51 protein-coding genes (2 of these 51 cut by a window edge) are annotated in these 57,509 nt (G+C 62.4%); 9 read left to right on the top strand and 42 right to left on the bottom strand.

From position 1 onward, the window contains the following. The 15 genes in view from ACO06O_RS11545 to pseB are tightly spaced (at most 48 nt apart) and all read right to left on the bottom strand, a layout consistent with a single transcriptional unit that may run on beyond the window. Positions 1 to 616: the 5' portion of a mandelate racemase/muconate lactonizing enzyme family protein gene (locus ACO06O_RS11545; RefSeq protein WP_421879839.1), read on the bottom strand. Its footprint begins 443 nt before the window's first position; the window shows 616 of its 1,059 coding nt (coding positions 1–616); the start codon lies at positions 614 to 616; the stop codon falls past the left edge of the window. Then, a complete protein-coding gene (locus tag ACO06O_RS11540) occupies positions 613 to 2,481 on the bottom strand; it encodes a hypothetical protein (RefSeq protein WP_421879836.1) in 1,869 nt (622 codons plus the stop codon). Before ACO06O_RS11540 ends, ACO06O_RS11545 begins: the two co-directional genes overlap by 4 nt. A gap of 9 nt (positions 2,482 to 2,490) precedes the next feature. Then, complete coding sequence (locus ACO06O_RS11535) at positions 2,491 to 3,579, bottom strand: hypothetical protein (RefSeq protein ID WP_421879833.1); 1,089 nt, start codon at positions 3,577 to 3,579, stop codon at positions 2,491 to 2,493. After that, on the bottom strand, positions 3,580 to 4,884 hold the full coding sequence (locus ACO06O_RS11530) for a DUF4910 domain-containing protein (RefSeq protein ID WP_421879830.1): 1,305 nt from the start codon (positions 4,882 to 4,884) through the stop codon (positions 3,580 to 3,582). A gap of 4 nt (positions 4,885 to 4,888) precedes the next feature. Beyond that, positions 4,889 to 5,788 (bottom strand): methionyl-tRNA formyltransferase, encoded by a 900-nt coding sequence (locus tag ACO06O_RS11525; RefSeq protein ID WP_421879827.1) that lies wholly within the window; start codon positions 5,786 to 5,788, stop codon positions 4,889 to 4,891. Positions 5,789 to 5,798: 10 nt separating this feature from the next. Further along, positions 5,799 to 6,053 carry a phosphopantetheine-binding protein gene (locus tag ACO06O_RS11520; protein ID WP_420420115.1) on the bottom strand — a complete coding sequence of 85 codons (255 nt, stop codon included), beginning with the start codon at positions 6,051 to 6,053 and terminating at the stop codon, positions 5,799 to 5,801. A gap of 48 nt (positions 6,054 to 6,101) precedes the next feature. Next, complete coding sequence (locus ACO06O_RS11515; protein ID WP_421879824.1) at positions 6,102 to 7,556, bottom strand: AMP-binding protein; 1,455 nt, start codon at positions 7,554 to 7,556, stop codon at positions 6,102 to 6,104. Next, entirely contained in the window at positions 7,553 to 8,329 is a 777-nt protein-coding gene (locus tag ACO06O_RS11510; protein ID WP_421879820.1) for an AAC(3) family N-acetyltransferase, read from the bottom strand. Before ACO06O_RS11510 ends, ACO06O_RS11515 begins: the two co-directional genes overlap by 4 nt. After that, positions 8,326 to 9,636 carry an aminotransferase class III-fold pyridoxal phosphate-dependent enzyme gene (locus ACO06O_RS11505; protein ID WP_420420118.1) on the bottom strand — a complete coding sequence of 437 codons (1,311 nt, stop codon included), beginning with the start codon at positions 9,634 to 9,636 and terminating at the stop codon, positions 8,326 to 8,328. The genes ACO06O_RS11510 and ACO06O_RS11505 overlap by 4 nt, the downstream gene beginning before the upstream one ends. Further along, a complete protein-coding gene (locus ACO06O_RS11500; RefSeq protein ID WP_421879817.1) occupies positions 9,633 to 10,418 on the bottom strand; it encodes a cytidylyltransferase domain-containing protein in 786 nt (261 codons plus the stop codon). The genes ACO06O_RS11505 and ACO06O_RS11500 overlap by 4 nt, the downstream gene beginning before the upstream one ends. Continuing rightward, a complete protein-coding gene (locus ACO06O_RS11495; RefSeq protein ID WP_421879814.1) occupies positions 10,415 to 11,089 on the bottom strand; it encodes a glycosyltransferase family 2 protein in 675 nt (224 codons plus the stop codon). The genes ACO06O_RS11500 and ACO06O_RS11495 overlap by 4 nt, the downstream gene beginning before the upstream one ends. 1 nt (position 11,090) lies before the next feature. Continuing rightward, complete coding sequence (locus ACO06O_RS11490; RefSeq protein ID WP_421879811.1) at positions 11,091 to 12,173, bottom strand: N-acetylneuraminate synthase family protein; 1,083 nt, start codon at positions 12,171 to 12,173, stop codon at positions 11,091 to 11,093. Next, on the bottom strand, positions 12,170 to 13,033 hold the full coding sequence (locus tag ACO06O_RS11485; RefSeq protein ID WP_421879809.1) for an SDR family oxidoreductase: 864 nt from the start codon (positions 13,031 to 13,033) through the stop codon (positions 12,170 to 12,172). The genes ACO06O_RS11490 and ACO06O_RS11485 overlap by 4 nt, the downstream gene beginning before the upstream one ends. Next, entirely contained in the window at positions 13,033 to 14,073 is a 1,041-nt protein-coding gene (locus ACO06O_RS11480; protein ID WP_421879805.1) for a class I SAM-dependent methyltransferase, read from the bottom strand. Before ACO06O_RS11480 ends, ACO06O_RS11485 begins: the two co-directional genes overlap by 1 nt. Continuing rightward, on the bottom strand, positions 14,070 to 15,119 hold the full coding sequence (pseB, locus tag ACO06O_RS11475; protein ID WP_420420124.1) for a UDP-N-acetylglucosamine 4,6-dehydratase (inverting): 1,050 nt from the start codon (positions 15,117 to 15,119) through the stop codon (positions 14,070 to 14,072). The genes ACO06O_RS11480 and pseB overlap by 4 nt, the downstream gene beginning before the upstream one ends. Before the next feature lie 86 nt (positions 15,120 to 15,205). Between pseB and ACO06O_RS11470 the strand changes: the two genes are divergently transcribed. Beyond that, entirely contained in the window at positions 15,206 to 16,072 is an 867-nt protein-coding gene (locus tag ACO06O_RS11470) for an aldo/keto reductase (protein WP_421879802.1), read from the top strand. Between the two features lie 18 nt (positions 16,073 to 16,090). Here ACO06O_RS11470 and ACO06O_RS11465 read toward each other — a convergent pair whose 3' ends face one another. The 6 genes from ACO06O_RS11465 to ACO06O_RS11440 form a co-directional block, all read right to left on the bottom strand. Further along, positions 16,091 to 17,842 carry an ABC transporter ATP-binding protein gene (locus ACO06O_RS11465; RefSeq protein WP_421879798.1) on the bottom strand — a complete coding sequence of 584 codons (1,752 nt, stop codon included), beginning with the start codon at positions 17,840 to 17,842 and terminating at the stop codon, positions 16,091 to 16,093. An 87-nt stretch (positions 17,843 to 17,929) separates the two neighbouring features. Then, on the bottom strand, positions 17,930 to 18,985 hold the full coding sequence (locus tag ACO06O_RS11460; protein ID WP_421879795.1) for a sugar phosphate nucleotidyltransferase: 1,056 nt from the start codon (positions 18,983 to 18,985) through the stop codon (positions 17,930 to 17,932). Then, positions 18,982 to 19,698, bottom strand: coding sequence for a cytidylyltransferase domain-containing protein (locus ACO06O_RS11455; protein ID WP_421879792.1), 717 nt, complete (start codon positions 19,696 to 19,698; stop codon positions 18,982 to 18,984). The genes ACO06O_RS11460 and ACO06O_RS11455 overlap by 4 nt, the downstream gene beginning before the upstream one ends. Before the next feature lie 3 nt (positions 19,699 to 19,701). Continuing rightward, the gene (hisH, locus tag ACO06O_RS11450) at positions 19,702 to 20,316 is read right to left on the bottom strand and encodes an imidazole glycerol phosphate synthase subunit HisH (protein ID WP_421879789.1); all 615 of its coding nucleotides are present in this window, start codon (positions 20,314 to 20,316) and stop codon (positions 19,702 to 19,704) included. Beyond that, a complete protein-coding gene (gene hisF, locus ACO06O_RS11445; RefSeq protein WP_420420130.1) occupies positions 20,313 to 21,074 on the bottom strand; it encodes an imidazole glycerol phosphate synthase subunit HisF in 762 nt (253 codons plus the stop codon). The genes hisH and hisF overlap by 4 nt, the downstream gene beginning before the upstream one ends. Positions 21,075 to 21,113: 39 nt before the next feature. Beyond that, on the bottom strand, positions 21,114 to 21,923 hold the full coding sequence (locus ACO06O_RS11440) for a CDP-alcohol phosphatidyltransferase family protein (RefSeq protein ID WP_420420131.1): 810 nt from the start codon (positions 21,921 to 21,923) through the stop codon (positions 21,114 to 21,116). A gap of 331 nt (positions 21,924 to 22,254) precedes the next feature. Between ACO06O_RS11440 and ACO06O_RS11435 the strand changes: the two genes are divergently transcribed. Genes ACO06O_RS11435 through pyk form a run of 3 tightly spaced genes read left to right on the top strand, consistent with a single transcriptional unit; the run spans position 22,255 to position 25,355 of the window. Then, positions 22,255 to 22,788 (top strand): adenylyl-sulfate kinase, encoded by a 534-nt coding sequence (locus ACO06O_RS11435; protein WP_420420132.1) that lies wholly within the window; start codon positions 22,255 to 22,257, stop codon positions 22,786 to 22,788. Positions 22,789 to 22,830: 42 nt separating this feature from the next. Beyond that, on the top strand, positions 22,831 to 23,931 hold the full coding sequence (sat, locus tag ACO06O_RS11430; RefSeq protein ID WP_421879785.1) for a sulfate adenylyltransferase: 1,101 nt from the start codon (positions 22,831 to 22,833) through the stop codon (positions 23,929 to 23,931). Next, positions 23,928 to 25,355 carry a pyruvate kinase gene (pyk, locus tag ACO06O_RS11425; RefSeq protein WP_421879782.1) on the top strand — a complete coding sequence of 476 codons (1,428 nt, stop codon included), beginning with the start codon at positions 23,928 to 23,930 and terminating at the stop codon, positions 25,353 to 25,355. The genes sat and pyk overlap by 4 nt, the downstream gene beginning before the upstream one ends. On the opposite strand, the gene ACO06O_RS11420 is transcribed toward pyk, so the two are convergent. The 10 genes from ACO06O_RS11420 to ACO06O_RS11375 all read right to left on the bottom strand — a co-directional run bounded on the left by ACO06O_RS11420 (position 25,352) and on the right by ACO06O_RS11375 (position 36,896). Continuing rightward, positions 25,352 to 26,605: a cation:proton antiporter gene (locus ACO06O_RS11420; RefSeq protein ID WP_421879778.1), complete on the bottom strand. Its 1,254-nt coding sequence runs from the start codon at positions 26,603 to 26,605 to the stop codon at positions 25,352 to 25,354. The genes pyk and ACO06O_RS11420 overlap by 4 nt on opposite strands. Positions 26,606 to 26,837: 232 nt before the next feature. Continuing rightward, positions 26,838 to 28,106 carry an N-acetyl sugar amidotransferase gene (locus ACO06O_RS11415; RefSeq protein ID WP_421879775.1) on the bottom strand — a complete coding sequence of 423 codons (1,269 nt, stop codon included), beginning with the start codon at positions 28,104 to 28,106 and terminating at the stop codon, positions 26,838 to 26,840. Positions 28,107 to 28,124: 18 nt separating this feature from the next. Further along, complete coding sequence (gene neuC / locus ACO06O_RS11410; protein WP_421879772.1) at positions 28,125 to 29,315, bottom strand: UDP-N-acetylglucosamine 2-epimerase; 1,191 nt, start codon at positions 29,313 to 29,315, stop codon at positions 28,125 to 28,127. Beyond that, on the bottom strand, positions 29,312 to 30,304 hold the full coding sequence (locus ACO06O_RS11405) for an ATP-grasp domain-containing protein (protein WP_421879769.1): 993 nt from the start codon (positions 30,302 to 30,304) through the stop codon (positions 29,312 to 29,314). Before ACO06O_RS11405 ends, neuC begins: the two co-directional genes overlap by 4 nt. Further along, positions 30,301 to 31,026 carry a PHP domain-containing protein gene (locus ACO06O_RS11400; protein WP_421879766.1) on the bottom strand — a complete coding sequence of 242 codons (726 nt, stop codon included), beginning with the start codon at positions 31,024 to 31,026 and terminating at the stop codon, positions 30,301 to 30,303. Before ACO06O_RS11400 ends, ACO06O_RS11405 begins: the two co-directional genes overlap by 4 nt. Beyond that, positions 31,016 to 32,077, bottom strand: a complete 1,062-nt coding sequence (locus ACO06O_RS11395; protein WP_421879762.1) for an N-acetylneuraminate synthase family protein — start codon at positions 32,075 to 32,077, stop codon at positions 31,016 to 31,018. The genes ACO06O_RS11400 and ACO06O_RS11395 overlap by 11 nt, the downstream gene beginning before the upstream one ends. 41 nt (positions 32,078 to 32,118) lie before the next feature. After that, positions 32,119 to 33,240, bottom strand: a complete 1,122-nt coding sequence (locus ACO06O_RS11390; protein ID WP_421879758.1) for a class I SAM-dependent methyltransferase — start codon at positions 33,238 to 33,240, stop codon at positions 32,119 to 32,121. 49 nt (positions 33,241 to 33,289) lie between these two features. Beyond that, positions 33,290 to 34,405, bottom strand: a complete 1,116-nt coding sequence (locus ACO06O_RS11385) for an aminotransferase class I/II-fold pyridoxal phosphate-dependent enzyme (protein ID WP_421879755.1) — start codon at positions 34,403 to 34,405, stop codon at positions 33,290 to 33,292. A gap of 38 nt (positions 34,406 to 34,443) precedes the next feature. After that, a complete protein-coding gene (locus ACO06O_RS11380; RefSeq protein WP_421879752.1) occupies positions 34,444 to 35,937 on the bottom strand; it encodes a hypothetical protein in 1,494 nt (497 codons plus the stop codon). Positions 35,938 to 36,020: 83 nt separating this feature from the next. After that, a complete protein-coding gene (locus ACO06O_RS11375; RefSeq protein WP_421879749.1) occupies positions 36,021 to 36,896 on the bottom strand; it encodes a methyltransferase domain-containing protein in 876 nt (291 codons plus the stop codon). A gap of 279 nt (positions 36,897 to 37,175) precedes the next feature. On the opposite strand from ACO06O_RS11375, the gene ACO06O_RS11370 reads away from it, so the two are divergent. Then, positions 37,176 to 40,532: a glycosyltransferase gene (locus ACO06O_RS11370; RefSeq protein WP_421879746.1), complete on the top strand. Its 3,357-nt coding sequence runs from the start codon at positions 37,176 to 37,178 to the stop codon at positions 40,530 to 40,532. After that, positions 40,529 to 41,476 (top strand): 2-hydroxyacid dehydrogenase, encoded by a 948-nt coding sequence (locus tag ACO06O_RS11365; protein WP_421879744.1) that lies wholly within the window; start codon positions 40,529 to 40,531, stop codon positions 41,474 to 41,476. The genes ACO06O_RS11370 and ACO06O_RS11365 overlap by 4 nt, the downstream gene beginning before the upstream one ends. Here ACO06O_RS11365 and ACO06O_RS11360 read toward each other — a convergent pair. After that, positions 41,470 to 42,171: an RluA family pseudouridine synthase gene (locus ACO06O_RS11360; RefSeq protein ID WP_421879741.1), complete on the bottom strand. Its 702-nt coding sequence runs from the start codon at positions 42,169 to 42,171 to the stop codon at positions 41,470 to 41,472. The two genes, ACO06O_RS11365 and ACO06O_RS11360, sit on opposite strands and share 7 nt — an antisense overlap. Before the next feature lie 207 nt (positions 42,172 to 42,378). Between ACO06O_RS11360 and ACO06O_RS11355 the strand changes: the two genes are divergently transcribed. Further along, positions 42,379 to 44,388 (top strand): methyl-accepting chemotaxis protein, encoded by a 2,010-nt coding sequence (locus tag ACO06O_RS11355; protein ID WP_421879739.1) that lies wholly within the window; start codon positions 42,379 to 42,381, stop codon positions 44,386 to 44,388. Between the two features lie 24 nt (positions 44,389 to 44,412). Here the strand turns inward: ACO06O_RS11355 and ACO06O_RS11350 are convergent, their stop codons facing one another. The 6 genes from ACO06O_RS11350 to ACO06O_RS11325 form a co-directional block, all read right to left on the bottom strand. Continuing rightward, positions 44,413 to 44,658 (bottom strand): MoaD/ThiS family protein, encoded by a 246-nt coding sequence (locus ACO06O_RS11350; protein ID WP_421879737.1) that lies wholly within the window; start codon positions 44,656 to 44,658, stop codon positions 44,413 to 44,415. Position 44,659: 1 nt separating this feature from the next. After that, a complete protein-coding gene (locus ACO06O_RS11345) occupies positions 44,660 to 46,942 on the bottom strand; it encodes a xanthine dehydrogenase family protein molybdopterin-binding subunit (RefSeq protein WP_421879734.1) in 2,283 nt (760 codons plus the stop codon). Next, a complete protein-coding gene (locus ACO06O_RS11340) occupies positions 46,932 to 47,420 on the bottom strand; it encodes a (2Fe-2S)-binding protein (protein ID WP_421879731.1) in 489 nt (162 codons plus the stop codon). Before ACO06O_RS11340 ends, ACO06O_RS11345 begins: the two co-directional genes overlap by 11 nt. Positions 47,421 to 47,433: 13 nt before the next feature. Then, on the bottom strand, positions 47,434 to 48,297 hold the full coding sequence (locus ACO06O_RS11335; RefSeq protein WP_421879728.1) for an FAD binding domain-containing protein: 864 nt from the start codon (positions 48,295 to 48,297) through the stop codon (positions 47,434 to 47,436). Positions 48,298 to 48,429: 132 nt separating this feature from the next. Next, positions 48,430 to 50,844, bottom strand: a complete 2,415-nt coding sequence (locus ACO06O_RS11330) for a GcvT family protein (RefSeq protein ID WP_421879725.1) — start codon at positions 50,842 to 50,844, stop codon at positions 48,430 to 48,432. A gap of 157 nt (positions 50,845 to 51,001) precedes the next feature. Next, the gene (locus ACO06O_RS11325) at positions 51,002 to 52,504 is read right to left on the bottom strand and encodes an acetolactate synthase large subunit (RefSeq protein WP_421879722.1); all 1,503 of its coding nucleotides are present in this window, start codon (positions 52,502 to 52,504) and stop codon (positions 51,002 to 51,004) included. On the opposite strand from ACO06O_RS11325, the gene ACO06O_RS11320 reads away from it, so the two are divergent. Further along, positions 52,463 to 53,155, top strand: a complete 693-nt coding sequence (locus ACO06O_RS11320) for an Rrf2 family transcriptional regulator (protein ID WP_421879720.1) — start codon at positions 52,463 to 52,465, stop codon at positions 53,153 to 53,155. The two genes, ACO06O_RS11325 and ACO06O_RS11320, sit on opposite strands and share 42 nt — an antisense overlap. Before the next feature lie 7 nt (positions 53,156 to 53,162). On the opposite strand, the gene ACO06O_RS11315 is transcribed toward ACO06O_RS11320, so the two are convergent. From ACO06O_RS11315 to ACO06O_RS11300, 4 genes are read right to left on the bottom strand one after another with little or no spacing between them, the layout of a single operon-like run. Next, the gene (locus ACO06O_RS11315) at positions 53,163 to 53,939 is read right to left on the bottom strand and encodes an ABC transporter ATP-binding protein (protein WP_421879717.1); all 777 of its coding nucleotides are present in this window, start codon (positions 53,937 to 53,939) and stop codon (positions 53,163 to 53,165) included. Further along, complete coding sequence (locus tag ACO06O_RS11310) at positions 53,936 to 54,901, bottom strand: FecCD family ABC transporter permease (protein WP_421879714.1); 966 nt, start codon at positions 54,899 to 54,901, stop codon at positions 53,936 to 53,938. The genes ACO06O_RS11315 and ACO06O_RS11310 overlap by 4 nt, the downstream gene beginning before the upstream one ends. Beyond that, positions 54,898 to 55,875: a FecCD family ABC transporter permease gene (locus ACO06O_RS11305; protein ID WP_421879711.1), complete on the bottom strand. Its 978-nt coding sequence runs from the start codon at positions 55,873 to 55,875 to the stop codon at positions 54,898 to 54,900. Before ACO06O_RS11305 ends, ACO06O_RS11310 begins: the two co-directional genes overlap by 4 nt. After that, positions 55,872 to 56,861, bottom strand: a complete 990-nt coding sequence (locus tag ACO06O_RS11300; protein ID WP_421879709.1) for an ABC transporter substrate-binding protein — start codon at positions 56,859 to 56,861, stop codon at positions 55,872 to 55,874. The genes ACO06O_RS11305 and ACO06O_RS11300 overlap by 4 nt, the downstream gene beginning before the upstream one ends. A 168-nt stretch (positions 56,862 to 57,029) precedes the next feature. Between ACO06O_RS11300 and ACO06O_RS11295 the strand changes: the two genes are divergently transcribed. Further along, positions 57,030 to 57,509, top strand: the 5' portion of a protein-coding gene (locus ACO06O_RS11295) for a helix-turn-helix domain-containing protein (protein ID WP_421879706.1). The gene runs 387 nt beyond the window's last position; only the first 480 of its 867 coding nucleotides appear in the window; it begins with the start codon at positions 57,030 to 57,032; its stop codon lies off the right edge, out of view.

The raw sequence follows: 57,509 nt of genomic DNA, 5'->3' as shown, positions 1-57,509 counted from the left end.
AGGGCTGTTCCATCAACTCGATCGGGAAGTCGCCTGCTGCTTTGGCGAAGGTAAGGGCATCGGCTTCGGACATCTGCTGGTTGGCATCGACCCGGATCAGGGCGTACTCCGGCAGGACGGCGCTGACCGCTTCGGCCCGGCGCAGGTCGTTCTGGACATCGCCGCCGATCTTCATCTTCAGCACGGTGTAGCCGTCATCCGACAGCCGGTGCGCGCGGGCGGCCGCGTCTTTCGGTTCCGTGCCGCCGCACAGGGCCACGCAGGGGATGGAGGACCCGACGGAAAATCCCAAAATTCGGTCGTCGCCCATTTCGATGGCATCCGCCGCCGCCGCCAACCCGCTCATCGCCATCGGCGCACTCTCCCGTCTGCCGTTCAGGCAATCGGAGAGATTGAGACCGGCTGACGACGCCAGATCCTCGAAGGCCGCCAGGACGCTGGCACCGGTCTCGAAGCTGTAGCCCGGCAAGGGGGTGATTTCGCCATGTCCCACACCGTTCCGTCCTTCCGCCCGGACAATGAAGGTATCGAAGGTCGATACCGGGCCAAAGGCGAGCCAGTAGGGTTCTTTCAGCGGCAGGGGGAGATGGCGGATTTCGAAATGGATATTGGTCATCGCAATCCGATCTCCAATTCAACGGCATCGGCCCCGCGCCGACCTGCCTCTTCCGGCCCGAAAACACAGTCCCGCAGGAAGGCGTCCCGCGCGTCGGCCTTGGCGCGCCATTCCGCCAGGATTGCGGCGTCGGGGCGGTTGGCGATCTCGACAACCTTGTCGTGCCAATCCGGTTCGGCCAGATCCACCAGAAAGACGGATTTTTCCATCCGCTCCCGGATCTCCGGGATCAGCGGCGTGCCCGGATCGGCCAGGTAAATGATCGGTTTTCCGGTTCCGAAGGCCCAGCCGATGGTGCTCAACGGGCTTTCCATGAGGATGAGATCCACACCACCCCGGAAGAATCGGAAGTCGCCGGTCTTGATTGTTTGCACCGGCGTCGGCGCCCGCTCCATATCCCAGAACGCATCGCCGTCGATGTAGCGACGGGTCGAGTAGAGCTTGACCACGCTCCGGCCCCGAATCCTCGGCATGACCGTGCGGCACATCGCATTCTGCAATTCGTAGAGGTCGCAGTCCCTGGGGGCGTAGCTGAGTTTCCGGAAATTGTTCTGGCTGGCGCGCGCCAGATAGACGACGATCCGTTCTCGCGGACGGGGCTTGAACTTGAACCGGGCCAATAGGCGCTGCATCCAGCGCAGCGGTACGCGTCGTGTCTGCTCGGCCAGACCGATGGTGTGGAAATGAACCTGCGCGGTGCGCGGTTCTTCCAGGAAAAAATCGGACGCATTCTGCGCGCAGGCCAGATAGGCGGTGCCGTGCACCGGCTCGGCCCAAATGCGAATGGGTTCGTGATAGCGCGACAGGCCGGCGGAAACCCCGTGTTCGACCAAGATCGTCGGGATTCCGGCGTCTTCGGCGGCGGCCGCCTGCATACAGCCCGACAGCGATCCGATCGTATTGGTTATGATCGCCGCCGCACCGTCTTGCGCATCGCCGCGCCGCATCTCGTCGACGCTGGCAAGCGCCGCATCCCGCGCGGATTGCCAGTACCGAGAGGCGTCCTGCAGGCGTTCGGCGGCGATGCCGGCCGGGATAGCCGGGTCGATTGTCAGGTCATGGTCGGCAAAGGCCTGTTTCAGGGCCTCCGACAGGGCCGACGCATCCGGCAGCCCCACTTGCGGATCGCCTGCGACCGGTGCCTGCGGCCGGGGCAGGCGGGCCAGGGCGATGCCGCGATCCAGTAACGGCGGCAGCATTTCCCGGATGGTATCGTTGTCCCTTCCGACAAAGACGGTTGCCTTTGCGTGGGACGGCCCGATGCGGGATGCTTTCAGAAACCGCAATTGTCGGGACAGGCGCTGGGCGCGCGAGATATCGGCAAGCGAGACGATACGGTCGCTTACCGTGCCACGGTCGAAATCGGCTTCCAGGACGGAGCGGTCGAAATCCTTTCCGTCCAGTAACCGGCATTTCAGTCCTCCGGCAATGTTCCTGAAGACGGTATCGAAGGCGCCGATGCCGAAATGGCCGCCACCCCCGCCGGTCAGGCCTGGAACACCGATAATGACTGTTTGTCCGCCCGAATGTGCGAAAGCCTCGACAATCGCGCGCTTGTAACAGAGCAGCCCGAGGAAATAGGCAAGCTGTTGTCCCACGAAAGGGACCAGTGCCGGCGTCGCCAAACGCTCGGCCACCGTCCGAAGGGCCGGTTCGACCGCCAGAACGGCCGCCCGGCAAGCCAGGCCGATGGCATCCGACGATTTCGCCGAAATCGCCGCATCAGCCCACTCGACCGGCTCGCCGGACCGTTCCAGACTTTCGACCACCACCGGCGACGTGCTGTACCAGCGGATCGGGCCGTCGATATGCTGGCGGGCTTCCTCGACGTGAGAAAGCGATTCCACCAGAACATGTGTCGTCATCGACGGGGCTTACCCTTCCAGCGCGGCGATACGATCGGCGCGTTCGATGGTCAGCGGCAAGTCGACGCCGCGCAGGAACACCCAGCCCGGATCGAAGTCGTAGACATCGCGCGGCATCGGCGCGTCGGCATCTTGGGCCAGTTTCACATACAGTTCCAACTGGCTGTACTTGCCGACCCGATCAAACTGGGGAGAGGTCATCGGGAAACGCCCGATATTGATCTCGGTGACATAGGGCGTCCCATCGGCATCGCATTTCAGATCCGCCTGATACAGACCGTGAGGCTTCGTCCCAAAGGCAGAGCAGACCGCCCGCACGGCTTCGACGGTTGCGTCCACCGGTTCGCGCTCCGCCACGGTCTGGCTGGTCTTCGGGGTAGAACCCATCATCGAAAGGGAAACGTCCTCGGTATAGTATTCCAGGCGTTCATAGACCTTTCCGACGCATAGTTCGCTGTTCTGGAACAGGACGGAGACGCAGAAGTCGCGGCCGGACAGGAACGGCGCAACCACGAAATCTTGGGGCGTCATGCCGCGCAGTTCGCACCACAGATCCATCCATTTCTGACCCTGTTCGACGGTATGCAGCCAGGTCGCACCCTGACTGCCCGCGCCTTGGCGGAGACGGATCCAGTAGCGGTCGCCTTCTGCAAGGTTCAGGCCGGCGACCGCGTCCGCCAAGCCTTCACGCGATTCGACCGGCAGGTTCGGAACCGTCCGGCAGCCTTGATCCTTCAGGAGGCGGTGGAAGTCATACTTGTCCTGGACGGCATCGACCTGCGCGGGCAGTGGCAGCAGGTGGTGGCATTTGATCCGGTCGAGATGCCGCGCGAAGACCGCCGCTTCGAAATCGCTGTTCGCGATCAGAACGTCGATCTTGTGCTTTTCAATCAGTTCCTCGTGTTTCGCGAAATAGGCGGCTTCGTCTTTTGCCTTCGGAACGATGTAAAGATGCTCCAGATCCGACTTGGCGATTTCATAGGGGTTGAAATGCGTGCCGACGATCGTGTGTTCATCGGCCGACGGCAGCAGGCGCAGACTGTTCACCAGGTTCAAGCTGCCCGAACCGCCCATGGACGTAATCAGGATATTCGCCATTTATCGGTCTCCTCCTTCGACGCGGCTGAATAGGCCGCGTGATACACATTGTTCCGCTATGTCGTAAAGCAGTGGCAAGGGCATGCCGCTGCGTTCCGCGATGTCGATCAGGTCGCGCCGGCCGTCGCATTGATTGCACAGCCACAGGGTCGCATGGGCGCGTTGCCTGTGATCCATGTTCGCCCGCTTGCCGCCTGTGGTCGGGTAGAGCCCGCGCTTACCCAGATTGGGTTCTCCGAAGGGCGCGTCATTGCGATAGCGATGGTTCCGATCCAGCGTCCGGCAGATTGCCTCCATCGCGTTCAGCGAGGCGTTCAGCGCCGAGAAATCGATCAGATCCTTGTTGTCCAAGGATGTGTGGTATTCGTCATATTGCCCGTACCGGCCGCGAATGTAAGACCCAACCGGCAGATCGAAACCGGGGGAGCAGTATTGCCGCTCGTCGCTTCCGGTCGGATGAAAATCCCGGACTTCGAAAGGCTCGTCCAACTGTGCCAGGGCATAGCGTGCCGCGCGGTCCGCCAGGGTATCGGCCCGTTGCGACAGTTGGTAGGTCGGGACGGTCGGCAGCCCGACACAGGTTACGACATAACCGGCGGCGACCGACTTCTTCAGGTGATCGCCACGTTGGGAAAGATAGGTGATGGCCCCAATGGTTTCCGGTGCGAAGACAAACCGGTAGGTGAAGTTGCGCTCCGGCCATTGTGCGATACGGCGCGCCAGAAAGGCGGAAACCAGCGGGCCGGAAAGCTCGTTATTCGCCATCGACGGGTGGCAGGTATAGGTGGAGATCAGCACCTCGCGGTCGGACTTCCCCGGAAGGACCGCTTCTGAAAATGTCAGAGACCCGTCAATGAAATCCGTGTCGATCACCACATCATAGTCGCCGTCCGGAAGCGCATCGCGCTGGTTCTGACTCAGACAGAACCCCCAGTTTTCGCGGTAGTAGCTGGTGACATAGGGAATGGCGTCCGGCATGCCCGGCAAGCTGTAAAGCCGCTCGTCCAACTCCGCGCGGCTAAGCCTGCCGCGGAAAGGCGCGGCATAGTTCACGACATGGAGTGTGTTTTCTCGGGCATCCAGAACCCGGTTACCGTCAGGCCCGATCACATAGGCATCCCGGAACACCCATTCCTTTGGCACGGTCCAATCGAAAGCCTGGGTGCCGGACGGCACTTCGGTGCGGTCGAGGGGAATCAGCTCCGACAGGATATCGTGGGTTTCCCGCACGCCCTCTCCGGTGATCGAACGCATGATCGGCCAAAGCCGGTCGAAATAGGCTTCCAATTCTTGCCGCTCGTCCATTCGGTCAAACTCCATCCCGTCCGGGCAGGATCGTTCCCGGATCGTACAATCCGGGAGCCGTACACGCCTTGCCGTTGCGTTTCAATTGCGTCAGGCGCACCGCACCCCCGCCACAGGCCACCGTCAGGCCTTCGGATTCCGCGGACAGCACTTCACCCGGCTTTCCCTTGGCGTCAATGGGCTCGGCGCGCAGAACCAGTATCGGACCGTCGGCATGGGCCAGATGCGCCGTGTAGGTTGGTGAAGAAAGCGGCGCGTAGTTTCCGGCCCGAATGAAGTCGACGACTTGGCGCGGGCTCCAGCGCCAGTCGATCCGCCCGTCCAGCGCGTCCTTGTGCCGATACAGATGCCGCAATGTCAGGTCCTGTTTCCGCCGGGGCAGCGAGCTGCCGGCGGCGAGAGTTTCGACGACCTGCAGCATCAAATCCGTTCCGAGCCGGAAAGATCGATCGAACAGCGACAGGCCGGTTTCTGTCGGCCCAATATCGTACCAGGTCTCAGCGACGACATCTCCGGTATCGATCCCGGATTCCAGATAATGGATTGTCGATGCGAACCGGCTCTCTCCGTTTCGAATCCCCCATTGCGTCACATGCCGTCCGGCATAAGCGGGCAAGGGGCCGTTATGCAGATTGAGGGCCTGGCCCTTGTAGGCATCGAGGACCTCTGCCGGGACCAGTCGCGCGCAATTGACGGTGAGAAGCCAATCGTACGTCGTCTTCAGGGCGGTGCCATCGCTTAACCCGGTATCGGGATGCAGGGTGGCGCCGGCCTTGCCGGCCAGACTTGCGACGCGCGGCTGATCGTACTGGGCAGTGAACCATGCGGCGAGGTGACCGGCCTCGCTCAACGCCGCCGCGACCCGTTGAGCCGGGCGGTCTTCACCGGCAAGTGCGATCCGCATCGTGATGTTCTCAGGCTGCCTTCAAACGTTCGACTTCGATGCAGAGGCCGTCAACGGAGACCATCCGCTCTTCGTCCAGATCGGAAATGTCGATGGGAATTCCGATCGCGTCTTCCAGGGATCCGATGAAATCGAGATAGCCAAACGAATCCAGAACCCCGCTCTCAAGCAGGTTCGCCTTTCCGTCGACATCGACCGGGGTGCTGCCCATGCCGCGCAATGTGTCGTCCAACACTTTTCGAATCGTGATCTCGATATCGTTCATGCTCTGATTTTCCCGGTGTAGGCGTGAGATTACGGAAAGTCCGCCCGTTTACTCCGACTGCATCCGGGACAACAAGGCCCCGGCGTCGATTTTGTCGTTCGCATTGCGCGGCAGTCGGTCAAGGACGCGGATATCCTGGGGTATCGCATAGGCGGGAAGGGTGCCGGTCATGCCGTTCCGCAAGGCTTCGACATTTCCGTCGGCCATTTCGACGAAACCGACCAGCCGGCCGTCATGAAAGACGACACAGGCCGCGATGGCCCCGGCGTCGCGCAGGGCGGCCTCGACGGCGCTCAATTCCAGTCGATAGCCGTTGATCTTGATCTGTCGGTCTATCCGAGAGGTGAAATAGATATCCGGGCCGTGCCGCGCGACCCAATCCCCCGTCCGGTAGGCGGCTAGGGTTTGTCCGGCAATTTGTCTGGACACGAAACGGTCGGCCGTCAGGGCGGGATCCTGCCAGTATCCCCGTGCCACCTGCGGTCCGGCGATAACAATTTCGCCCTCATCGCTGTCCGGCCCGTCCTCCAGAAGGATATGCATGCCCGGGATCGGGTCGCCGATGGCCACATTCTCACGGCAATGGTCCCGATAGGTATCGGCATCGAGGCGCAGCAGGGTCATCGACACAGTCGCTTCGGTCGGGCCGTAGGTGTTGTAGACCGTCAGGTCCGGGCGCGCTGCGAAGATCGCATCCAGATGCTCCCGCAACAGCGGTTCCCCGCAGAAAGTCATCAGGCGCAGGCTGGACAATGTCTCGCCGGTCATCTTGCCGCCGCGCCGCATCAGGTCGACGACGCTGGGCACGGAATTCCAGATGGTGAGACCCAGTTTCCGAATTGCGCTTGCGGGCACTAGCCGGTCCCGCCGGTCGTTCAGCGGGACCAGTGTCGCACCGGAACACAGCGCGCCATAGACATCCAGAACGCTGAGGTCGAAACCGAGGTTGGGGTGCTGGGACCATCGGTCTTGTGGCCCTGCCGCGATCTCCGACCGCGCCCAATCGGTGTAGTGCGTCAGCGCTTCGCGCCCGACCATCACCCCTTTCGGCTCGCCGGTCGATCCGGAGGTGAACATGACATAGGCTAGGTCATGCGCTGCGGCCGGCTCCGCGAGCCTCTCTTGCGGAAGACTTTCGGACGGATCGATAACCGGCACGCCGGGGGGATCGATATCCGAGACGGCGCCGACAATCACCGAAGGCGCGAAGCGATGCAATTGCCGCCGCTGCAAGTCGGCGGGGTGGTCCAGGTTCACTGGGGAGTAATAGCCGCCCGCATGCAGCGCCGCGAACATCGCGGCATAGGCTTCGGCATTGCGCGGCAGTCGAACCAGAACCCGACGTTCCCGATCCGCCGGGACCGCGGCAGCAATGGCAGCGGCCAAACGGCGGACGAGATCGGCCAGTTCGGCATAGCTCGTGATCCGGGCCCCATCCTCAACGGCAGGGTGGTCGGGATGCCGGTGCGCCGCTTCGAACAGCAGGTCTACAGGATCTTTCACGGCGTCGCTTCCTGTCGGGTCAACGCATAGGGGTCTTGGTGCAGCAAGCCGCGCACCGTCTCGTCGACTGCCGCCAATGGGGCGCGCAGGCTGTCGCGGGACGCATCGATCGGGGCCACGACACAGTCCGGATGGTCTTTCAGGGCGGCTTCCGCGCGGCTCAGATCGTTTTTTACGCGGCTGTCCCTAGCACGGCCATAGTACCGGCACTGGACATCTGTGACGGATCCGGCACGAAGAATGCGCCGCGGCACGTCGATCCAACTCCGGTAAGGCACGCCAACCATGGCTTCGACATGGTGCATATAGGTGGCGCCTTCCTGCGCGGTGCATCCCAGCAGGAGAAGATGAAAACCCTCCGCCAGCATCCATTCGAAGGAAGCACCGGGGCCGAGGGAAAGCAGGGGATCGCAGTTCAGCAATCCCGGCGCCTTCGGTCCAATGGCGCAATGACCATGCATCGGGCAGTCCGTCCGCACAGCGTCGGGACGCTGTCTGGCATATTCCGACAGGGCACCCATGCCGTGCGACGGAGTGGTCGCCGCATCGTAGAGAGTCTCCGAAGTGAGCGGCAGGGTGTAGGTCGGAAAAATTAGGGTCCCGCCGGGGCCGACGGCATCCCGAAGGACCTGATAAACCGTTTCAACCCCGCCCGGGATGCGGCCGAAGCTGAGCAGTCTGGAATGGACCGCCAGATCCATGCCGGGCCGCAGATCGAGCGCGTCTAGATTGGCCTTCAATGCGGCCAGATTTTGGTCCGGTGAGGCTCTCACGGTTTGCGGAATACCGGCTGAACCCGTTCGCCACGCAGCTTGCCGTCCAGGTCGCCCGACGCAAGTCCGTCGGCAATCGTGGCGAAGGCGACGTCATAGGCTTCGAGCGTCCGCTCGACGTCCTGCATCGTGTGGGCGAAAGACGGCGCATGCCAGCCGGCCGCCAGAACGCCCCCGGCGATTCCTTCCTGCTGAAACACGCTTTTCATCAGCATGCCGTCCGCGCCGTCTCCCTTGAACCACATGACATGCCGCGCGGCGTATCCGTCCAGGCCGATATTGCCGCTCAACCCATGCGCCGCGATCTGCCGGGACATGCCGTCCATCAGCGCTTGGCCAATGGTGGAGACATGCTCCAGGACGGGTTCCGTCTCAAGCAGCGACAGGACGGTCTGCGCCGCCGTGATGCCCAGAAGGTCGCCGCCGAAGGTGAAGGAAAAGAACACGTCGTTGAAGACATCCATGATGTCGGCGCGGCCCAGCACCACCGAAATCGGGACACCGTTGCCCAGCGCCTTGCCGAAACAGGCGAGGTCCGGTTGAACCCCGAACGCGCCGTAGGCGCCCTGCAGATGAATGCGGAACCCGGTCCAGCATTCGTCGAAGATCAAAACGACGCCGTGCTTGTCGGCCAGGGCACGGACCCCTTCCAGGTAACCCGGCTTGGGGGGGATGATTCCCATCGGTTCCATGATGATGGCCGCGACCTGGCCCGAATGCTGGTCCAGCAATTTGGAAAGGGCGTCGAGGTCGTTGTAAGCGAAGGGCGTGGTCAAATCGCGGACCGCTTGCGGTACCCCGGCATGACGCAGCGTCGTCCCGATGAACCAATCCTGCCAGCCATGGTAACCGCAGCACAGAATGCGGTCCCGCCCGGTGAAGGCCCGCGCCGCGCGAACCGCGCCGGCCGTCGCGTCGGAGCCGTTCTTGCCGAAACGAACACGTTCGGCATAGGGGAACCAATCGATCAAACGCTCGGCCAGGGCCAGTTCCACCGTGGTGGGCAGGGAAAAGGCGATCCCGTCCTTCAATCGTTTGGTCACCGCTTCCGTTACGGCGGGGTGATTGTGGCCCAGCAATAGCGGGCCGAGCGCCATCGGCCAATCGATAAAGGCATTTCCGTCGGCATCCCAGATCGTTCCGCCGTCCGCCCTTTCGGCGAAGACAGGCGAGACGCCGCGCGGAAACTGGGTCCAGCCTTTGGAAAAAGTCTGGGTCTGGGAGGGAATGGCGCCTTCCGCCTTTTTCAGCAGTGCCAGGGAAGCATCCAGCGGCGGCGTGCGCCGATTGTCACCGAGTTTCGTCATTTTGAGGATTCGATCCCGTCCTTCGCGAGCGACTTCAAATAGCCTTCGTCTCGCAGGGTTGACTGGTTTGCCAAAAGATTCGCCGGTTGCGACTGAAAGGCCGACAGGACCTGCTGCCAACCGGCCGTGGCTGCACCGTCCCTGCCAAGGGTTTCCGCGATACCCCGGGCGAGCCGGTAATCCAATCCATCGTCGACCGTCCAACGCAATGCCGACAGATCCGCGGGGGCCGCTAGATTGGCGCTGGAGAGGCGGCTGCCGCCCTCGAACGCGCAGTTCTTCCACATCCAGGGCACGACATGCTCTCGTTCGGACGATAGCGTGGCTTCCGCGTCGGCCGCCATCAACGTCTCCCTGGTGAAGACGGAGGCATCCAGGCCATCCGGCCAGGTCTCGGGCTTCACATTGGTCGCATAGTCGAGATTTTCATGGCTTCGCAGCGACAACAGCGCGTCCAATACGTCGGGGTCGATGAATGGGCAATCGCCGGTCGCGCGTAGGACGACGTCGGCCTGGGTCGCCTCGCAGGCAAGACGGTAGCGCGACAGGACATCCTCCTCGGATCCCCGAACGACTTGATAACCGGCATCGGCAACGACGGCGGCGAGCGCGTCATTGGCGGGGCCGTCGCCCGTTGCCAGGGCGACCTGGTCGATACCGGCGGCCCGGCCGATCCGTTCCAGGATCAGACAGATCATCGGCCGTCCGGCCAGTTCGAAGAGAACCTTGCCCGGCAACCGCGTGGAGCCGATCCGGGCCTGGACGATTGCGACCGTCTTCATGCTGATTTCCGTCCGAACAGATCGAATTTTACGGCGTCGCAAAGGGCGGTCAGCAGCCGCCGGTTCGCGCGGAAACCCTGACCGAACCGGGATGGGCCGGATTGCCGGGGCAAGACGGTTACCGGCACCGTGTCGAAGGCTTCGCCCCGCCGCAGGGCGGCCAGCGCCAGTTCCGTGCCGACGGACCGGCCTGTCCCGAAACGTCCGACCTCGCGATACAAGGACACGTCATACCCTTTCAGCCCGCACAGGATGTCGCCCACACCGAAACGGAGCCGCGTGTAGACATTGAACAGCCATTCCCCGAAACGGGCGGCCTCCGGCCGTTGGCCGAGCACGAGGCGGTTATTCCCCGACGCCATGGCCGCGATCACCGCCTTGAGCCCGGCCAGTTCGAACTGGCCATCGGCGTCATAGGTCACGACGCGGCGCAGTCCGAGGCGGCCTGCCGCTTCAAAGCCCGCTTCCAGCGCGCCCTCATAGCCGCGATTGGGCGACAGCCGGATGACCGTGGCCCCGGCGGCTTCCGCCAGTTCAGCAGTCCCGTCCGTCGACCCGTCATCCACCACAAGCGGCAATCCGCATTGGGAGACGTTGCGCACGACCTCCGCAATCGTTTCCGCTTCGTTGAAGGCAGGCATCAGAATGGCGGTGTCGCCGGCCCCTGTCATGTCAGCGCAAATCTTCCATCGTCACGATATCGCCCTCGTCGATGTCACGCGCCAGGGCTTTGCCGATCAGGTCGGGCATCCGATAGGGCGGCAGGCCGTTCGCCGGGCAGGGGCGCAGCGGAATCAGGTCCGCTTCCGTCAGTGTCGCGCCGGCCGAAAGCGCGCGGGTCGTGCGGATCGCCCGTCGCTGCAGCACCACGGTTTCCTTCTCGTTGTCCATGACCCGCTTCTCGGTCGGGCCGAGGGCCGCTTCCAACTCTCGGGTGCGTTCCACCATGTCGCGCCAGGTCGTCGGATCCATCGAGAATTTATGGTCCGGGCCTTCGCGGTCGACACTGTCGGTGAAATGCTTCTCGACCGCCCGTGCGCCCAGGGCGACGGCGCCCAGAACCGTGGCATGGCCCGGCGTGTGATCGGACAGGCCCAGCACAACATCCGGGAAGGCAGCGGCATAGGTCTTGAGCACGTTGAGAGCGATGTGATGAAAGTTCTCGAGCGATGCCGTGTAGTTGGTATTGCACTGCATGACGCAAAGCTGATCGGTATGGGCACGGGCGACCGAAACGGCGGCCTCGACCTCGTCCATATTCGCGGCGCCGGTCGCGATGAAGAAGGGTTTGTTGTCCTTCGCGAGTTCCGCGATAGACGCATGCCAGGTGATGTCGCCCGACCCCAGCTTCCAGGCGGCGACGAATTTCGACAGTTCCTTCAACATCGCCATATCGTAAGGCGCGGTGAAATAGTCGATCCCCGCTTCGTCGCAGGCCGCTTTCAATTCCTGGGTCCATTGCATCGGCAACGAGGCCGCGTCGTAGACATCAAAGACGCTCTTCTTCCAGGCGGATTGATGGGACTGCTGACCGCCCAACGCGCGGAAGCCGTAGTCGGAAACGATGGTCGCTGCCTGGAAATTCTGGAACTTCGCCGCGTTCGCACCGGCTTCGGCGCAAAGATGGATCAGATCCTTGGCGCGGGACAGGTCCCCGTCGTGGTTGGCCGCGATGTCCGCGATGAAGTATGTCGGATGGTCGTCGCCGACTTTGAAACGGCCAGTATCCAAGGTGACCCGTTCAGTCTCGCTCATCTTGCTTCCCCTTGCTCTTCCGCCGCATGGGCGTCGATTTCCTGTGCCAGCGTCGGTAACTCCAACCCGGCGGCGGTTTCCAGTTTCGCCACATCCATCCGCATGTCCTTGGGACGAGGGGCCCGGCCGGGCAGATCGGCCGATACCCCTTCCGTGGCATTCGTCAGCGGCAGGTTCAATGCCGCCGCCAGGCGGCGCGCAAACCAGGCTTTGCTGGCGCCTTCCCGGCTGCCGAGATTGTATGTTCCGCGAATGCCGTCGGCGACCAGATTTCGCGTGATGCCGGCCAAGGTCTCCATGCGCAGCGGCGAGAACAAGCTGTCGGTGAACAGCGTCATCGCGCGGCCTTCGCGGGCACCCTGGGTCAGCCAATCCGACAGGCTGACACGCCCAGCGGTGCGGGACCGCCCGAAGAAGTTGACGCGAAGTACCAGCGAGTTCTGATGGGCCGACGCGGCCAGTTCGCCGGCCAGTTTCGTGCGCCCGTAGACGTTGATCGGATCGGTCCGGTCTTCTTCGTAGGGGCCGGCGCTGCCCGGGTAGACCTGATCGGTGGACAGGTGCACCAGGCAGGCCCGCGGCGCCAGGATTTCAGCCAGGGCGGCGGCGGGGCCTCGGTTCAGCGCGTCCGCCCGCTCCGGATCCCGTTCGCATGCGTCGACATCCGTCAGGGCGACGGCGTTTATTACCGTGTCCGGTTGCTCCGCCTGGATCAGAGCCGCCATGGCGTCCTTGTCCAGAACATCGACCCGGTGCGGCCCCTTCGTCCGGCCGACAACCATTGCCGGCCCGTCCGCCGCGAAAGCGTCTTGCAGATAGGGACCCAGCAGGCCGGTCCCGCCCAGGATCAGGGTCTTCATCAATCCGCGAAACGCATCAGCAGGTGGACTTCGGACGCGGTCTTGCGCGTGTCTAACGCCAGTTGTGCCTCGTCCAGGGCCGGCACGATCATTTCGCGCCAGTAACCCGCGAGGGCGGCCGTTTCCGGATTGCGCTCCAACTCCACCGCGACGGACCGATAGAAATCCACCATGTCCGTTCCGAACCACCATTCCGACAGGCGGCTGAGGCCGAACTCCCGGCACATCCAGTCGATCGAGCCTTCGGTATAAAGATGCGTATGGCCCGCCGACAATTGGCGCTGAAAGACCTCCGGGAAGGCACATTCGATCATCGTGCTGGGGCTGAACAGCGGCACGGAAATATAGAAATAGCGTACATTGGGATTGCTGCGCAGCGCGGCGACGATGTCGCGCGGATTCTGGACGTGTTCCAGAACACCGATCATGCTGACCACATCCGCCTCGACGGTCCCGGCGATTTCTGCGGCCGCGTCCAATGCGTGTGCCTTAACCGCATCCTCGGAAATCATCGCCTGGGCAAGGGCGACTTGCACATCGGATACTTCATATCCGTGAGAATGCGGCCAGCCAACGTCCCGCATCGCGGCGACGAAATAGCCGGAGCCGGCGCCCAGATCGGCGAAGCGCAGGGTCTCCGGCGTCTCTCCCGCCTCGGACAGCGCGTCGCGCAAGAATTCGGCTTTCGGCACATAGATGTCGCGAACCCGGGCGCGATAGGCATCCTTGTCGGCGGATGAGTAGGTTTTTGCGTAACTGGCGCCGCCGTCTTGAACATACATCGCCTCGCAAAAGGCATCGGTATCTTCATGGGCGCCGTTCAAATGACCGCAACGGCCGCACAGAACGTATTCGATGCCTTGCTTGGTGAAGCGCGGCCCTTCCAGGGGGGCGTCACAGCATTTGCAGTCCGTTCGGCGGGGCTGCTGGGTATAGACGGCGCCAATGCGACGGCCCTCGTTCAGAAGGCCGTCATTCTCTGCAAAGAATCCCTTCTTGTGGGCCAGAAGGGCGCCGGAGCTTTTCCCGTAACGGATCATTCGGCCGGCTCCGCCGTTGCCAGAAGCGCATGCAGGCCCTCGGCGTCCAGCCACCAATCGTTCAGATCGGACCGGTATTGAAATCCTTCTTCGACCGAGGTTCCCGCCTTGTTGCGGATCGTCGGCTTCAGGGTTTCAAACTTGGGAACATTGGTCGGCTTGATCACATAGCAGTTTTCGAACTCCAAGGTGTTCGGCACGTCGTCCACCGTGATCATCGTCTCGTGCAACTTCTCGCCCGGCCGCAGGCCGACGATCTTGGTCGGATAGCCGGGCGCGAGCGCATCCACCAGTGCCGGGATCGTCATGCTGGGGATCTTCGGTACAAAGATTTCGCCGCCCTGCATTTCGCCCAGACACATCAGAACGAAGTCCACGCCTTGTTCGATGGTGATCCAGAAACGGCTCATCCGCTCGTCGGTGATCGGCAGGGCATCCACCTTGCGGCGGACCATGCCGCGGAATAGCGGGATGATGCTGCCGCGGCTGCCCAGAACATTGCCATAGCGCACGACACCGAACTTCGTTTTGGCCTGTCCGGCGAGATTGTTCCCCGCAACGAACAGTTTGTCGGAGCACAGCTTGGTCGCGCCATAAAGATTGACCGGATTGGCGGCCTTGTCGGTGGACAGGGCGACCACGCGTTCGACGCCGCAATCGATCGACACGTTCACGACATTCTCCGCGCCGATCACATTCGTCTTGATGGTTTCGAACGGATTGTACTCGGCGATCGGCACATGTTTCATCGCGGCGGCATGGACGACGATATCGATCCCCTGCATGGCGCGCTGCAGGCGTTCGGCATCGCGCACGTCGCCGATGAAATAGCGCAGGCACTTATGGTCCAGCGGCGAAAACTCCTGCGCCATTTCCGCTTGCTTCTGTTCGTCGCGGCTGTAAATGACCAGGCGCGCGGGCTCGAACTTCTCGAGAACGCGGCGAATGAAGGCCTTGCCGAATGAACCGGTCCCGCCGGTGACGAGAACCCCTTTGCCGTTGAGGTCGATTGAGTTGGGGCTCGTGAAATCGGCCATCGCTGTCATGGTTACATGCTCCGATTATGCTACTGTCCGGAAATGGCGGGCAGGGTCGATCCGATAAGCCCGCACATCAAGTTGGAACGCGTTTGATGAGTTTCTCTGAAATCGTCCTTGGCACAGTTCAGTTCGGTATGCCTTACGGACTGAACCGCACCCTTATGACCGAAGCGGCGGTGTTTCGCATCCTCGATCGTGCCTGGGAAATGGGCATCCGCAGGTTGGACACGGCGCGCGGATACGGCTTGGCGGAAGAGCGCCTGGGCGCCTGGCTCGCGCGGCATCCGGATCGAGACCCGGAGATCGTGACCAAGTTTCCCGACGGGGACGCCGGTTCCGTCACAAAATCCGTCGATACGAGCCTCGCCCTTCTGGGGCGGGAACGCGTCCACGGTTTGCTTGCCCACGACCCCGCGACTCTGTCGCGGCCCGGCCTGTTCGACACCCTCGCGACCTATCGCGATCGGGTACACGCTTTCGGTGCCTCCGTTTACGATGTCGCCGCCGCCCGTCGGACGGACGAACTGATCGACGGCGCTGTCCTGATCCAGGCCCCGGCCAATCCCTACGACACGCGCTTCGCCGATAGCGGCTTCCCGGACGCGTCGACCGATACGCGGGTGGTTTATCGCAGCATCTATCTTCAGGGCATCATCGGCCTGTCGCCGGAGAGACTGCCGACACATCTGCAAGCCCTGCGTCCGGCCCAGGAAATCCTGCATCGCGCGGCGGCCGACATGGCAATCGGCCCTCATGCCTTCGCCATCGCCTATGTTCGCCACCGATTGGCATTGCGCGACCTGGTCTTCGGTATCGCCGAACCGGGGCATCTCGACGCTTTGGCCGAAGGCCTGGCCGTGCCGGCGCCGCCCAGCGCGATTGAAACCGCAATTCGGCAGGCTCTGATCTCGGTTCCGGATGCGGCCATCGACCCGAGGGTCTGGCCCAAAACACAATAGCAGCAAGGCCGAAGACGCCTATTGAGTCTGCGACTTGAAGGCGCTGGCATACCAACCGCCGGCGGCCAGCAGCGCATCATGGGACCCGGCGGCTTCCACCCGGCCCTCCATCAGCACGGCGATCTGATCGGAATTCGTGACCGTCGTCAGGCGGTGGCCGATCAGGATGACGGTGATGTCGGTTTCCCGCCGGATTGCCGCCAGCGCCTCGCGGAACAGCATTTCCGATTCGGCATCCAGATTGGCGGTGGGTTCGTCGAGGATCAGGATCGGTGCACGCCGAACCAGGGCCCGGGCCAGGTCGATCCGTTGGCGTTGTCCGCCCGACAGTTTGGCGCCGTTTTCACCCAGGAGCGTATCGTATCCGTCGCGGAGCGTTTCAATGAAACCCTCGGCATTGGCCAGCCGCGCGGCGTCGCGAATTTCGGCGTCCGTCGCATCGGGCTTGGCGTAGCGAATATGGTCGGCGATGGAGACGTTGAACAATTGCGGCTGTTGCGGGGCATAGGAAACGCCTGCCCTCAGCGACGCGACTTCCAGTTCCGATTGCGGAACTCCATCGAAAAGGATCCGGCCGTCCTGCGGCGTCCGCAGGCGCGGAATCAGATCCACCATGGTCGACTTTCCCGATCCCGATGGGCCGACAAGGGCGGTTGTCTTGCCGGCGGGAATGGTCAAATCGACGCCACGCAGCGCCTTGGTGCCGCCGCCCTCTTCCTCTTCGGTCGTGTCCGAATAGGTGAAGTGGACATTTTCGAAACGGATGGCCTCGTTCAAACCATCGAAACGCTGTGTGCCGCCGACTGGATCGCGGTGTTCCTTCAGGCCGGTCAGCCGGGCCGTCACCACATCTGCGGAGGCGAGGTTGCCGATATAGGCCTGCCGGGAATACAGCATCTCCTTCATGATCGGAACGAGACGGATCAGGATAAAGAAGAAAAGCAGGACACTTTCGAACGGAACCCGCATGCGCTCGATGGCGATGTAGAGCAGAACGAAGGCCACCAGCAGGATGATCGGTTCGACCACGACGGCCAGGATCGAGAATGCCTTGCGCCGGACCATCTCGTGCCGCCGCTGGCTGAGCGTCCGGTCGAACAGCATTGCGGTCTCCGCGCGTTCCATGCCCGACAGGCGGATCAGACGCACATTGCGCAGCCGTTCGACCAGGAATGAGATGGTTTCCTGGTTGGCCAGGGTGACCAGCTTCCCCATTTCCCGCATGCGACGGATGAAATAGAGGAGCAAGACCGCGGCAATGGAGAAAACGGCAATGGCGGCCAAGGTCAATTCGGGCGACAGGCTTATCGCGATCGTCGAGTAGGCGACGAACAGCATGATGTAGCCGATGAACTGGGTGGCCGCGACGACGCTGCTGAGGGCGCCGCGCAATTCCGTTGTCAGTTCGTTGACGAAATCGCCGCCGCGAATGCGGTCGTGATAGGCGAGACCGGCGAAGACGAAGCGTTCGAAGGCGGCATTCCGGATGCGCCGCGACAGTTCGTAATCGATGTAGCCGGAGAACAGTTCCCGGAAATAGAAGAAGACCTGCCGCACCAGGATCGCCAGGAAGCATGTGGTCAGCAGAGAGATCAGGGTCGGTTGAACCCCAACGCTCTTGAGGGCGTCGATCAGGAATTTCGATACGCCGCTGATGGATTGGGCGTCGTCCCCGGCGGCCTTGTTGCCGGCGATGAATTCCAGAATCGGCATCAACATGCCGATGCCGATCCCTTCGAAGATCACGGCCCCCAACTGGATCGCCAACATCAGGAAGATCCATTTGCGGGGGAAACCGAGGGTTCGAAGCGTTTGAAGGAAGCCGGGGAGAACCAACTGAGCGAACCTTAAATCGGGTTATCTTGACCGGTCTTTTCGGGCGGCATCCAAGTCCGTCGGGCGCCCGAGGTCGATCCAGTATTCGTGGATGGGGAAGACACCGATCCGGTAGCGCAGCGCTTTCGCGCGTTCCAGAACCGTTGGCATGTCGACGACTTCGTCATGTTCGATAAGGTTGAGGAAAGACGGCGACAACAAATAGATGCCCGATGCCACATTGTGCACGACGGTCGGTTTCTCCCGGATCGCACCCAGCAGACTACCGTTTTCGACCTCGACCACGCCATAGGGGATTTGCTGCCTGTATTGCGACACGCACAGGACGCCGTCGAGTTTGGTATCCGACTGGAACCCGCTCAGCGCCGAGTAGTCGACATCGGTGATGATGTCGCCGTTGACGACCAGGAACGGGCCTTGCGGGCGCTTCGGCAGCAGCGACAGCGAACCTGCCGTGCCCAAAGGGGTTTCCTCGTAGATGAAGAGAATTTCGGCACGGTTGGGCCGTTGGGCGATGAATTCGCGAATCTGATCGGCGCGATAATGCAGTGTCAGATAGATTTCGGCGACACCGGCGTCTTCCAATGCCTGCAGCACATGATCCAGGATCGGACGCCCGTTCACCTCGACCAACGGCTTTGGTATGTCCTTGGTCAAATCCCCCAGGCGCTTGCCGAAACCGCCGGCCATGACGACGGCCATGTCGATCGGGGAATTGAGGATGTCGCGCACCAGAACCGACTGAACCGCCCCCGCCTTGTCCACCAAAGGCAGGAAGGGCACGGGTCGCTCTCGATCGCGCAGCAGCCGGGCGTCTTCCCGGGCGGTCTCGAGCCGGCCCAGCTTGAAGTTCCGGAACATGAACTGGTCGACCGCCTCGTCCAAGGCGTGGCCGCTCAGCAGCCCGCGCCGGATATCGCCGTCGGTCAGCGTGCCGATCGGGCGCTTTTCGGTGTCGACGATGATCAGGAACTGATGCGTCAGTTCGTTGATTTTTGCCAACGCCGCACGGGCGCTGATATCGCCCGGGCACAGATAGGGATCTGCGTCCGGATAAGGTTCGTTACTGGGGCTCATGCCTTACTCCAGGGTAACTCGGTGCCGGCCCAGCCGATGACCTGTCCGGTCAAATCCTTGGCGGCCAGGGCTTCTGCAATGTTCCAATCGTTCGGTGTGTCGATGTCGATCGATCCGACCCAATCCGTAATGACCGCGCCCAACCGTTCCGGAAACAAAGTGCCGTCTCGCCGCAGGACTTCGGTCCGGATCGCGTAGACCGTGCCGTTGGGCACCAGAACTGGCTCCAGGCCGGTATTCAACGCGGCCAACTTGGCAGCCTCCGGATAGTGATAGGCGGCGGGAACGGTATTCCGGCGCATGCCGACGACCGCATCGAGCGTGCTATCCTCGTGCAACAGGCGGATGGCATCCGCCACGGCCTTGGCGGGCCGGAACGGAGAGGTCGCCTGGATGACGACGGTGACGTCCGGCGCGGCCGCCCCGGTTTCATATACGTCCAATGCGTGCAGGATCGTATCCAGGGTCGAGGCGCTGTCGCTGGCGAGTTCGGCCGGACGCAGAAACGGCGCATTCCAGCCCAACGCCTCGCCGGCGGATCGAATGTCGGGCGCATCGGTGGTCAGTAGAACCGGGAAGCCGAGTGCGCTTTCCGTCAGGCAGCGCGCCGTTCTTTCAATCAGCGACGCCCCGTTGAGCGGGATCATGTGCTTGCCGGGCAGCCGCTTTGATCCGCCCCGGGCAGGAACGATGAATAGACCGGTATCGCTCAAGGCTCAAAGCTTCCGAAAGGCTTCCAGCAGGCGAAGCCCCGCGTCGCCGCTTTTCTCCGGATGGAACTGCACCCCCAGAACGGACTCCCGGCGCACGGCGACCGGTACCTCCCGCCCGTTGTAGTCCAGCCAGGCGGCGACAAAATCCGACTCGGCATAAGGCGCGAATGAATGCACGAAGTAGACATAGTCCTCTGCACTCAGGGTACCCAGAACCGGATCCTCCGCAATCACGCGTATCCGCCGCCACCCGACATTCGGGATTCGATCGGACCGCTGAGGATCGTTCCCGCGCGGCAACAGGGCCACGCGGCCGGGAATGACGTCCAACCCGTCATGCGTCTCGAACTCCTCACCCAGGCTGAGCAGGAGCTGGCATCCGACACAAATCCCGAGCAAGGGCGTGCCCCGTGCGATCGCGTCCTTGAGCGGCCCGACAAGCCCCGCGGCGCGCAGGCCATCCATCGCATCGCCGAAGGCACCGACACCGGGAAAGACGATCTTGTCGGCGGTTGCCAGATCCGCAGGATCGCTGCTGATCTTCGGTGCCCCGCCGACATGCAGCAAAGCCTGTTTCAGGCTGAACAGGTTGCCGCGTCCATAGTCGACAACGATCATGACAGACGCACCGGAACGCCGGAATCGTGCAGGGACGATTTCAACTCGGAAACCGTTGCCAGCTTGTAATGGAACATGCTGGCGCAGGCGACGGCATCGACATTTCCATTCAGGAAAGCGGCGGAGATATGCTCCGCTTTTCCGGCGCCGCCGCAGGCGATCACCGGTACTTCCACCAATTCGCGGACGCGGGTGATAAGGTCCATATCGAACCCTTTCTTCGTGCCCTCCATGTCGACGGATGTGAGGATGATCTCCCCGGCCCCGAGCGAAACGGCTTCCTGGACCCAGGCGAGCACGTCCTTGCCGGTGGTTTCCCGGCCATTGTCGCAAAGCGCTTCCCACTGTCCCGGCGCGTGCCGCTTGGCCTCAATGGACAGGACCACGCATTGACTGCCGAAGGCGGCCGCGGTTTCCCGAATGAATTCGGGCCGCTTCACGGCGGCCGTGTTGACCGCCACCTTGTCCGCCCCACATCTCAACGCCTGTTTGAAATCATCGACGGTTCGTATTCCGCCGCCGATCGTAATGGGGACGAACACGTCCCGGGCCGTTTCTTCGATGACCCCGAAGATGCTGCTGCGGCCGTACAGGCTGGCGACGGTGTCCATGTACAGGATTTCGTCGATTCCGTCCTTGTAGTATGCGCGTGCAAGGTCTCCGGGCTTTCCGACGACACGAAGGCCTTCAAGGTGAATGCCCTTGATGACATTCGGGCCTTTGATGTCGAGGCGGGAGATCAAACGAATGGGATGCATGATGTGTGTCGGGACCCTGATGCGAGATCGAGGTTCGGGTTAGATACTGTTCGAGGGCAGGTCGGCGTCGCGCCGTTCCTGCAGCTCTTCGTCCGTCGGCTCGTGGATGCTGCGGCGAGACCGGTTCAACATGATCCGGCCTTCCGTCAGCGTACAGCACAGCCAGACGGCTTCCGGCAGGATCTGGGCCGGGATCATCGCGATGACGTATAGAGCGGCGCCGTATTCCGGCACGAACAACAGGACCGGGGCCAGGAAGGACGAATTGACATAATAGGCCGCGACCCAGCCGGTGACGGTCCGGACGCCCTTGAGTTTCGCTTCGGCCTCGTCGCTGACGGGACCGCTTTGGACCGTCATCCATTCGCGGAAGAAGCTGAGCCGGTTTCTCGCGAGTTGGCTCGTCAAGCAGGCGGCGGCGCCGGCGAACCCCAGAACGATGAAATAAGGCGATCCGCCCGCGTGCCAGACCGCGATCCCTGCGGCGGGTGGACACAGAACCAGGAAGATCATGTCGGCGAGGCCGTCGGAGTACTTTCCCCAATAGCTCGTCGACTTCGCGACCCGTGCAATGTTGCCGTCGACGAAATCAAGAATGTAGGTCAGGTAAAACAGACCCCCTGCGGCGGCCGTTGCCGGATAGTTGCCCAGTAACAAAAGGCCTGCGGCCAGGACCGACAGGCATGCCCGCAGCCCGGTCACGCCATTGGCCGTCCACCCGGTGTTGTAGAATAGGGGCGTCAGAAGGTTTCCCGCCGGCCGGCCAACAAACCGGACGAAGAAAGGCGGTTTGATACGTGCCGAGATCGAATTCCGGACGTCTTCCAGAGTAACCTTACGCTTGATCATGGGAATACGGATGGCCCGGGTTCAAATCTTGTGAAGGATGGCCGCACGGAATGCGGACGCGATGGTGCTTGGGGCGGGTGGTTCGTACTGTTGGGGTGGCTGGATGTTCAATTGCTACCGCACACCAGGATCTTTCACCTGATGAGAAAGCGGCCAAGATCAGCCTTGCTGATGGAGGTTGTAGTGCGCGCGCCGTCGGACTGTCAAGGGAGCGACCGACCCAATTGGGCGCGGATTCGCCGCCGTTCCAGTGCCGGTGGCGCGGTTTGACGATGCTCCGCTTTGCCGGTAAGAGGGGGCTGCACTGTCTGAAAGCGTGGGTTCTCGTCCTATGGTGATTTGGATTACTGGTCTCTCGGGGGCTGGGAAAAGCACCGTTTGCAATCGCCTATGGGATTTACTGAAACCGACGATACCCGAACTGGTTCTACTGGACGGGGATACCGTCCGGGAGATTTTCGGTTCCCAACTGGGTTATTCCGAGGCCGAGAGGCGAATCCAGATCGGTCGAATCCAGTCGCTCGCCAAGGAATTGGATCGGCAGAACCTCGTCGTCCTGGTGGCGGCGCTTTATGCCGCGCCCGACCTGCTGGCGCGGAATCGCGAACTCTTCGCCGATTACCGGGAAATTTACCTGGACGCATCGTTGGAGCTTGTCCAATCGCGCGATCCGAAGGGGCTCTATGCGCGGGTTCGGGGGCAGGAAAACCCCGAAGTGGTGGGCATCGACATCCCTTGGAACGCCCCGCAGAATGCCGACCTCCGCATCGACATGAGCAGCGCCGGGTCGCCGGACTCCGTGGCGCAGGACATCATTCGGATCGTTCCCCGTTTTTCGGATGCAATCGCTTCTGGCGACCTGTAAGCGTTCGTCGGGCTTCGGACACACCAATAGCCGGATATGAACATGACCGACGACAGCGCCAAACTGGAGCTGACATTTTCCCAGTTCCTTGAGGTGACGAACATCGCGACCGGGACCTATGCGCCGGTGGCCGGGTTCATGGGAAGTGCCGACCTCAAAAGCGTTGTCAGCGACATGCGGCTCACGGACGGGTCTCCGTTCCCGATACCGATCGTGTTGCAGACCAAGAAAGAATTGGCCGACCGGTTCGCCGGGCGGGACAGTATCGAACTGGTTTTCGCGGGCAAGACCGTGGCTCAGCTTTCCATCAGCGAGATCTTTGACGTCAACTTGATCGAGATCGCGCGGGCGGTGTTCGGGACCGATAGTTTCGACCATCCGGGCGTGCGCTTCATGGCGGGCGATCCATCGCGGAATGTCATGATCGCGGGCATCCCGCAACAGGTTGTGACACGGCAGTCCGGATTCGGGTCTTGGGACATGACCCCGGCGGAATCCCGGGCCTATATCGCTGAAATGGGATGGCAGACAGTTGCGGGATTTCAAACCCGGAACGTGCCCCATAGAGCGCACGAGTATCTGCAACGGACGGCGCTGGAGGTATGCGACGGCCTTTTGATCCACCCTCTGGTCGGTTGGAAGAAGAAGGGCGACTTCACCCCGGAGGCGGTGCTCGCCGGGTATCAGGCGCTGATCAGCAACTACTATCCGGCCAATCGCGTGAAACTGGCGTTGCTGCTGGCGCCGATGCGATATGCGGGCCCTCGCGAAGCTTTGCTGCACGCGATCATCCGGCGCAACTACGGCTGCACGCATTTCATTGTCGGGCGCGATCATGCCGGGGTCGGGGATTTCTACGGCAAATACGACGCCCATGCGCTCGCGGACCGTTTCCGCGGGGAACTGGGAATCGAAATTCTGAAACTGGCCGGTCCATTCTACTGTCCGGCCTGCGATGGGATCGCCACCGAAAAAACCTGCAAGCACGTCCACGAGAGTCCGGACTCGGTCGATCACATTGCCGGTACCGCGATGCGTCAGATGCTGTCGGCCGGCGGCAAGCCGCAGCCGCATTTAATGCGTCAGGAAGTCCTGGACGCACTTAAGAACGTCGATCTTTTCGTTACTGGGGAAGACCAATGAACAAGACCAAGATCGTTTGCACAATCGGTCCGGCGACAAGTTCCGAAGAGGCGCTGCGCGAATTGCACGCCGTCGGAATGGATATGGCGCGCCTTAACGGATCGCATGCCGATCTGGATTGGCATCGCGGCGTTATTGCGCGCCTTCGGAAGGTTCTGCCGACGACGCCGATCTTGATGGATATTCCCGGCCGCAAGATTCGGACGGTGCAGTTGAAGCACGAGCCGTCCTTCCGCGAAGGCGAGACCATCATTCTGACGACGGATCAGAGCCATGACGGCAGTGAAAAAGTGCCGGTGAACTACGCCAACCTTCATCGGGATCTCGCGGCCGGCAATACGGTCCTCGCGGATGACGGAACCCTGAAGTTCACGGTCGAGAAGGTTGAGGGACAGGACATCCACCTGCGCGCGGAGGGCGACGGTACCTTGCGCAGCCGCAAGGGGATCAATGTTCCCTTCGTGAATCTTCAGACCGCGCCCGTAACGGATCGCGACCGGTCGATGCTGGCCTTCTGTGTCGAAAATGGCGTGGACTATGTCGGGATCAGCTTCGTGGAGTCGGGCGCCCATGTCGAAGAGATCAAGAAAGTGATCGGCGGCGCCTCTCCGCGTGTCGTCGCAAAGGTCGAAAACCGGGGCGGCTTGGCGCATGTGGACGAGATCGCGCGTGTCAGCGATGCCCTGATGATCGACCGGGGCGACCTGTCCGTCGAAACCTCCATCGAGGATGTGGTCCTCAATCAGAAGCGCGTCATCGAAGTCGCGCGGTCCCATGCGAAGCCGGTGATCGTGGCGACGGAAATGCTGCACACCATGATCGAGCAGCGGTTCCCGACGAAGGCGGAAGTCTCCGACATCACGAATGCGGTCCTGGATGGATGCGCCGCGACGATGCTGTCCGGCGAGACCGCCGTCGGCAGCTATTGGCGCGAATGTGTCGCCCTGATGCGCAGCGTCGTTGACAAGGCGGACGCGTTCCAGCATCCGGTCGCGGAAACCGCCGCAAAGCTGGAACAGCGCAGCCAGCTTCCGGACGCGGTCGAGGACGCCGTCGCGTTGCTTTGCCGGCAATTGCCGATTTCCAAGATCGTCACGATTTCGGTCTCCGGTTTCGCGGCCGAGCGGATTTCGTCACGGCGCCCCCGTCAGGAAATCATCTGTGCCAGCAACGATCCGAGAACCGTCCGCGCGACCAACCTGTTGCACGGCACGCGGGGCGTTTTCGTGGATATCCCGTTCTCCAAAACGACGACGGATCATATTCCGGCATGCCTGAAGGCGCTGTTCGATCAGAAGGAAATTCTGCCGGAAGATCTTATCATCGTCATCGCCGTCGGTTATCCGAAAAGCGGCAATCGCATGAACCTGATCCAGACCCATGTTGTCAGCGATCTGGCAGACACGCTCGGCTGGGTAGGCTAGCGCCGGGCGTATAGCGGCGCGCCTCTGCGGGTTACGGCGTCAAACCAGACGCCGGACATCAGAGACGTGGAAACGGCCGCCAGGACCAGAGTCACATATACCCGCTGATCGACGATCCCATGGTCGTAGACGACGCTGGCAAGGACGATGCCCGGGCCGCCGCGCGTGTTCATCGCCACGGCGAAGTTCAAGGCTGTCAGCTTGGTGAATTTGGCCAGGTACATACCGCCATAGACACTGATCATCTCCAGGGCGGACGACATCACCAGGAAGCCGAGGAACAGCGTCGGATCGAAGGCTGCCGGGATGTCGATGCGGCAGCCGACCAGGGCAAAATAGATCGGCACGAAAAAGCCCATCGAAAACGAGTAGATGCTGGATTTCTGCGGTTCGAGCACCGGGCTGTTGATCGATCCGAAGGCGATGCCCGCGATGAAACCGCCGAACACGGCGCCAACCCCGATCCAGGATGCCAGAGCCGCGACGGCAAGGCACCAGACCATGGCATAGCCGAGCGGCTGTGACCGGATCAGCGGCGCCATCTGGAAGCGGATCGGCAATCGCAGGATCTGCGGTCCCAGGAGAAGCCCGCCGGCGCAGAAGGCGAGCGAGAGCAGTGCCGCCCGACCGATATCCGCGAGGGACGGCGAGGTGAATTGGGCAATCTGCGTGACGGTCGCCAGCAAGGCCCAGAGCAAGATGTCCTGGACCGTCGACGCGGCCAGGACGATCCTGGCGAAGCGGGTTTCCACAATGCCGAGATCCAGGAAAATCTTTGAGATTACCGGGATCGACGTCACCGAAACGGCGATGGCCAGCACCATGGCCATGGTCAGCATGCTGCCATTCGGCCCCATGTAGTCCGATAGGTCATAGACGAAGGCGGTGGAGAATCCGGCGGTGAACGGAAGGATTGTTCCCGCCGCAAACAGGATCAGAACAACCCTGGCCTCGGGGCGGGTCCAGTTGCTGTTGCTGATCTTGAATCCCGCGCAGAACATGAGCAGGACGAGACCGATCGAATAGAAGAATTGAACGATGTCGTGATCCAGCAGCAGGATGCTATCGACAATCGAACCTTCCGCGCCCCAAAAGTATCCCAGGATAGAGGGGCCCAGAAGAATCCCGGCGAAGATCTCCCCCATGACGCGCGGCATCCGGCATTTTTCGAAAACGAATCCGAACAGATGGGAAAACATCAGGATCAGGCAAAGTGTGAACAGAACCTTAGAGAGTTCGTTGTAATCCATGGAGGGAAACCCGCCGCAGCCTGATCGTTCTGTTGTGGGGAGTGTCTGCCAGAAGGACGGCAGATTCGATCCTTACCTGAAGGAAACCGGGCGAGACATAACACCTTGCCCCATTCTTGTCAGGCTGTTTGTGACCGGACGGGCCGCCGCGCGGTTCAGGCGAGAACCCGGATGCGCCGTCGGCATGAACCGCTTGCCGCTGTCGGATTGGCCGATCGAGCGGCGGATTTGATCAACTGACGCGGTGGCGCAGTTGCCATCCTTCGCTGGTCTTCTTCCAGAGATGCGGCGACCGGAAGCTGTCGGCGATCTCCATGAACTCGGCCTCTTCCATATTCAGGTATTCGAGCACCTGGGGGAAGTAGCGCGCCGGGAACTCCCCGTCGAAGCGGTGGACCAGTGCCACGCCTTCTTCGCGTTCGATATGCTTGTGCCGGATTTCCTGGCTGGCTTCATGGGTGCAGCGGCCGATGCCGAACTTGATGAAACCGCACCAGTAATGGAACCCGTCAATTTTGTCGTCGATGGAATTGTACTTCGAGAACGTGCCTTCGGTGCGCACGGGATTGGCGCTGAACCCAGTGTGGTCGACGGCGTAATAGAAGCATTCCTGTGGCGTCCAGCGCAGGAAATGGCCCAGATAGTGCGCCTCGATACCGGCGTCGCGCACCGTGTCTTCCGTGATCGGCATATAGGGCGACAGGTCGCTTTGCGAGATCCCGTGCTCTGCCAATTCGTCGGTCGACAGGCCGCCGATGCGGTAATCCTTGTTCGGGTCGCCGGTCAGATAGCGGATCGGCACCTGGGAGTCCGCGTCTTCTCCCTTGCCCGCGCCATACTCGGCGGCATTCTCGCCGTAAAAGACCAAGGGGATGTTCATTTGCCGGGCAATCTTCACTGGGAAGTTACGCTGCCCCAGAGTGAAGGGCTGGAACGGGTGCAGCAGGTTGCGATAGGCCAGTTCCGTAAGCTTGCGCTGGACCAGACCATTGGCGGTGAACAGGTAATTGTCGAAGCCGCCCTGATGGATCCAGTTGGTGAAATTCTGCCAACCGATATCGGTATACATGTGCGGTGCCCAGGTCACCGTCAGGGGACGCATGCCGAACTTCGACTTCAGCATATGGGCCGCATAGGCGGAATCCTTGCCCCCCGATCCCGGAACCAGACAATCGTAGGAGCCGTTGCGCGACCGGAAGCGGTCCAGAAGTTGACGCAAATCCGCTTCACGCTTGTCCCAGTCGATCTCGTCCTTGCGCTCGACGACCCGGCAGGCCTCGCAGACGCCGTCCTCGCCGAAATAGATCGTCGCTTTCCGCGCTTCCCGGCGGTCGGAGCCCATGACGCTGGGGGCGGCGCGCTGATTGGAGATGACGCAATTGCTGCAGAAGGTCACATTCGCCGGCAGGCCGTACCGCACTTCCAACTCGCCGTCGACGGGGTCGACGACATAGGTCGTGCCGTTACGTTCGATAATTTCCGGCTGGGCGTCGCTCGTCATTGCCGCAGATACCTTCAGTCAGATGTCGGTCGGGTTGGCCCAGGGTTCCTTGAACGCCGGGACCGGTTCAGTCTGGAACCGTTTAATGACCAATGTGGATGGATCAGGCAAGGCCTCCATGACCGCGCGAATGCGCCGCGCCGCCTGACCGTCGCCGTAAAGCGACCCGTTGGGCCGACCCGATGCGCGGGTTGCGAGGCGGGCCATCAAATTGGCGATCTGATCCGGGTCCGGGGCGCAGTGATGGACGCTGTCTGCGGCCTCCCGCCCTTCCTGACGGTTCCCGACATTGATGACGGAAAGGCCGAACAGCCCGGCTTCGATAATGCCGCTGGAGGAGTTGCCGATCATGGTCGATGCGCGCCGCATGGCGTTGGCATAGAGCCGTGCACCCAGATTGGCGCGATAAACCACCCAGGGCCGTTCCGCGCAGAAGGCGTCGATCACGGGCAGCATTTCCGCGCTGCCGGGATCGGTATTGGGCGCGGTGAACAGAACCGGGTCCTTGTGAACGTCCAGGGCCTTCAGCACGGCATCCAGCGGCGCCGACGGGGTACGGCTGTTGGTTTCCGGATGCACGGTGACCAGACGCAGACGATCCAGCCCGGGCAGGCCGGTCTCGGTCAGGAAATCCCCGTCCGTCATAACGGGAACGGATTTCAACGTGTCCAGGTTTGGGGCGCCGACGATATGGATGCGATCCAATTCTTCGCCCATTCGGAACACCCGCATCGCCGAATGGCGGTTCAGGACGAAATGCAGATGGCTCAGCTTGGTCATCGCGTGGCGCAGGCGCTCGTCCACCGCGCCGAAACTGAGGTCACCGCCCGCGATATGGGCGATCGGCAGATTGAAGGGGATGGAGGCGGTGACGGCAGGGAACATGTCGATGCGGTCCCCCACCACCAGCAACAGATCGGGCGCGGCCGCGGCGATCAGTTCGGCACAGGCGCTCTCAATCTGTCCGGTCCGGTTGCGGCATTCCAGACCGTCCTGTCCGGCGATATCGGCGCCGCCGACATGAACGTCGCACCCGTCCGGCACCGCCGCGCGGCCATAGTCGGAATCCGCCACATGAGACCCGGTCAGGAACACCGTCAGCCGCAGATCGGCGGACTCTGCGATTTCCCGCCAGACCGGCGCAATAATACCGATATCGGCGCGATTGCTGGAAATGCTGAGGATGTGAATCGGCGCGGATCGGGTCATGCCTCCTCCACGCATTCTTCAAAATAGCGCCGGACCCGGCCCGGCCGCAGAGCCGGCGGTTCGGATAGGGGCAGTCCCAGGTGATGCTGAAGCACGCGCCGAGGTTCGTTCACGCCCAGCAAGGTCCGGAAGTAGGTGGTTCCGGAGAAGCGCGGGTTGATTTCGAACGCCATCGGCGCGCCATCGACAATCCGGCACTGAATGTTGATCGGAGCATCCGCCCCAAGCGCGTCCGCGATGCGGCGGCAGTAGTCTTCGACCGATCTGGCTTCCGGGTCGTCGCGTTCCGCCGCAATGGCGGTCCAGGTGTTTCCGTCCCGAAGTTGACGCCGCAAAGGCGTCACCGCATCAACCTTGTCCCCAAGAACCAGGACGCCGCAGGAATACTCCCGGCTTGAATCCGGCAGGAATTGTTGAACCATCATATCGGACGACCCCGCGACGGCGGCGTCGAACTGGCGTTCGGTCTCGACCAGCGCCACGCCCCGGCTGCGGGCGCCGCCGCGCGGTTTGACGATGAAAGGCGATCCGACACGCCTGGCGGCTTCATCGAAACCGATATCCGAAGGGGCGGAGAGAGGGGCATCCAAACCGGCTTCCGCCAACCGCTCGGCCGTAAGCAGCTTGTCTTTGCACACCCGTACAAGTCCAGCATTGGGGACGATCAGCCTGCATCCCGTTCGGGACCGGAACGCGTCGCGCTGTTCCGCCAGTGGAAGGACTTCGAAATCCGCCCCCGCGAACAGAAGTTCGCTGCCGTGTTGAGTCACAAAGCCCGCCAAGGCGTCGAACCATGCGTCCTCGGTCACCGACGGCGAGAGGAAATCGGGCAACAGTCCCCGGCTATCGCAATAGCGGAAACCGAACGCGTCCGCGAAGTAGTCCAGGCCCTGGATGACGACGGGGATATCGGCTTGCCTCAACGATTTCAGGATACCCTGACCGAAAAGCGACCCCGCGCCGGTCACGGTGAGGCGCAGGCCGGTCATTTTCGCAGCAAGTCCTGCAATGCATCCCGGCACCGGCCCATCGTATCCAGATCGTGCACATCCGATCCGATCGAGACGAGCGGGTTGTACTGCCGCACCAGTGCGACCAGCTCCGGCAGGATCGGAGCGTGATACGAATGATTGAACTCGAACGCCATATCCGTATCCCGGATCGCATCCAACAGTTCTTCATAGTATTCCAGCGGGAAACCGCCATGGAACCGCATCGACATGCCGCCGGGATGGGACATGACATCGCCTTTGCCGGCCCGGATTGCGCCGAGGGAAAGGTCCCGCTCCGTCTTGGTGGCCTCGGCCGCGTCCACGGTCTTGGGGCTGATGACGCCGCTGCCGTCGCGCAACGGGAAGGAATGAACGCTGGCCAAGATGATTTCGGCCTTTGCCCGCATATCGTCGCTGATATCCAGATTGCCGTCGAAATCCGTGATCTTGACCTCAAAGCCCCGATACACCGTCAGGTCGGGGAAGTCCTTGGCCTCCCGGTCGATCTCGGCGAAGAATTCGGGATAGTAGGTGCTGGTATGGCGCGCATGTTCGGTGAAGGCGATTTCCCGGACCTTGCGGTCGCTCGCCTTCTGCAGAACCTCACGCACGGTGCCCTTACCGTCCGTCCACAGGGTGTGCACCTGAAAGTCCCGCGAAAGAAGGACATCCGTCAGCGCGTCGAAGCGATAGAATTTAGGGCGGCGATCAGGCCTCATCCAATTCTCCGCGATCGATCAATTCCCCGGCGCTATAGGCCCGCTTTGCCGTTCGGCCGATCAATTCATCCGCGCGCATGGCCGGAATGCCGGTCTCCGGGCGAAGGGCATTCAGCATGCCGGTGGCGAAGGTTTCGCCGGCGGCGACATCCCGCGCCGCACAGACCGACCGCCGGGCTACCAGGGCGACATTCCGTTCGGCCTCCACCGGTTCCTTGCCATGCCGACCCAACGCGGTCTCGATCCTGCGGACTTCGCGCACAAGGTCGGGCAGAAGGTCGAGGGAGAGGGATGCGGCATGGTCCGGACCGGGCAGGGTCGGATCCGGGGAGACGTGCTTTTCGATCAGAACCGCGCCACGGGCGACGGCCGCCAAAGGCGCCGTCATGCCCAAAGTGTGATCGGAGAACCCCGTCGGCAGGTTATAGGCGTCCCGAAGCGCGTCCATGGCGCGAAGGTTGGCGTCCGGCAAATCGGTCGGGTAGGAGGACGTGCAATGCAGCAGCGTCACCAATCCGGGCCGTTCATCGATCCCCGCCTTAGTCCATTCGGCGCGGATGAGGTCCAGGCACGCGCCGACTTCCGCCAAAGTTGCCATGCCGGTCGAAACGATCAGCGGCTTGCCGGTCCGCGCGACGTGACGCAGCAGGAACGGGTTGGTGATTTCCCCGGATGGAACCTTGATGGCCGGCATGCCCAGGCCGAGCAGGAAGTCGACGGAGTCTTCATCGAACGGCGTCGACAGGAAGGTGATCCCGGCCTTTTCGCATTCGGCGGCGACGGTATCGAAATCTTCGCGGGTAAGGCGGACCGAATCCAACAGGATTTCCTGGTCGCCCCAATCGCCGCCGGCCTTCATATAGTCGGCCAGGGGCGCGTTCTTTGCGACGACCGCCGCGGCGGCCTTATAGGTCTGAAACTTGACCGCGTCCGCACCGGCCTCGGCGATCCGGTGAATCAGGTCCACCGCGCGGCCAAGGTCGCCGTCATGGTTCGGTCCGACCTCGGCGACGATGCAGGCGCGTCCGGCTTCCATCAGTAACGGTTTCAAGGTTCCCTCGTCGCGAAATGGTGGTTGCCGGTCGGTCGGGGTTACTCTTCCTCGAAGACAGGCAGGATCGTCGGCGCGTCGTCGCCCAGCAGTTTCTTCAGCCCATCCGAGATCGGGTCGAAGAAATTGACCGGGGTGATGAAGATCGCGTCATAGCCAAGGAGCGCCTGTCGGTTCGGAACATCGATGGGACGATCGATGCCCGGCAGAAACTGGCCCTTCTTCAGATCGTCATTGTCGAACAGGCCAATCTCGACCGTATCGGTGAGGCCGCTGACATTCAGCGTGTTGCACAGACCGACGGAACAGCCGACGAAGGCGACCTTGCGCCAGCCCTTTTCCGCGATAAGGGATTTCAGCCGGTCTAGGTGACGGCGGTAGTTGCGATCGAACCCGTCCAGCAGCGCTTCGGATTCATCCGCCCGTGCAGCCGGGTTCGGGGCGGCTTTTTGGGCCAGGACCTGCAATGCGCCCTTGTAGTTGGCTTCCGCGACGCGTTTCAGACCGACCACTTCCAGGCAGGCATCCAGAGAGGCCGGCGTGAAATAGGACAGATGCTCATGCACGCACAGTCCGAGATCCCCGATGGCGAGGCTCTGGCGGCATTCCGGCAATTTCAGATAGAGACTGGCCTCCGGCGCGAGTCGGTCCGACATGGCCTGCAGGAAGGCGACCGGTTCCGGAACATGTTCCAGCGTGTTGAACGATACGATGACGTCGATCGGGCGGTCGATCGGCGTGTCTGCGCCGAAATAGTCCCGGATGACGGTGATCTTATCCGTGCTGGGTTCATCCACCACGGCGGGGTCGACCAGCAGAACGGAGTCGGCGCCGAACTCCGAAATCATCGTTTCGGCGCTGTACAAAGTACCGCCGCCGACTTCCAGGATGCGCTTGCCCTCGATGCTGCCATAGGTGTCGATCAGACCCTGGATGCTCTTCCGGGCCAGCTCGTTGCCCCAGTCCGACGCTCCGGGCGGTGAGGTGATGAAGTGGTATCCTTCGACGCTATAGGCCGACACCATGCGTGCCACGATGTCCTGGTTGGCCATGCGGACCAGGCCATGATCGCCGATGGTGAAGCCGAACGGGGCGGTCTCAAGATTTGCGTTGGGCTGCGTGCCGAGCCAAATCGGCAAATCTCCAACCTGACAATCCTTCATACTCAATCTCTCCAGCCAGTCGTTCGTCGAGATGGGGGACGGTGCGGATCTACGCCGCAAGAAACGCCTCGACGGCGTCGGTTACGCGGGACAGGTCGTCGTCGCTCAATCCCGTGCTGCAGGGGAGCGAAACAACCCGCCCGGAAAGGCTCTCGGCAACGCCGGCCGAGATGAATTCGGCGCCTTTGTACGCGGGTTGACTGCTGAGTGCACGCCAGAACTTTCGGCTGTCGATGCCCCGATAGTCCAGATGGGCGATCAGGGATTCCGCCACTTCCTCCGTTTCGCAAAGAACGGAAAACAGCCAGTCGTTCCCCTCGCCCCATTGCGGGTTGGGCATCGCTTTCAGGCGAACCCGGGAATCGGTGGACAGAACGGCACGGTAGGCGTCGCCGATCTTGTGCTTGATGGCCTGAATCTCGTCGAAGCGTTCCATCTGGGCTTTGCCGACGGCGGCGTTGAGGTTCGACATTCGATAGTTGAAGGCCGGGGAGTCGTGCCGGTAATCCGTCCCGATCCTGGCCTGGGCCGTCACGTGCCGCAGCCATTTGGCGGCTTCCGCGTCATGGGTCACGACCGCGCCCCCGGCACCGGCGGTGATCATCTTGTTGCCGTTGAAGCTCAGGCAGCCGAAGCGCCCGATCCCGCCGGCCAAACGTCCGCCATAGGTGGCCCCCAGAGCGCCGGCCGCATCCTCGACGACCGGTACGTCACCCGCGACGTCGAGCAACGCGTCCATATCGCAGGTATAGCCAAGCGGGTGGACCGCGACGATTGCCTTTACATTCGGGTATTTTGCGAGCGCCTGGGCGACAAGGGCTGGGTCCAGGGACCAGGTGTCCTGGGTCACGTCGACGAAGATCGGCTTGGCGCCGGTATCGGAGACCGCATTCGCCGAGGCGATGAAAGTCCAGTCCGGCAGAATGACGGCATCGCCCGGTCCGACGCCGCAGGCCAGCAGCGCCATCTTGATCGCAACCGTGCCGTTGCAAACGGCGACGGCGTGTTCCGTCCCGCTCTTGGCGGCGATCATGCGTTCGAAATCCTGGATGAAATGACCCGCGGAGGATACCCAATTGTCCGTAACGCAAGCCTGCAGATACTTGGCTTCGTTGCCGCGCAAATCCGGTTCACTTAAAGCGATGCGGGGGAGCGGTGCGGTCATTCTCGATACGCGTCCTTTCCTGAGGCGGCGTCTCGCGATCAATAAGGCGGAGGCGCCGGCAATTTAGACCGAACGCTTTCTACCAGCTTTTCCACACAAGAATCGACATTCTCCTGATCATAGGAATTCATATCTCTATAGTCGAAACGTCCCATATCGAAAGATTCCGCCGCCAAGGCGTCCAGGAAGCGCCGTCCTTCGGTGCGGATCGCCTCGCTGTCATAGTCGCGGGTGCAGACCGATTTCAGGGCGGGATAGATTTGCGTCTCGTCCGTGATAACCGACACGGAATCCAGGAAATTATACATGTTATGGCGACCGAAACTCAAAACGGGCCGGCCGCTTACCGTCGCCTCGAGCCCCGCCGTTCCCGAAATCGTGCCAATGCCCAGCGATTGTCTGGAGCAGTCCAACCCCATTTGGTCGGTGCGCAGAATGACGACGTTTTTATGTTCCAGAAGCTGTTCGTAGAAACGGGGCGGACGGCGTCCGATCATATTGAACGCCTCCTTGACCGCCAGGACGACGCCGGCGGGCAATTCCCGCGCCAGAGAGGTGATCGCGGCCTGCTGGTACAGGTATTCCGGTGAAATGATCTGCAGCGCGGCTTCCGGCTCGATATGCAGCGGGAAGAAGACGAAAGGCTGGTCCTTCAGGTCGGCGAGCGTCGTCTTGGAAAGCTGGCTGAGGCGCTTGAATTCCCGATAGCTGCGGAAGGGGAGCGAGACCACATCCTGAGGGAGATAGCCTTTCCGGCCCTTTTCGTAACCCCGGATTTTCCAGTATGCGAACTGAGCCGCGCGGTAGCCGGATTTCTTGATGGCGGAAGTCAGACTGCGTTGCTTAAAGAAATCCGTCCGGTTCGCCATATGGGCGTCGTAGGGACGCTGAAGATCCAGTTCCGGCGTCGTGCCCTGCCGTTTCAATTCCGCATAACGCTCGGCGAACATCGGATTTTCGTAATGTTCGTTCCATGCCCAGTAATGCAGGTTCTTGTATCGCGATCCCGCCATGGCCCGGTAGGGAATTCCGACGGCGTTGCAGACGACGGCCGCCTCTTTGTAGGGATTGATGGCAAGGTCGATCTGCTTCGCCTCGAAAGAGTCGAAGAAGAAGGACAGGACCTTGTTATACCCGTTCGCGATCGACAGGGGCGTGGCGTTCTTGGACGTAAAGGACCGCGGATGGTAAAAGCCAGCCGGCGAAAACCCCCTTCCGAGGTGACGGTTCGCGGAGGTCAGGCGCGAATAGGGGCGGCCGATCTTCTCTTCCAGTCGCGCGGCGGTCTTCAGCGTCTCCGCCGGGTCGCCGGGCTGCTCGGTCGCGGCCTGGAGAAGAAAGCCGGCATCCTCGATGCTGTCCAGAAATTCGGATTCCGGTCGCTTGCGGTAGAATGCGACCTGTTCGACGCCGTTGCAGTAGAGATGAATGCGGCACCCGAATTTCGCCTTCAATTCCTTGATGACCGACAGGTGGAACAGGCGGGATTCCGCGCGGGCGAAATAGGCTATGGAGCCTGGAAATTCGGACATTTGGCGCTCTGACTGCGGCTTCGGGACGGTTTGGCGCGTATACTAGCTGGCTTCCGCATTGGCAACCCGACAGGGAGGGACCTCTATCCGTCGGTCGTTTTCTGCGCCACCGTGTCCGTCATCATCAAGCGCGACAGGATTGCCGTGAAAGCGGCCCCGACAACCGGTACCCGGCACAACCCGCCAATCCGCCGCCGCAATCCGATATTGCCGTCATAGTAGGACATCTCGGTCAGGCCCGTCAGGCGTTCCGATGTCACGTCCCGATAGGTCCCGAAATGCCGCCGCAACAGGGATTTGTGTGTACCGGGCCAGCGCAGAAACAGCCCATGCTCGGCGGTTTCGTTGGAGCGGCCCAACGCCTTCAGCACGCGAAGCCAGGCACGGCGCGGAAGAAACCAATGCAGGAACCAGGTCTGCGTGTGAGAATCGTACGGCACCAAACGGTGCGGCACGCTGTGGAGGGCGCGGCCGCCCGGTTTCAGAACCCGCGCGCCTTCCGAATAATACGTATCCAGCACGTCGTCATGGACATGTTCCAGGACCTCCTGGCTGATCAACAGGTCGATGGATTGCGACGCGAAGGGCAGGGTCCGGCCGTCATAGACGAAGAAGCGATCCTCGGGATGTCCCAAACAATTGCGCGTCAGCGCGTTCCAGCGTTCGCAATTGCTGTCATGGACGTCGACGCCGCGAATATCCGTGTAGCCGCTTGCTGCAAGAAAGAGGAGGGTCAGTCCGCCGCCGCACCCTTGGTCCAGAATGGCGATAGAGGACCGGTCCCGATCCCCACGAAGATCGTCGAGGCGTTTCAACAAGGCGGCAAGATGATAGGGCGGCGTGGACTCGTATTTTCCAACCACGGTTCGGAATGCGTCCCAATGCGGGGCGAGGGGCGCGCCATCGGAGGCAGCCTTCGCCAGAGGCGCATAGGCGCTTTTAATCTCGGTCCAGGACATGGGGACGCCGTCAACTCCATTGATTTCGCGAATTCGAACGGGACGGTGTATACGGCAAACGGCGCACCAGGTCCAAAGGCAATAATCGCCCGGCGTGTCCGCCGCGCCGATTTACGGGCCGCATGCCTGGCCGCATACCCATTTGTCATGAATCGGCGTCTATGCTATCCGATCCCCGTATTCATCCAAGTGGCCGACGGCCCCGTTTTCCGGGCCGGTCGCGACGGCGACTTCGCTGCGGCGGGGCCTATCCAGAGAGGTCGATTAATGGCGCCGCCCGTGCGTAAGATCGTACTTGTCGGGCGCTTGCTCACGACTGCGACGCTGCTTGCGGCAGCGCTGTACTATTTTGGCGGCCGGGACTTCGTCGACGATCTGCTGTCGCTTGGCGGTGGCGTTTTCGCCGCAATATTCGGCCTGGTCACGCTCAACATGGCGGTCATTTTCCTCCGCCTGGTCAGCCTGTTTCGGCTGTTCCAATTCGTCCTGCATCCCTGGCGGCTCTACCGCGCGCATGTGGTCGGCCTCGTTTCCGGGCTATTCATCTTCAACATCGCCGGAACCATTATCGGCCGCAATATGGAACTCAGACACGCGGGGGTCAGTGCCTCGGCGGTCGCAGTGCTCAGTACGTTGGAGAAGGGGATCGCTTTGGCGATCGCCGTCGTTTTCCTGTGTGCCGGGGCGGTGGTGCTACTGGGGACCAGGGCGTCGGATTACGCAGATCTGTTCGCCAATTCCTGGCTCTTCGTAGGGACCTTCGGGGTCGCGCTGGCCATTGCCGCGGGCCGGTCCATTTCCGCGCGGACCCTTCGCGCCGGTATGGATGCCGTCACGCGGAAGGCCGGATCCCAGATGCTGACCGTCCTCTTCTATTCGACGGTCAGCCAGGCGATCATGATCTCGGTCTATGCCGGTGCGTTCGCCCTGATTCACCCGGAAATCTCCCTGCTGAGCATCGCCGCCGCCGCCGCCATCGTGAGTTTCGCGGCCAGCATGCCGGTCAGCGTAAACGGATGGGGTGTGCGGGAAGTCACCTCCGTCTTTGCGTTTGGGATGGTCGGGGTGCCGGCATCGGAAGCCTTGGCCGTTTCCGTCGCGGTGGGCGCGTGCTCGACCTTCCTGGTGCTGCTGAGCGGCGCCACCCTGGCGCTGGAACCGGCATCGGTAAAAGCGCACCGAATTCACAGCAATAAATCCGAAACCGGCTCGCGCGGCCGACGGTCGATGCCCGGGAAGGATGCCTATCTGAAAGTCGTCGCTATTGTTCTACCGGTCATTTGCGGCGTCGCCCTGTTCTTCCAGATGCATATCCGGCTGTTCGGCAGCGACATCGCGATAAACTTTTCCGACGCGACCTCCATTCTGGCATTGGCGGTGATTGCCGCCTTGGCGATGACGGGCGCGCGACTGCCCGTGCGTTTGCCAAGGACCGCGCTTCTGTGGTTGGCGGTGCTGACCGTCTTAATTGTCGGAGCGTTCCTGATCGGCGCATTCCGTTTCGGGGTGACCCCTTGGGCTTTGAACAATCGGCTCGCGGGTTGGGTCATCCTTCTGGGTTATGTCGGGGTCGGCGCTCTGTTCGTCGGTGTTTGGGGACGCCGTGCGACCCGCCGGTTCGCGGAGTTCCTGGCATATGCCGGTGTCGCAACCGTTCTTGCGACGATCGTCGGGGTAAAGATCCTGCCGTGGTTCGGGTTCGAATCGCTGTCCGGGAGTAATTTCGAAGGCTTCTCGGCCAATCGCAACGCCTATGCGTTCCAGCTTCTGATCACCCTTGTCCTCTTCTGGGCAACCCAGCCGATGCGACGGGGACGCCTGAACCGAATAACGGCGGTCGTTGTGGCGGGAATTCTGGTGCTGGGGATATTGCTGACGGCGTCCAAGGCGGGGATTCTGTGCTTGGTTCTACTGGCCCCCTTCGTCGTTCGCTGGAACCGGTCGCTGCTGAAGGTGATGCTGCCTTTCGTCGGGGCCGGCGCCATCTACTATGGAATCGGTTTCTTCAATGATTTCAGCGCGACCGGTTTCGATATTGCCGAAGCGGTCGATCGTGTGATCCGGCGGTTGAATGTGGAGGGCGTCCTGGAAAGGCTGGATTCGGTCCAGGACGGTATCGCGCTCTGGCAGGACTATCCGATTTTCGGCGCGGGTCTGGGACGGTTCATTCACTGGATGATTGAGGAGACCGGCCGACCGCTCGTCATTCATTCGATACCGGTCTGGGTTCTGGCGGAGTTTGGCCTTGTCGGATTTGCCGGGATTATCCTGCTGCCCTCGCTATGGGTGGCCCGCTTGGCCTTCGCGCCGCGCGGATGGGAAACGCGGCCGCTGCGGATTTTTGGCCTTCTCTGGCTCATGTTTCTGGTATTCGGTCTGGTCCACGACATTTTCTTCCAACGGATTTTCTGGTGCGCCGCCGGGGTGACCTTGGGGTCCTATGCGTTCTCCCTGTATCGGCGCTATCGTCCTTTGCCCGCCCGACCGAAGGTGCTGCATGTCATCACCAGCCTGAACCGGGGCGGCGCGGAGCGGATGCTGGTCGGGCTGCTGGGCGCCGGCAAGGACAAGGAAGACGCTGTCGCGGTCTCATTGATCTCGAATAGCCTCATGACCGAAGAGGCACGGGCGACCGGGGCCCGGGTCTATGAACTCGGGTTCCGGCAATCGAAACCCAGCCTGTGGGGCCTTGTCCGTCTGATCGGAATTATCCGCCGAGAGAAGCCGGACGTTGTCCAGGGATGGATGTATCACGGTGATCTCGCCGCCTTGATCGCGCTGTATCTATCGGGTCGAAGGGCCGTCACGCGCCTTGCCTGGGGCATTCGCTGTTCGGATATGGACCTTTCCAATTACGGGTTCGCGTTGCGTTGCGTGGTGAGGCTGTGCACACGGTTCTCCCGGCTTCCGGACATCGTAATCGCAAACTCCTGGGCCGGGCTTCGCGTCCATATGGCGCTTGGATATGAACCGCGCTGGTACGACGTCGTCCCCAATGGAACTGATATCGAGCGGTTTCGTCCGCAGCCGGAAAAGCGGCATGAAATGCGCGCGGCCCTGGGCTTGCCGCTGGAAAAGCGCGTTCTGGCGCTGGTCGCCCGGGTCGATCCGATGAAGGATCACGACCTGGCCCTCCGGATCGCGCGTGCGGATCCCGCCCTCCATCTGCTCTTGGTCGGAAAGGGGACAGAAACCCTCGACTTACCGCCGAACGCCACCGCTGTGGGACAACGGGACGATGTGGAAGACGTCCTGGCCGCGGCGGATGGCCTGTTGTCCAGCTCGGCCTATGGGGAAGGGTTCTCCAATTCGATCGTCGAGGGCATGGCGGCGGGACTGGCGCCCATAGTCACCGATATCGGCGATTCGTCGATGATCGTGGGGGATACGGGATGGGTCGTGCCGCCACGGGATGAGGCCGCGTTATCGGCCGCCGTGCGGGCGTTTCTGGAAATGCCCGATGCGGAACTGGCGGCGCTGCGGGCTAAGGCCCGGCTGCGGGTGATAGAGCGTTTCACGCTGCCCGTTGCGGTCGATCGGTTCCTGGCGACGTATCGTGAAATTCCGTCGGTGCCGCATGCCCAAGATTTGCCGGCGGATCCAATGTTCAAAAGACAGGAAGCTTCGATCTCATGACCATATTGCTCGCCAGTACCGCCGATTCCGCCGAATCCTGGAGCAAGGGCCTGCGGGACTGCGATCTTTCGATGCCGCTGCGAGTGTGGCCCGACACTGGGCCGCTGGAAGACATTCGTTATGCGATTGTCGCCAAACCGCCGGCGGGTCTTTTGGCCAGCCTGCCGAATCTGGAGGCGATCCTGTCCCTATGGGCAGGGGTCGATCACATAACCAGCGATCCGGACTGGCCGAAATCGGTGCCGATCTACCGGATGATCGAACCCGGCCTGACCGGGGGAATGGTGGAATTCGTCCTGTCCCAGGTACTGAATCTCCATCTCAACAATTATGAGATGGTCGACGCGCAGCGCCGCAAGGATTGGCTGCGAGAGCCGCGCGGCGCGTTCGGGTTGGAACCGATGATCCCCGATCGGACCATCGGTGTTCTGGGCTTGGGCGAGATGGGACTGAACACCGCCGAAATGCTGCATCGCGTCGGCTTCAACGTGCTGGGCTGGGCACGCAGCCCAAAAACATTGGCGGGCGTCGAATGCCTGACCGGGCAGGACGGGTTGGACGCGCTGCTATCCCGCAGCGACATTCTGGTCAATCTGCTGCCGTTGACCCCGGAAACCGATGGACTGTTGGATGCGACGACGCTTCGCAAGCTGCCGCGTGGGGCCGGACTCATCAATACGGGGCGGGGACAGCATGTCGTCGATGCCGACCTGATTCAGCTCCTGGATGACGGCCATCTGTCCCGCGCCGTCTTGGACGTGTTCCACGTTGAACCTCTGCCGTCGGATCATCCGTTCTGGGACCATCCCAAAATCACGATCTATCCTCATATCGCCAGTGTAACCCGGGTGAAGACGGGTGTCGTATCGCTGGCGAGATCGATAGAGAAACTGCGGTCCGGTACTGCGCCGGACGGGTATTACGATCCGGACAGAGGTTACTGACCGTCCGCCCAGCCGCAGCGCTGGAACGCTGCGCGCATCGTTTCCGGGACCGGCGCTTCCGCGCGGATCGGATCCTTCTTGGGATATAGCGGCAGTTCGACCGATCTGGCATGAAGATGCAGAGGGATGTCGGAATCCGCCGCGCGGTCTTCCGGTGTGCCATACCAGGGGTCGCCCAGAATGGGATAGCCCGACTGGGCGCAATGGACCCGAATCTGGTGGGTGCGGCCTGTCTTTGGCGACAGCTCCAGCCAGCATAGCCCGTCTTCGGACAGGCCCCGGACCCGGAAATCGGTGATGGTTTCCTGTCCGCCCTTGTCGACGACCATGCGCCAGCCGCCGGATTTCGTTGAGGTCTTCAGAAGCGGAAAATCGATACGCCCCGCCTTTTCCGGCGGCATGCCGCGCACGACGGCCCAATAGGTCTTGCGCACGCGTCCGTCGGAAAACAGCTTCCCGACCCGCCGCAGTGCCTTGGTATGCCGGCCCAGAACGAGACACCCGGACGTGTCGCGGTCCAGCCTGTGAGCCAGGGCGGGCGGTTTCGGCAGGCCGAAGCGCAAGGCGTCGAAGCAGTCCTCCAGAGACGGCCCGCCGGCCGGCCCGGCGTGAACGGCTACTCCCGCCGGTTTATCGACGATCAGGATAAGGCCGTCACGATAAAGAATGTCGGGCGAATTCGGTGGATTGGGCAAGTCCGGATCCCATGATGTCGTGACAACCGCCGATCAGCTTGATGCCTACCGACAATTCTAGTCAATTGTGTGCCAGCGTTAGTCGGCGTTTAACTATTTGTCGATAAGCCTTCAAGCGGTCCTGATCGGGGCACGCTTTCAAATCTGTTCCTCTGTTCATGCTGCGGACTGTCCGTCCCGGCATCCAGCCATTCATGTGGGGTTGCAATGTTGACGTTTTCGAACATCCGGATTTCGCGCAGAATCTACGGCGGATTCTCTGTTGTCCTGGCCTTGTTGCTTGGGCTGACGGTCGTATCCGGGACCAGCTTGATTGCGTCCGGTACAACCTTCGAAAAGTTCGAAGTTCTCTCGTTCCAGACGTCAAGGATCGGCGAAATTCGGGCCGAGATGTTGGAGGCCCAGAACACGGTACAGCAGTATCTGAGCGAGCCGTCCGAGACGCTGGCGCAGGCTGTCGCCGAATCCGGTGACAAGGTCCTTTCCCGCTTGGCGGAAGTTTCATCCCTGTCGGAATCGGACGAAGAGCGTGCCGCCTTGGACGCGGCGGAATCCGATTTGCAGGCTTACCTTGCCGCATTCCAGCGTCTGACCGCGCTGGAGGCAAAACGGGCGGAACTTGTCGCCCGGGCTGAAATGGTCGGCATCGACATGGGCGCCAAGATGGCCGAACTGATCCGCAGCGCCTTCGAGGAGTATCTGGCCGACGTCGCCTATCTGGGGGGTGAGGTTCAGAGCAACATCCTGTCGATGCGCCTTGCCGTCGCGGCGTTCGCGCTGAACCCGGATGACGCGGCTTATGCGGAAGCCAAGGCTCAATCTGCCCAAATGGTCGAGAACCGCGAGAAGCTGGTGGAACAGGTCTATGACGAAAATCGAGCGGCACTCGCCGAACAGGTCGGTGGCCTGCGGGAGCAATATGACGCCTTGATTGTGGAACTCTATGACACCGTTCAGGCCCGGCGCGCGCTGGTCGATCAGGAGTTGGCCATTCTGGGCTCGCGGCTGGTTGACTCCATGGCGCGCATGAACGCCGACATCACCGATAGCCAAGGGGTGCTGGGCGAGGAAGGGCAACACACAATCGAATCCGCGATCGTCCTGACCGCAATTGTCGCAACGCTCAGCATCGTCCTGGCGGCACTCGCCGCCTGGGTGATCGGAAATGGGATCGCGGGGCCCATCCGTTCGATTACCGACGCCATGACCGGATTGGCCGGCGGCGACCGCCAGACGGAGATCCCGGGAACCGAACGCAAAGACGAGATCGGTGCGATGGCCGCCGCCGTTCAGATCTTCAAGGAAAATATGCAAAAGGCCGACGATCTGACCGCCCAACAATTGGAAGAGGCACGCCGTCGCGAGGCGCGCGGCAAGAAGATCGAGGAAGGCACCCAGCGGTTCGACGCCGCCGTCGCGGAACTGCTGAACATCTTCACATCGTCGGCGACGGAAACGGAAGCGACCTCCGCGACGATGGAGCGTTTGGCGACGGAGACGAGCGAGCGGGCGACGGCGGTCTCTGCCGCTGCCGAGCAGGCGACGGCCAATGTGCAGGGCGTTGCGGCCGCGGCGACGGAAATGTCCCAGACGGCGTCCGAGATCAGCCGCCAGGTCTCTCAGTCGTCACAGATTGCCGCGCGTGCCGTCGATCAGGCGCAGCGGACCAATCAGCAGATGAACGGTCTGTCCTCCGCCGCACAGAAGATCGGTGAAGTGGTGAAGCTGATTTCGGATATTGCCGAGCAGACCAACCTGCTGGCCCTGAACGCGACCATCGAGGCCGCCCGGGCGGGCGATGCCGGCAAGGGCTTCGCGGTGGTCGCCAACGAGGTGAAGAGCCTCGCGACACAGACCGCCCAGGCCACCGGGGAGATCAGCCAGCAGGTTTCGGAAATTCAGAGCGAGACCGGTGCGGCTGTCGGTGAGATCGAAACCATCGCGGCAACGATCGACGAGATCAACCAGATCACCGCCGCCATTGCCGCCGCAATGGAAGAACAGAGCGCCACCACGGACGAGATCACCCGCAATGTCGAGCAGGCCGCTGCCGGGGCGCAGGACGTCACGGCCAATATCGTGGAGGTCACCCGCGCGGCATCGGAAACCGGTCAGGCCGCAGGCGAGCTGACCTCGGTCGCGTCGGACCTGAATGTTCGGGCGGACGAGTTGAAACGACTGGTCGAGTCTTTCCTGTCGGAAGTGCGCGCGGTCTGAGGCTCAAGAAAATTGGCCGGGGATCTAGCCCCCGGCCATTTTCGGCAGAATGAAGACTTCGCTGTCCGGTTCGATCTTCTGGAACCGGTCGAGCCGATAGAGGGTGCCGTCGACCGACACGGTCACCCCCTTTTCCAGGATCGGCTTCAGCTTCGGGGCCGCCTCGCCCAGCGCGGTCAGCATCCGGTCGATATTGGGCGCGTCGATATCGAATTCCTTGCGCCCCTCGGCCAGACGGCTCAGCGAGCCCCACAGGATTACTTTCGCCATGTCACTCCGCGGCAAGCGGCGCGGCCTGCTCCTTCATCAGTTTCAGGAGACGCGGCGGCGACATCGGCAGTTCTTCCGGACGCGCCCCGACAGCGGCGGCCACCGCATTTGCGATGGCGCCCAGCGGCGGCACGATGGACGTCTCGCCGACGCCCCGGACGCCGTAGGGATGGCCCGGATTGGGCACTTCGACGATCTGGGTATCGATCATCGGCAGGTCCGATGCGACCGGGACCCGGTAATCGAGGAAGCCCGGATTCTCCATCACGCCCTTGTCGTTGTAGATATATTCCTCGTTCAGGGCCCAGCCGATGCCCTGCACGGCGCCGCCCTGCATCTGGCCTTCGACATAGGCCGGGCTGACGGCCTTGCCGGCATCCTGCACGATCAGATAGCGCAGAATGGTGATCCGCCCGGTGCCGCGGTCCACCTCGGCATCGACGACATGGGTCGCGAAGCTGGGACCGGCCCCGTCGGCGCTGATCTCGTAGTGACCGGCGATCGGGCCGCCGGTCTCGCCGGCCTGTTTCGCGATTTCCTTGATGGTCAGGGGCGGGAACTCGCCGGCATTCGGCCCGGCGGGCACGGCGGCGCCGTTTTCCCATTTCACCGCGTCGGCGGCGATGCCCCACATCTTGGCCGCCCGTTCGCACAGAACCTTCTTGGCATTGCGCGCGGCTTCGATGGTGGCTAGGCCGCTGGCGAAGGTCACGCGGCTGCCGTCTGTGACATCGTTGAAGCCCAGCGATCCGGTGTCGGCGATGATGGTCTGGACATGGTGATAGGGGATGCCCAGCTCTTCCGCCGCCATGGCGCACATGGACGCGCGGCTGCCGCCGATATCCGGCGTACCGACCGACAGGGCGACCGTGCCGTCGATGTTCAGGTTCAGCGTCACCGCCGTCTGGCCGCCGAAATTGAACCAGAAGCCACAGGAAACGCCCCGGCCCTGGTTCGGCCCAAGTTTCACGGAGTAGTTTGGGTGGGCCTTGGCCGCTTCCAGTGTCTCGACCAGGCCGATATCGCTATAGGTCGGGCCATAGGACGACCGCGATCCGGATGTGGCCGCGTTCTTCAGGCGGAAATCGATCGGGTCCATGCCCAGGGCGTAGGCCATTTCCTCGATCACGCTTTCCACCGCGAATGCGGCCATCGGCGCGCCGGGCGCACGATAGGCGGCCTGTTTCGGCCGGTTGGTGACGACGTCCCAGCCGATGGCCTTGATCGCTTTTGGCTGATAGCAGGCGAAAGCGGCCATGGCGCCCATCGAAACGGGAGAGCCGGGGAAGGCGCCGCCCTGATACTTCAGTTCGGATTCCGCCGCCGTGATCGTGCCGTCCTTCTTGGCACCGATCTTGACCCAGATGGCGCTGGAGGCCGTCGGCCCGGTGGCACGGAATACCTCGTCACGGGTCATCACGATCTTGACCGGCTTGCCCGCCTTGCGCGACAGGACCAGTGCGACCGGTTCGATGAAGACGGTTGTCTTGCCGCCGAACCCGCCGCCGATTTCCGACGCCGTGACACGCAGCTTGGACACGTCCATGCCGGCGATCTGGGCACAGACGTCGCGGACCATGAAATGGCCTTGCGTGCAGCACCAGATCTCGCCCGATCCGTCGCCCGAGACATTCGCCAGACAGGCATGCGGCTCGATGTAACCCTGGTGGGCTGCGCCGGTCCGGAATTGACGTTCGATGACGACATCCGCTTCGGCGAAGCCTGCTTCGACATCGCCATGGCCCAGTTCCAGACGCTCCGCGATATTGGTCGGCTTATCTTCGGCACCGTCGACGCCTTCGGTCCGCAGATGGTCGTGCAGGATCGGCGCGTCGTCGGCCATGGCCAGTTCGACGTCGACGACATGGGGCAGGACCTCATAGTCGACCTCGATCAGGGACAGGGCCTTGCGGGCCACACGCGGATTGACCGCCGCGACGGCGGCGACCGCGTGCCCGTCATACAGCGCCTTTTCGCGCGCCATGACGTTGTAGCGGATATTGGTCAACTCGCCGTCCGCCAGAACCGCCGGATTGTCCGGAAAGTCGTCGCGGGTGACGATGGCCTTAACACCCGGCAAGGCCGCGGCCTTCGACGTGTCGATGGAGCGAATGCGGGCGTGGGCGTGCGGGCTGCGCAGGATCTTGGCGTGCAGCATGCCCGGCGCGGACATATCGGCACCGAACTTGGCGCGGCCGGTGACCTTGTCGACGCCGTCCGGGCGGTTGTGGCGGTGGCCGACGACCTTGAACGGGTTCGGGGCGATGTCGCGATCAAGCGGCATTGCTTTCTCCTCTCATTTCGGCGGCGGCGGCCTGCACGGCGCGGATGATCTTGTCATAGCCGGTGCAGCGGCAGAGGTTGCCGGCCAGCCAGTAGCGGATTTCGGTTTCGTCCGGATTGGGGTTCTTTTCCAGCAACGCCTTGGCGGCGACCAGGATTCCCGGTGTGCAGATGCCGCATTGCAGGGCCGCATTGTCCAGGAACTGGCGCTGCAGCGGGTGCAGCGTTTCGCCGTCCGACATGCCCTCGATGGTCGAGACGCTGCGGCCTTCGGCCTCTGCGCCCAGCACCAGGCAAGAACAGACCGGGCGGCCGTCCAGCATCACGGTGCAGGCGCCGCAATCCCCGGTGCCGCAGCCTTCCTTGGATCCGGTCATCTGCAGCCGGTCCCGCAGGACGTCCAGCAACGTCTCTTCGGCGTCGCAGAGATACTCGACGGTATCGCCGTTGATCTCGGTGGTTACATGAACCTGACTCATTGGTAATCCTCGCTTATCGATTGGCCAGCGCGCGTTCCAGCGCGATCTTGGCGGTGCGTTTGGCGAGCGTACCCGCGATTTCGACGCGGAACTCGACGGTCCCGCGCTTGTCGTCGATCGGTGTCGCGGCAGCTGAACAGGCGGCGGCCAAAGCGTCCAGAGCGTCGTCGTCGACCTTGGTGCCGATCAGGGCCTTGGCGGCGTCCGCGACCAGCAGAACCTTGGCCGACACTGCGCCCAGAGAAACCCGGGCGTCGGTGCAGGTGCCGCTGCCATCGACCGTCAGGCAGATGCCGACGCCGACGACCGCGATGTCCATTTCCGTGCGCGGAATGAAGCGAAGATAGGCGTCGCCGGTACCCTTCGGGCGGGCCGGCAGCAGGATCGATTCGACGATCTCGCCCTTCGCAAGATTGGTCTTGCCCGGTCCTGCCACGACATCTTCGACTGGAATGTCCCGCGTGCCGTTCGGACCGGTCACACGTGCCGTCGCCGCGGCGGCGACCAGGGCGGGGACGCTGTCAGCAGCGGGCGACGCGTTGCACAGATTGCCCGACATGGTGCAGCGGCCCTGCACCTGGGTCGATCCGATAAGGCCGGCCGCCTCGCAGACGCCGGGCCAGCCGGCAACGGCATCGGCATGTTCGTTCAGCGCGGCCGTCGGCACTGCCGCGCCGACGCGCAGTCCGCCGCCTTCCGGCGTAATCTGGCCGAGAGCGCCGATCCGTTTCAGGTCGACGATCAAATCCGGTTCGATATGGCCGGAACGCAGACGGACCAGCAGGTCCGTACCACCCGCCAATACGTGGGCCCGACCGGATTCCCCGGCCAGCAGCGCGACGGCGTCCTGCACCGTCGTCGGACTCTCAAATCGCATCTATGTCACCTCTGAATGCCGAAGGGCGTTTCGTCCCGAAACCGACGGAACACCATGTTCAGTCCCAAGTGTGGCGTTTCCAATACCCTGGTTCAAGCCGCAGAATTCTCAACCCGACTTGAACCGGATGCTCTATTTCCGCATGCACGCGCCCTGGGGATCATGCGGCGATGCCGGAATGACGCGGGCGGTGCGTTCGACCCCAACGATATGGACAGACAGCTCGGTGCCCAGCTCCAAATAGTCCGGTTCCAACAGGGCCATTGCCAGGCTCTTGCCGACGGTATGGCCAAACCCGCCCGACGTCACGTAACCGACACGCTTGCCGTCCTTCCAGATCGGTTCGTACCCCGACGCATCTGCGCCGTCGGAATCGACCTCCAGCGTGACGAGGCGCAGCGGGGCAGTGTTCCCGTCCTTTTCCTGACGGGCGGCATCCTTGCCGTGGAATTCACCCTTGTCCCAGGCGATCCATCGGTCCATGCCCGTCATGCCCGGCGTCCGGTCCTGCATGAATTCCGCGTTCCAGATGCCGAAGCTTTTCTCCAGGCGCAGGGAATTCATCGCATAGAAACCGAACTCTCGGATTCCGAATTCCGCCCCGGCTTCCAGAAGCATCTCGCGCAAGGCGATATGTTCCAGCGCGCCGCAATTGATCTCGTATCCCAGCTCGCCGGTTACCGACATGCGCGCGACCTTGGCGCGGATCAGCCCGACGTCCAGGGTGCGGCAGCCGAAGATCGGGAAGGCTTCGTTGCCGACATCCTGATGGGTCAGTTTCTCCAGAACCCTGCGGGAATTCGGACCGGACAGAGAGAAGCCGCAGGTCGCGTCGGAAATGTCGCGGACTTGCACGTCGCCTTCCAGATGGTCGTTGAACCAGCGCATATGCCATTGGCGCAGGTAATAGGATCCCATCACCCACCAGGACCCGTCGCCCCAGTTGAACACGGTCAGATCGCCCTTCAGCTTGCCTTCCGGCGACAACATTGGGGCCAACCGCGCGCGTCCGGGTTTCGGCAGGCGGCTCGCCATCATCCGGTCCAGCCAGGCTTCCGCGCCCGCTCCGGTTATTTCATACCGGGAGAAACCGGTGATATCCAACAGGCCGACATTCTCGCGCACGGCCTTGCATTCTTCCGCGACGATGGGGAAGGCGTTGGACCGTTTAAGTGTGGGGGTTTCCTTGAACCCTTCCGGTCCGAAGACCAGAGGGACTTCCAAGCCCCAGCTGTTGCCCCACTGACAGCCCGCGGCGGTCATGCCGTCATAGGCGGGGGCTTTCTTCAACGGCCGTCCGGCAGGAAGTTGCTCGTTCGGATAGGTCATCACAAAACGGCGGGAATAGAACTGGCCCGTCGTCTGCTTGATGTATTCCCGGTTTGAGGTAAAGGCACCGTACCGGGCGATATCCATGGGCCAGGCATCGGCCTCGGTATCGCCATGGATCATCCATTCGGCCAGGGTCTTGCCGACGCCGCCGCCCTGCAGGAAGCCCGCCATGACACCGCAGGCCAGCCAGTAATTGCGCATGCCGGGAACAGGCCCGACCAGCGGATTGCCGTCCGGCGAGAAGGTGAAGGCGCCGTTGACCCAGCGCTTCACGCCGACCTCCTGAAGGCAGGGATAGCGGTTGAATCCCATCTCCAGTTCTTTCTCGATCCGGTCAAAGTTCTCCTGGATCAGTTCGAATCCGTAATCCCAGGGCGCACCGTCCATATTCCAGTGCTGATGGTTGACCTCATAGATCCCCAGCAGCACGCCTTTCTGGTCCTGGCGCAGATAGGTGAAGCCTTCCAGATCGACCGTCATCGGTACTTCGAAATCCAGTGCGGCGACTTCGGGGATGTCGTCGGTGACCAGATAGTGATGTTCCAACGGCGACAACGGCAGATCCAGTCCGACCATGCGGCCCACCTGCTTGGCCCACAGGCCGCCGGCATTGACCACATGTTCGGCGTGGATCGTGCCTTTTTCGGTGACAACGTCCCAGCTGCCGTCCGGGCGCTGGATCAGTTCCTCGACCTTGTTGTGCTCGATGACGTCGGCGCCGCGCAGCTTGGCGGCCTTGGCATAGGCGTGAACGGTGCCGGTCGTGTCGATATAGCCCTCACGGTCCGCCCACAGGCCGCCGATCACGCCGGTAATGTCCATGATCGGGCATTTTTCCTTCACCTCCTGCGGCGTCATCAGATAGCAGTCTTCGATGCCGATGGTCTGGAAGATGCGATAGGCGGATTGCAGCCATTCCCAGCGGTTCGGGTCCGCCGCGACGGTAATTCCGCCGGTCATGTGCAAGCCGATATCCTGACCGGATTCCTTCTCGATTTCGGATAGAAGGTCGATCGTATAGGCCTGCAGCGCCGCCATGTTCGGGTCGGCGTTTAGCGCGTGGATGCCACCGGCGGCATGCCAGGACGAGCCCGCCGTCAGGATCGAGCGTTCGACCAAAGCAACATCGGTCCAGCCAAATTTGGCTAGATGATACAGAACGGATGCCCCGACGACCCCACCGCCGACGACGACCACGCGATACGAAGATTTCATTCCCCGACTCCCTGACCTGGACTCTTTGCTGGCGCTACGCTAGCGCGGCGGGCGTTCGACCGAGGCCTGGAAGACGACTACAGACTGTCCGTTTCGCGACATTCCTTCCGCGATTCTGCAACTGGCTCGCCAGGCATCTGCGTTCGGGAATGGTGCGTTAGGGCAGATCCACCTCGATCAGATAGGGGCCGGCCTGGGTCAGGCCGTGTCTAATGGCGGCGATCAGCGTGGCGGTGCTGTCGACACGGGTTCCATCCACGCCGAAGCCACGTGCGATCTGAACCCAGTCCATCGCAGGATTGTCGAGGCTGAGCATGCCCATCGCGGTCGGTCCGCCATTGGCGCCGACATTCGCCAACTCGCCCTTCAGGATGGCGTAAGACCGGTTCGAGAAGATCAGCGTCAGCACGTTCAAACGCTCGCGCGCCTGGGTCCAAAGCGATTGGACCGTATAAAGGGCGCTGCCGTCGGCTTGAAGACCAAGAACTCTCCGGTCCGGACAGGCGACCGCCGCCCCTGTGGCCATGGGAATGCCGATGCCGATTGCCCCACCGGTGATGTGCAGCCAGGAATGCGGCGCGGCACCGTGGGTCGACGCGAAGAAGTTGCGTCCGGTAGTGATCGATTCGTCGCAGACGATGCAGCCTTCGGGGATCAGATTGCCGATAATGGCACCGATGGCTTCCGGCGTGATCGGTCCATCCTGGGGCAGAGGCGGCACGGCCGGTATTGGAACGGGCACGGATTTGGGGGCGCCGAGCGCGTCCGACAGCCGCGCCAGTGCGTCGCCGCAATCCTGATCCAGGCCGGCCAGTGTCACCGCCCGGCAGTCCTCGGGTAGAAGTCGACACGGCTTATCCGGATAGGCGAAGAAGGCGACGGGAGCGTCCGCCCCGATCAGGATGGCATTCCGGTACTTGGACAGGCGGTCAAGCGCGATGCCGATCGGATAGGGGACCCGCTCTATGGGCACGGTTCCCGCACCCCGGTCGATGCGGCCGTTCGACGTCGGCGCCAGGGTATCGGCGTCCGCCGCTTGCGCGATCGCCGCCGCGATCTGTCGGTTCTCCGGTGTCAGCGCGTCGCCGCCGATCAGCAGCAGCGTGGGGCCCGCTTGGCGCAAGGCGTCGGCGGCCGCGGCAATGGCGTCGTCGGAGACTTTCGGCGTCTCGCGCTTCTTCACGGCGGCAGGGATCGCGGCTTCAGTCTCGGTCCAGGCCGTGTCGGCGGGCAGGATCAGGGTCGCGACGCCGCCAGGTGCGGCCTGGGCGATTGCGATTGCCTCTTCGCAATCCGCGGCCAGCCTGTCGGCGGTCTCAGTGGTACGGACCCATTTGGAAACGGTTTTCGCCAGGCCCTCGATGTCGGAACAGAGCGGCGCACCGCTGTCGCGGTGATAGGTGGCGTGTTCGCCGACAATGTTGACGATCGGCGTAAAGGCGCGTTTGGCGTTATGCAGGTTGGCGGCACCATTCGCCAGTCCGGGCCCCAGATGCAGCAAGGTCGCGGCCGGTTTGCCGGTCATGCGCCCATATCCGTCCGCGGCCCCGGTGACACCGCCCTCAAACAGGCTCAGCACACAGCGCATGCCATCGATCCTGTCCAGCGCGGAAACGAAATGCATTTCCGAAGTACCGGGATTGGCGAAGCAGACTTCCACCCCATTTTGCAACAGGGTCCGCACAAGGCTTTCCGCACCGTTCAAGAGACTGGCTCCCCATTTATTTTTCTTCGCGGCAATCGAACCGCCGACGTTGCGGGCGATATCGCAACAGGTCGGCCTGCTTCGCAAGCGGTTTTGCCCGGTCAAATTTATTATGCATTTCAAACTCTGATCTTCTGGGGCAGCATTCTCGGTATGCAGATCACCAAGTTTTCCGACCTGGCACTACGTACCCTGATCCAACTGGCGGTATCGCCAGAGCGGCGCTACTCCGCGCGTGAAATTGCGGACTTGCACGGCGTCTCCTTCAATCACGTCGCCAAGGTGACACAATGGTTGACGTCGGAAGGGTATATTCGGGCCCAACGCGGTAGAAACGGCGGCATTTCACTGGCCCTGCCGGCGGACAGCATCAAGGTCGGACCCGTGCTGCGCCGATCCGAGGCGGGATCGGCGCTGGTCGAATGTATGCGGGATGATGGCGGTCACTGTTGCCTCAGTCCTGCCTGCGGGTTGGCCCCCTATCTGAACGAGGCGCAAGAGGCGTTTTTCACCGCGCTGGACAATGTATCCGTCCAAGATGTCGTTTCCCGGAACGTTGGGATGGCGCGGCTGGTTCGGTCGCTGGACCTTGCGGCAAACGGCTGACGGGCCCTTACTGGACAGGGACGATGACGGCGCGATCCGATGTCGGATGCGCCAGGACATGCACATCCATTTCGAACAGGTTCCGAATCTGATCCGCCTGCAAAGGCTCTCCGGGTCTGGTGGCAAATTCAGGATGTCCGTTCTTCATGCCGATGACGCAATCGGCATAGAGCGAGGCCAAGGTGATGTCATGCAGCACCATGACCACCGTGATGCCCAGGTCCGCGTTCAACTGACGGGCAAGTCTCAGAACTTCCACCTGATGCGGCGGGTCGAGATAGGTTGTCGGTTCGTCGAGCAGCAGGATCGACGTTTCCTGTGCCAGGGTCAGGGCGATCCATGCGCGTTGACGCTGTCCGCCGGACAATCGGTCGACGCGGCGGTCGGCGAGATCCTGCAGCCCGACCAGCGCGATGGCCCGGTCAACCGCTGCGTGATCGCCGCGGGATAGAAGCCCGAACCGCCCCTGATGCGGCGTACGCCCCCGCGTGACCAGGGAACGAACGCGAATTCCCTCCGGCGTCTGCGGCGATTGTGGCAGGAACCCGATCCGCCGTGCCCTGTCGCGGGGCGGAACTTGGGCGATGTCCCGTCCGTCGAGCAGGACCGTCCCGGAGGAAGGCCGCAGAATATGCGCGAAGGTCCGAAGCAAGGTGGACTTGCCGCAGCCATTCGGCCCGATGATGGCGGTCACACCGCCTTCCGGGATCGTCAGGTCGACATTTTGCAGAATGGCGCGTCCGGCGAGGGCGACGGACAGGTTGCGCGCTTCGAGGCCTTTCATTTTCGATCCACTTCGAGGCGCAGGAGGAGGAGCAACATGGCCGGCGCGCCAATCAGGGCGGTAAAGACACCGGCGGGGAGGCGGGTCCCCGCGATGGGCAAGGTCGCTAACAAATCGGCGCCGACCCCCAGAATTGCGCCGATTACTGCCGACAGGCCCAGCACGGTGCCTGGACGTGCGGCCGCGAGACGTGCCAGCGGCCCTGCCAGAAAGGCGATGAACGGGATCGGTCCGGCGACGGCAACGGAGACCGCGACGATCAGCGCGATGCAGACGGTTGCGCAGAACCGGATGCGGTCCGGGGCGAGACCCAGGGTGACGGCCAGATCGTCGCCAAGTTCCAACCGGTCGATCGCGAACGCCAAACCCGCGAGTACACCGCCCAAAACGAGGCAGGCCAGGGCCATCAGACCGGCGCTGCGCCAGTCCGCCGATGCAAAGGAACCTGTCAGAAATCGCGTTGCTTCGCTGGCCAATATGCCGGGGCTGAGGCTCAATAGAATGTCGGTGGCGGTGATCAGCATCAGATTGAGGGCGACGCCGACCAGGACGAGGGCCAAGGGCGATATACCGTCGCGCCAAGCCAATCCGAAGACCAGGCATGCCGCCAGGATACCGCCGACCAAGGCGCCCGGCATGGCGGCCGATATGTCGCCGAAAATCAGGATCGCTGCCGCTGCAGCGGCGGAGGCGCCGGCCGTGAAACCAATGATATCCGGCGAGGCGAGGGGGTTGCGAAGCATCACCTGCGAAACCGTACCTGCCATCGCAAGCGCCGCCCCGGTCATCATTGCCAAGATCACCCGGGGGCCACGGAAATGCGTAAGGATCGCCTGTTCTTGGTCATCGCCTTCAAAGATCGCTTGGAGGTCGATGCCGGGATCGCCGCCCAGAAGACGGACACCAGCTAGAACCGCCAGAAGACAGAGCGCGCCTGCCATTGCCATATTTGATCGCGTCATGCGGGGTTTCGTCCTTCGCGCCGGACGATCCAGATTAGGAAAACCCCGCCGATTAGGGTGACACCCAACCCGGCCTCTATCACAAGGCCGGGCGCAATGATGCGTCCCGCGATATCCGCTATCAGCAACAGGATCGCGCCAATTGCGCCGGAACCGAGCATCAGGGCCGGGGTTGTCTGCAGGCCCTGCGCGCGGGCCAGATGCGGCGCGACCAGGCCAACGAAAAGCAGAGGGCCCGAAACTAGGACGGCCGCCGTCGCCAGAATGCCGATGGCGGCCAGGGTCAGGAAGCGCGCCGCGACCAGGTTTGTGCCGAGAGCGCTGGCCAGATCGCTGCCCAGGGCAAGCGTGTCCAACCGCCGCGATGCCGGAATGGCGAAGGCGGTGCCGATCGCCGCCAGGGTGAAGCCAATCGCGACCGTGGAGCCGTCGGTGCGGTCCAGCACGCCGACCAGCCAGTCGCGGTAGACGTCCAGCGTGGCCCGGTCGCTCAGGATCATTCCACGCAGGATGGCGCTTAACAGCGCGGTCAGCGCGGTTCCGGCCAGGATCAAGGTCAGGGGCGACCGTGAGGAGGCGCCGATGGTCCAAACGATTCCCAATGCGGCGAATGCGCCTGCCAGGGCCGGGGCGATCAGGGCGGACTGGGCGAGGGGGCCGGCGATCCAGACGGTGGCCACGATTCCCAGGGCGGCGCCCGCATTGACGCCCAACAAGCCCGGATCTGTCAGCGGATTGCGTGTCAGGGTCTGGATCAGCGCGCCGGCCATACCCAGGGCCCCGCCGGCGATCACTGCGCCCAGTGTCCGGGGGAGACGCAATTCCCGCACGACAATCTCTTCGGCATTACCGGGGTCCGGTGCAGCGAACAATGCGGCCAGATCGGCCAGGTCGATACCGGATCTCGCCCCCAGCATCAGCGATGCCAGGCAAAGCAGGGCCAGCAAGGCTATGGGGAGGGCGGCGCGAATCATGAGCCCGGGCCGCCCTGGCGCGCATCAGGAACGACGGTGGCTGGGTCCCCGTCCAGCGCCGCTTCCAACATCGGGACCAAGCGGTCCAGCGAATAAGGGATACTGAGCGCGCTGGCGTAGTTGAGCGCGGCCGAGACCTCCGGTCCCAGGAAGATCTCCCGGCCCTCTCGAAACGCGCGCAACGTGTGGCGGAGGGGGTGACTGTCGAGGCTTCCGCGATCCGCAGTGAAATCCAGCCAGATCACGACATCCGCGTCCAAAGGTTCGGTCAGCTCGCGGTCCAGCTTGAAGTAGAAATTGTTCAACGCCAGGGCGTTGGCGGTGTCCGGTAATTGAAATCCCAGGCGGGAAATCAGCTTCATACGGGGGTCCATTTCGCTGAAGATCAATGGTCCATCCAACCGGGCGACTACCGCCGTCTTGCCTTGCCAGTCCGGATGAGCGCGACGCACCGCGTCGATTTGGGACTCGACGGCGTCGATCACGTCTTGGGCTCGCGCGTCCCGTCCCGTTGCCTTTCCGACGATGCGAAGCGTTTCATCCCACGGCGTCCCGAAATCGCCCCGGCCGTCTGGCGGCGGCAGCACCGCTGTCACATGCGACAGGGCGGCGTATTGGGCGCGGCTGATCCCGGAATAGCTCGCCTCCACCAAGTCGGGGGTCAGGCGTGCGACCGCCTCTGGGTCGATCTCTCCCCTTAGTGGCAGGCCGGTCGCGTCACCGGGTAAATGAGCAGCCGCCCAGGGCCATAGCCCCCGCTCATCGCCGCCATACCAGGTGCGATAGGCAATGGGCGTCATGCCGAGGGCCAGCAGCGTGTCGATCCCGGTATAGGAAAGTGTGACGATACGTTCCGCCGGTTTGGTCAGCACGGTCCGACCCCAGCGATGATCGACGGCGATGTCTTCCGCATGAAGGGACGGTCCGGCCGACAGAGCGGCGGCGACCAGACCGGCGGCCATGCCTATCCGTTTCAGTCGCCTCATAGGATCCCCATCCAGACGTTTGGCCCCGTCATGACAGCGGGCGCCTCCCATGCGTAGGGCCGCTTGCCTTCCGTCGTTGACACGCGGCGCGTCTTCGCTAAGGATGCGCCTTGTTACGCGAATAATTCTTAATTGCATCGAGTACGCAGGATGGGCTTTAGGCCACGAATGAAATCCGCCGTCAAGAGCATCCTTCCGGTGCGGGATGTCTGTTGTCTGCAGTTCGACCACATGGCTGTCGACTATTGGCGGGTCGAGGCAAAGGCCGGCGCGACCGGGCAGTATCTGTCCCCAGATCCCCGTTTCGTTGTTTTCTTCGACCGCGCCGAAATCGCGCTGAACCGGACCGGAGGAGGCGAGGATGCGCGGTGTGACGTCTGTTATGTTCCCGCCGGACTGGCGCTGAGCGGCCGGATCGACAAACCCGGCTATCTTGAACATATCGATATCCATGTCGACGAGGCGCATTTGCGCCGCGTTACGGGGGAGGCCGGGTCTTTGAACTCCGCCCTGTTCCTATCCGCGAGTGTCGAATTGGGACGCCTATGCGCCATGTTGGCCGATGAATGCCAGCATAAGGAACGCCCCGCCGGATATGGGGAATCCCTGACGACGACCATGATCCACGAAATTTTCCACCTGGGTGCG

Source organism: Pacificispira sp. (assembly GCF_965228185.1).
Taxonomy (GTDB): Bacteria; Pseudomonadota; Alphaproteobacteria; order UBA8366; family Aestuariispiraceae; genus Pacificispira.
This window is presented reverse-complemented; position numbering and strand designations above follow the sequence as displayed.

Bases quoted from the DNA above. Each gene is read 5' to 3' on its own strand.
- ACO06O_RS11400 (WP_421879766.1), bottom strand. From the start codon at position 31,026: ATGAGGCCTGATCGCCGCCCTAAATTCTATCGCTTCGACGCGCTGACG.
- ACO06O_RS11465 (WP_421879798.1), bottom strand. From the start codon at position 17,842: ATGTTGGCGATCCAGTTGGGGGCCGTGATCTTCGAAGGGATCGGCATC.
- ACO06O_RS11365 (WP_421879744.1), top strand. From the start codon at position 40,529: ATGACCATATTGCTCGCCAGTACCGCCGATTCCGCCGAATCCTGGAGC.
- ACO06O_RS11480 (WP_421879805.1), bottom strand. From the start codon at position 14,073: ATGATCCGTTACGGGAAAAGCTCCGGCGCCCTTCTGGCCCACAAGAAG.
- ACO06O_RS11500 (WP_421879817.1), bottom strand. From the start codon at position 10,418: ATGAAGACGGTCGCAATCGTCCAGGCCCGGATCGGCTCCACGCGGTTG.
- ACO06O_RS11385 (WP_421879755.1), bottom strand. From the start codon at position 34,405: ATGACCGCACCGCTCCCCCGCATCGCTTTAAGTGAACCGGATTTGCGC.
- ACO06O_RS11330 (WP_421879725.1), bottom strand. From the start codon at position 50,844: ATGAAATCTTCGTATCGCGTGGTCGTCGTCGGCGGTGGGGTCGTCGGG.
- ACO06O_RS11460 (WP_421879795.1), bottom strand. From the start codon at position 18,985: ATGAGCCCCAGTAACGAACCTTATCCGGACGCAGATCCCTATCTGTGC.
- ACO06O_RS11435 (WP_420420132.1), top strand. From the start codon at position 22,255: ATGGTGATTTGGATTACTGGTCTCTCGGGGGCTGGGAAAAGCACCGTT.
- ACO06O_RS11300 (WP_421879709.1), bottom strand. From the start codon at position 56,861: ATGAGGCGACTGAAACGGATAGGCATGGCCGCCGGTCTGGTCGCCGCC.
- ACO06O_RS11310 (WP_421879714.1), bottom strand. From the start codon at position 54,901: ATGACGCGATCAAATATGGCAATGGCAGGCGCGCTCTGTCTTCTGGCG.
- ACO06O_RS11405 (WP_421879769.1), bottom strand. From the start codon at position 30,304: ATGACCGGCCTGCGCCTCACCGTGACCGGCGCGGGGTCGCTTTTCGGT.
- ACO06O_RS11530 (WP_421879830.1), bottom strand. From the start codon at position 4,884: ATGGACGAGCGGCAAGAATTGGAAGCCTATTTCGACCGGCTTTGGCCG.
- ACO06O_RS11505 (WP_420420118.1), bottom strand. From the start codon at position 9,636: ATGACGAAACTCGGTGACAATCGGCGCACGCCGCCGCTGGATGCTTCC.
- ACO06O_RS11490 (WP_421879811.1), bottom strand. From the start codon at position 12,173: ATGAGCGAGACTGAACGGGTCACCTTGGATACTGGCCGTTTCAAAGTC.
- neuC (WP_421879772.1), bottom strand. From the start codon at position 29,315: ATGACCCGATCCGCGCCGATTCACATCCTCAGCATTTCCAGCAATCGC.
- ACO06O_RS11345 (WP_421879734.1), bottom strand. From the start codon at position 46,942: ATGCCGCTTGATCGCGACATCGCCCCGAACCCGTTCAAGGTCGTCGGC.
- ACO06O_RS11495 (WP_421879814.1), bottom strand. From the start codon at position 11,089: ATGACAGGGGCCGGCGACACCGCCATTCTGATGCCTGCCTTCAACGAA.
- hisH (WP_421879789.1), bottom strand. From the start codon at position 20,316: ATGATCGTTGTCGACTATGGACGCGGCAACCTGTTCAGCCTGAAACAG.
- ACO06O_RS11305 (WP_421879711.1), bottom strand. From the start codon at position 55,875: ATGATTCGCGCCGCCCTCCCCATAGCCTTGCTGGCCCTGCTTTGCCTG.
- ACO06O_RS11390 (WP_421879758.1), bottom strand. From the start codon at position 33,240: ATGAAGGATTGTCAGGTTGGAGATTTGCCGATTTGGCTCGGCACGCAG.
- ACO06O_RS11355 (WP_421879739.1), top strand. From the start codon at position 42,379: ATGTTGACGTTTTCGAACATCCGGATTTCGCGCAGAATCTACGGCGGA.
- ACO06O_RS11440 (WP_420420131.1), bottom strand. From the start codon at position 21,923: ATGATCAAGCGTAAGGTTACTCTGGAAGACGTCCGGAATTCGATCTCG.
- ACO06O_RS11420 (WP_421879778.1), bottom strand. From the start codon at position 26,605: ATGGATTACAACGAACTCTCTAAGGTTCTGTTCACACTTTGCCTGATC.
- pseB (WP_420420124.1), bottom strand. From the start codon at position 15,119: ATGACAGCGATGGCCGATTTCACGAGCCCCAACTCAATCGACCTCAAC.
- ACO06O_RS11335 (WP_421879728.1), bottom strand. From the start codon at position 48,297: ATGCGATTTGAGAGTCCGACGACGGTGCAGGACGCCGTCGCGCTGCTG.
- ACO06O_RS11470 (WP_421879802.1), top strand. From the start codon at position 15,206: ATGAGTTTCTCTGAAATCGTCCTTGGCACAGTTCAGTTCGGTATGCCT.
- ACO06O_RS11320 (WP_421879720.1), top strand. From the start codon at position 52,463: ATGCATTTCCGAAGTACCGGGATTGGCGAAGCAGACTTCCACCCCATT.
- pyk (WP_421879782.1), top strand. From the start codon at position 23,928: ATGAACAAGACCAAGATCGTTTGCACAATCGGTCCGGCGACAAGTTCC.
- ACO06O_RS11520 (WP_420420115.1), bottom strand. From the start codon at position 6,053: ATGAACGATATCGAGATCACGATTCGAAAAGTGTTGGACGACACATTG.
- ACO06O_RS11415 (WP_421879775.1), bottom strand. From the start codon at position 28,106: ATGACGAGCGACGCCCAGCCGGAAATTATCGAACGTAACGGCACGACC.
- ACO06O_RS11380 (WP_421879752.1), bottom strand. From the start codon at position 35,937: ATGTCCGAATTTCCAGGCTCCATAGCCTATTTCGCCCGCGCGGAATCC.
- ACO06O_RS11525 (WP_421879827.1), bottom strand. From the start codon at position 5,788: ATGCGGATCGCACTTGCCGGTGAAGACCGCCCGGCTCAACGGGTCGCG.
- ACO06O_RS11315 (WP_421879717.1), bottom strand. From the start codon at position 53,939: ATGAAAGGCCTCGAAGCGCGCAACCTGTCCGTCGCCCTCGCCGGACGC.
- ACO06O_RS11485 (WP_421879809.1), bottom strand. From the start codon at position 13,033: ATGAAGACCCTGATCCTGGGCGGGACCGGCCTGCTGGGTCCCTATCTG.
- ACO06O_RS11350 (WP_421879737.1), bottom strand. From the start codon at position 44,658: ATGGCGAAAGTAATCCTGTGGGGCTCGCTGAGCCGTCTGGCCGAGGGG.
- ACO06O_RS11375 (WP_421879749.1), bottom strand. From the start codon at position 36,896: ATGTCCTGGACCGAGATTAAAAGCGCCTATGCGCCTCTGGCGAAGGCT.
- sat (WP_421879785.1), top strand. From the start codon at position 22,831: ATGACCGACGACAGCGCCAAACTGGAGCTGACATTTTCCCAGTTCCTT.
- ACO06O_RS11535 (WP_421879833.1), bottom strand. From the start codon at position 3,579: ATGGCGAATATCCTGATTACGTCCATGGGCGGTTCGGGCAGCTTGAAC.
- ACO06O_RS11540 (WP_421879836.1), bottom strand. From the start codon at position 2,481: ATGACGACACATGTTCTGGTGGAATCGCTTTCTCACGTCGAGGAAGCC.
- ACO06O_RS11340 (WP_421879731.1), bottom strand. From the start codon at position 47,420: ATGAGTCAGGTTCATGTAACCACCGAGATCAACGGCGATACCGTCGAG.
- hisF (WP_420420130.1), bottom strand. From the start codon at position 21,074: ATGCATCCCATTCGTTTGATCTCCCGCCTCGACATCAAAGGCCCGAAT.